At 33.9% G+C, this 49,795-nt stretch carries 39 protein-coding genes and 2 tRNA genes; 12 read left to right on the top strand and 29 right to left on the bottom strand.

Going from position 1 to position 49,795, the window contains the following annotated elements; genetic code table 11:
* Positions 1-254 (top strand): T9SS type A sorting domain-containing protein (locus tag QZ659_RS11030; protein WP_291725871.1); only part of this gene is annotated, 254 nt, incomplete at its 5' end.
* Between the two features lie 250 nt (positions 255-504).
* Here the strand turns inward: QZ659_RS11030 and QZ659_RS11025 are convergent.
* The 6 genes from QZ659_RS11025 to QZ659_RS11000 all read right to left on the bottom strand — a co-directional run bounded on the left by QZ659_RS11025 (position 505) and on the right by QZ659_RS11000 (position 3,735).
* Entirely contained in the window at positions 505-888 is a 384-nt protein-coding gene (locus QZ659_RS11025) for a DUF3037 domain-containing protein (RefSeq protein ID WP_291725870.1), read from the bottom strand.
* Positions 878-1,657, bottom strand: a complete 780-nt coding sequence (locus QZ659_RS11020) for a HipA family kinase (protein WP_291725869.1) — start codon at positions 1,655-1,657, stop codon at positions 878-880. The genes QZ659_RS11025 and QZ659_RS11020 overlap by 11 nt, the downstream gene beginning before the upstream one ends.
* A gap of 485 nt (positions 1,658-2,142) precedes the next feature.
* Positions 2,143-2,226 (bottom strand) — tRNA-Leu (locus QZ659_RS11015).
* 126 nt (positions 2,227-2,352) lie between these two features.
* Positions 2,353-2,425, bottom strand: a tRNA-Gly gene (locus QZ659_RS11010).
* 184 nt (positions 2,426-2,609) lie between these two features.
* Positions 2,610-3,173, bottom strand: coding sequence for a MerC domain-containing protein (locus tag QZ659_RS11005; protein ID WP_291725868.1), 564 nt, complete (start codon positions 3,171-3,173; stop codon positions 2,610-2,612).
* 130 nt (positions 3,174-3,303) lie between these two features.
* Positions 3,304-3,735 (bottom strand): two-component system response regulator, encoded by a 432-nt coding sequence (locus QZ659_RS11000; protein ID WP_291725867.1) that lies wholly within the window; start codon positions 3,733-3,735, stop codon positions 3,304-3,306.
* Positions 3,736-4,000: 265 nt separating this feature from the next.
* Here QZ659_RS11000 and scpA point away from each other — a divergent pair, with 265 nt between their 5' ends.
* Complete coding sequence (gene scpA / locus QZ659_RS10995; RefSeq protein ID WP_291725866.1) at positions 4,001-6,169, top strand: methylmalonyl-CoA mutase; 2,169 nt, start codon at positions 4,001-4,003, stop codon at positions 6,167-6,169.
* 80 nt (positions 6,170-6,249) lie between these two features.
* Here the strand turns inward: scpA and QZ659_RS10990 are convergent, their stop codons facing one another.
* From QZ659_RS10990 to QZ659_RS10960, 7 genes are all read right to left on the bottom strand, one after another.
* Positions 6,250-6,843, bottom strand: a complete 594-nt coding sequence (locus tag QZ659_RS10990; RefSeq protein WP_291725865.1) for an SMI1/KNR4 family protein — start codon at positions 6,841-6,843, stop codon at positions 6,250-6,252.
* 84 nt (positions 6,844-6,927) lie between these two features.
* Positions 6,928-7,482: a transposase gene (locus QZ659_RS10985; protein WP_291725864.1), complete on the bottom strand. Its 555-nt coding sequence runs from the start codon at positions 7,480-7,482 to the stop codon at positions 6,928-6,930.
* A 71-nt stretch (positions 7,483-7,553) separates the two neighbouring features.
* Positions 7,554-8,756, bottom strand: a complete 1,203-nt coding sequence (locus QZ659_RS10980) for a hypothetical protein (protein WP_291725863.1) — start codon at positions 8,754-8,756, stop codon at positions 7,554-7,556.
* Between the two features lie 131 nt (positions 8,757-8,887).
* Positions 8,888-16,279, bottom strand: a complete 7,392-nt coding sequence (gene sprA / locus QZ659_RS10975) for a cell surface protein SprA (RefSeq protein WP_291725862.1) — start codon at positions 16,277-16,279, stop codon at positions 8,888-8,890.
* 432 nt (positions 16,280-16,711) lie between these two features.
* Positions 16,712-18,505 (bottom strand): OmpA family protein, encoded by a 1,794-nt coding sequence (locus tag QZ659_RS10970; protein WP_291725861.1) that lies wholly within the window; start codon positions 18,503-18,505, stop codon positions 16,712-16,714.
* A gap of 6 nt (positions 18,506-18,511) precedes the next feature.
* Entirely contained in the window at positions 18,512-19,093 is a 582-nt protein-coding gene (locus QZ659_RS10965) for an RNA polymerase sigma factor (protein ID WP_291725860.1), read from the bottom strand.
* 192 nt (positions 19,094-19,285) lie between these two features.
* Positions 19,286-21,040: an ABC transporter substrate-binding protein gene (locus QZ659_RS10960; RefSeq protein ID WP_291725859.1), complete on the bottom strand. Its 1,755-nt coding sequence runs from the start codon at positions 21,038-21,040 to the stop codon at positions 19,286-19,288.
* Between the two features lie 234 nt (positions 21,041-21,274).
* Between QZ659_RS10960 and fmt the strand changes: the two genes are divergently transcribed.
* The 4 genes from fmt (at position 21,275) to QZ659_RS10940 (ending at position 24,388) form a co-directional block, all read left to right on the top strand.
* Positions 21,275-22,198, top strand: a complete 924-nt coding sequence (gene fmt / locus QZ659_RS10955) for a methionyl-tRNA formyltransferase (protein WP_291725858.1) — start codon at positions 21,275-21,277, stop codon at positions 22,196-22,198.
* A 152-nt stretch (positions 22,199-22,350) separates the two neighbouring features.
* Complete coding sequence (locus QZ659_RS10950) at positions 22,351-22,965, top strand: TlpA family protein disulfide reductase (protein ID WP_291725857.1); 615 nt, start codon at positions 22,351-22,353, stop codon at positions 22,963-22,965.
* 97 nt (positions 22,966-23,062) lie between these two features.
* Entirely contained in the window at positions 23,063-23,971 is a 909-nt protein-coding gene (locus QZ659_RS10945; protein WP_291725856.1) for a DUF4835 family protein, read from the top strand.
* A gap of 93 nt (positions 23,972-24,064) precedes the next feature.
* Positions 24,065-24,388, top strand: a complete 324-nt coding sequence (locus tag QZ659_RS10940) for an SCP2 sterol-binding domain-containing protein (protein ID WP_291725855.1) — start codon at positions 24,065-24,067, stop codon at positions 24,386-24,388.
* Positions 24,389-24,504: 116 nt separating this feature from the next.
* Here the strand turns inward: QZ659_RS10940 and QZ659_RS10935 are convergent, their stop codons facing one another.
* The gene (locus QZ659_RS10935) at positions 24,505-24,876 is read right to left on the bottom strand and encodes a hypothetical protein (protein ID WP_291725854.1); all 372 of its coding nucleotides are present in this window, start codon (positions 24,874-24,876) and stop codon (positions 24,505-24,507) included.
* A 124-nt stretch (positions 24,877-25,000) separates the two neighbouring features.
* Here QZ659_RS10935 and QZ659_RS10930 point away from each other — a divergent pair, with 124 nt between their 5' ends.
* Entirely contained in the window at positions 25,001-25,177 is a 177-nt protein-coding gene (locus tag QZ659_RS10930) for a hypothetical protein (RefSeq protein WP_291725853.1), read from the top strand.
* Between the two features lie 51 nt (positions 25,178-25,228).
* A complete protein-coding gene (locus tag QZ659_RS10925) occupies positions 25,229-26,080 on the top strand; it encodes an SGNH/GDSL hydrolase family protein (RefSeq protein ID WP_291725852.1) in 852 nt (283 codons plus the stop codon).
* 145 nt (positions 26,081-26,225) lie between these two features.
* Here QZ659_RS10925 and QZ659_RS10920 read toward each other — a convergent pair whose 3' ends face one another.
* The 5 genes from QZ659_RS10920 to QZ659_RS10900 all read right to left on the bottom strand — a co-directional run bounded on the left by QZ659_RS10920 (position 26,226) and on the right by QZ659_RS10900 (position 32,997).
* Positions 26,226-28,769, bottom strand: a complete 2,544-nt coding sequence (locus tag QZ659_RS10920) for a DUF5686 and carboxypeptidase-like regulatory domain-containing protein (protein ID WP_291725851.1) — start codon at positions 28,767-28,769, stop codon at positions 26,226-26,228.
* A 105-nt stretch (positions 28,770-28,874) separates the two neighbouring features.
* A complete protein-coding gene (locus QZ659_RS10915; RefSeq protein ID WP_291725850.1) occupies positions 28,875-29,780 on the bottom strand; it encodes a UbiA family prenyltransferase in 906 nt (301 codons plus the stop codon).
* An 85-nt stretch (positions 29,781-29,865) separates the two neighbouring features.
* Positions 29,866-31,407, bottom strand: a complete 1,542-nt coding sequence (gpmI, locus tag QZ659_RS10910; protein WP_291725849.1) for a 2,3-bisphosphoglycerate-independent phosphoglycerate mutase — start codon at positions 31,405-31,407, stop codon at positions 29,866-29,868.
* Between the two features lie 101 nt (positions 31,408-31,508).
* The gene (locus QZ659_RS10905; RefSeq protein ID WP_291725848.1) at positions 31,509-31,976 is read right to left on the bottom strand and encodes a hypothetical protein; all 468 of its coding nucleotides are present in this window, start codon (positions 31,974-31,976) and stop codon (positions 31,509-31,511) included.
* A 265-nt stretch (positions 31,977-32,241) separates the two neighbouring features.
* Positions 32,242-32,997, bottom strand: a complete 756-nt coding sequence (locus QZ659_RS10900; protein WP_291725847.1) for an alpha-ketoglutarate-dependent dioxygenase AlkB family protein — start codon at positions 32,995-32,997, stop codon at positions 32,242-32,244.
* A 131-nt stretch (positions 32,998-33,128) separates the two neighbouring features.
* On the opposite strand from QZ659_RS10900, the gene QZ659_RS10895 reads away from it, so the two are divergent.
* On the top strand, positions 33,129-34,496 hold the full coding sequence (locus QZ659_RS10895; protein ID WP_291725846.1) for an FAD-dependent oxidoreductase: 1,368 nt from the start codon (positions 33,129-33,131) through the stop codon (positions 34,494-34,496).
* A gap of 85 nt (positions 34,497-34,581) precedes the next feature.
* The gene (locus QZ659_RS10890; protein ID WP_291725845.1) at positions 34,582-34,983 is read left to right on the top strand and encodes a PLDc N-terminal domain-containing protein; all 402 of its coding nucleotides are present in this window, start codon (positions 34,582-34,584) and stop codon (positions 34,981-34,983) included.
* Between the two features lie 108 nt (positions 34,984-35,091).
* Here the strand turns inward: QZ659_RS10890 and QZ659_RS10885 are convergent, their stop codons facing one another.
* Both QZ659_RS10885 and QZ659_RS10880 read right to left on the bottom strand, forming a co-directional pair.
* Positions 35,092-35,898, bottom strand: coding sequence for a hypothetical protein (locus QZ659_RS10885; RefSeq protein ID WP_291725844.1), 807 nt, complete (start codon positions 35,896-35,898; stop codon positions 35,092-35,094).
* Positions 35,899-36,056: 158 nt separating this feature from the next.
* On the bottom strand, positions 36,057-36,944 hold the full coding sequence (locus QZ659_RS10880; RefSeq protein WP_291725843.1) for a thioredoxin family protein: 888 nt from the start codon (positions 36,942-36,944) through the stop codon (positions 36,057-36,059).
* Between the two features lie 413 nt (positions 36,945-37,357).
* Here QZ659_RS10880 and QZ659_RS10875 point away from each other — a divergent pair, with 413 nt between their 5' ends.
* A complete protein-coding gene (locus QZ659_RS10875; RefSeq protein ID WP_291725842.1) occupies positions 37,358-39,520 on the top strand; it encodes a hypothetical protein in 2,163 nt (720 codons plus the stop codon).
* Positions 39,521-39,618: 98 nt separating this feature from the next.
* Here the strand turns inward: QZ659_RS10875 and QZ659_RS10870 are convergent, their stop codons facing one another.
* The 8 genes from QZ659_RS10870 to QZ659_RS10835 form a co-directional block, all read right to left on the bottom strand.
* Positions 39,619-40,119 carry a hypothetical protein gene (locus tag QZ659_RS10870; protein ID WP_291725841.1) on the bottom strand — a complete coding sequence of 167 codons (501 nt, stop codon included), beginning with the start codon at positions 40,117-40,119 and terminating at the stop codon, positions 39,619-39,621.
* Positions 40,120-40,127: 8 nt separating this feature from the next.
* Positions 40,128-42,425 carry a vWA domain-containing protein gene (locus tag QZ659_RS10865; protein WP_291725840.1) on the bottom strand — a complete coding sequence of 766 codons (2,298 nt, stop codon included), beginning with the start codon at positions 42,423-42,425 and terminating at the stop codon, positions 40,128-40,130.
* 99 nt (positions 42,426-42,524) lie between these two features.
* Positions 42,525-43,379 (bottom strand): alpha/beta hydrolase, encoded by an 855-nt coding sequence (locus QZ659_RS10860; RefSeq protein ID WP_291725839.1) that lies wholly within the window; start codon positions 43,377-43,379, stop codon positions 42,525-42,527.
* Positions 43,380-43,387: 8 nt separating this feature from the next.
* The gene (locus QZ659_RS10855; protein WP_291725838.1) at positions 43,388-44,272 is read right to left on the bottom strand and encodes a TIGR01777 family oxidoreductase; all 885 of its coding nucleotides are present in this window, start codon (positions 44,270-44,272) and stop codon (positions 43,388-43,390) included.
* A gap of 15 nt (positions 44,273-44,287) precedes the next feature.
* Entirely contained in the window at positions 44,288-44,674 is a 387-nt protein-coding gene (locus tag QZ659_RS10850) for a hypothetical protein (protein WP_291725837.1), read from the bottom strand.
* Positions 44,675-44,800: 126 nt separating this feature from the next.
* Positions 44,801-45,457, bottom strand: a complete 657-nt coding sequence (locus QZ659_RS10845; RefSeq protein ID WP_291725836.1) for a DUF6000 family protein — start codon at positions 45,455-45,457, stop codon at positions 44,801-44,803.
* 24 nt (positions 45,458-45,481) lie between these two features.
* Positions 45,482-45,700 carry a helix-turn-helix transcriptional regulator gene (locus QZ659_RS10840; protein ID WP_291725835.1) on the bottom strand — a complete coding sequence of 73 codons (219 nt, stop codon included), beginning with the start codon at positions 45,698-45,700 and terminating at the stop codon, positions 45,482-45,484.
* Positions 45,701-45,727: 27 nt separating this feature from the next.
* Positions 45,728-46,168, bottom strand: a complete 441-nt coding sequence (locus QZ659_RS10835) for a hypothetical protein (RefSeq protein WP_291725834.1) — start codon at positions 46,166-46,168, stop codon at positions 45,728-45,730.
* Positions 46,169-46,454: 286 nt separating this feature from the next.
* On the opposite strand from QZ659_RS10835, the gene QZ659_RS10830 reads away from it, so the two are divergent.
* On the top strand, positions 46,455-49,795 hold a 3,341-nt coding region (locus tag QZ659_RS10830; RefSeq protein WP_291725833.1), incomplete at its 3' end, for a two-component regulator propeller domain-containing protein.

The raw sequence follows: 49,795 nt of genomic DNA, 5'->3' as shown, positions 1-49,795 counted from the left end.
GAGCAGAAAATGAGGTATTCAGTATTTATCCAAATCCAAGTAGAGGGGTATTCAATGTTCGTTTTGGTAGCCTACTACCGTATGATACTGAGGTAACTATTTTTGATGCTTCTGGTAGAAAAGTGAAGGCACAAACTTTTGAAAAAGACAAACAAGAGTTTGTAGTTGATATCCAAGGAGTTTCTAAAGGTATCTACCTCATTAGATTCAACCAAAATGGTGCTTCTTATTCACGCACTGTTGTTATAGAATAAAGCTAAATAGTAAAATAAATAAAAAGGCTGCCCATTTTGGACAGCCTCTTTTTATACAGTCATTATTTGTATTTATACTTTCTATTTGAGAAGATTCACTTCCTACTTAAAGCTTTCTCTAAGAAACTTTGTGTAATTTCTAATTGATGCTTTAGAAATTCTACTTCGTTTTTAAGGTATTTATTTTCTTTCCTTATCATTTCTAATTCCGTAAAAGAACTATGTGTCTGATAGATATCATTTAGATTTTTTACAGAACATGCTTCTCAAATATAATATCTAACATTTTTTGAGGTTCAATGAGAAGACCAGAATATGTTTTTGAGCTTTGAATGATAGTGCTTCTACTAGCAGTAAGCCAACCAAATCTTTCAGAGATCTCTAATTGTCCTATTTTCCCACTGGACGAATCCCCTTTACAAATCAGCTTCCAAGCATTCAAATACTCTTCTAGCACGTTTAACTCTACTTGACAAGAAAAAGCCTTTAGTTTTTCCTTGTCTATACTATATTTGATATCCATATACTTTTTTCTTTTACAAAAAAGGATAACGCCAACATTGAAGAATTCTTCTCGCTCTACTTTTGGAACAATACGAATGATTGCATATTTGAATGTAAATTTATCTTGCATCAGCAGCTTCTTTAACTAACAAATCAATATTAGCAAGTTTAGTAGTTATAAATTCTATATAAGCCTCTCTCATCTCTTGAGGAGTTATGCTTTCAGACTCAAGATAGAGCCAATCTTTTGGAATAGAAGATACAATATTATTAATTTTTTCAGACGTTAATAAATGTTTGATTTCTATTGCAACTTCAAGTAGTTTATCTGCTTTATGTAGAAGCACATGATCTTTAACAAGAGGAAATGTTCTTGATAAATGACTTCTCCAATTCGCCCAGTTATGATGAAAGTAAAAACTTGCTCCATTATCAATGACCCATAATTCATTATTCCAAGATAATAAATTAGTATTCTTATCTGTTCTATCAATGTTACTGATGATACTATCTAATAATACAATTTTAGAAGCTGTAATACTATCTACATCATTGACTAGTGGGTCGTATGTGATAGCAGAAGATAAGAACTGTAAACCAAGGTTAAGACCAACACTAAATTTGAGTAAATCTTGAATTTCTTCATCAGGTTCTGTTTTACTAAATGAGTCATCAAGATTCATGAATACTAGCTCTGGAACTTTTAAGCCAATCGCTCTAGCCATTTCTCCACCTACAAACTCTGCAATCAATGCCATTTTTCCCTGCCCAGCTCCTCTAAATTTTAAAACATATAAGAAATCATCATCAGCTCTGACAATAGCAGGAAGTGAACCTCCCTCTCGTAAGGGTTGTACATACTGAATAACATCTACTGTTCGAATATCAAGTTTTTCCATCAACAAAACTAATCAAAATATGAATAACTGTCTAGTATGCTGTTGCTAGACCAAACTAAATGCACTATTATAGAAAAGTTTTTTAAAAAAGTTTTCTAGCATATTTAGGATTCCAATTTATTTTGTTTAACATTTTCTTGGTACTTAATTTTTTGTCATACATTTTAGCAGTATTCAAGATTATTTTTCTGTTTAAAGATGAATTATAAATGGAATTATCTTTTTGCTTTCTTTTTTGTTCTTATTTTAAAATCAAATCTAGCTACCAATGTAGTTTGTTTTCAATAGCCCAATATCCTCTAGCCAATTGATAAGCTTTTCCTGCACTCAAGTTTTTGATGATTGAAATATAATAGCATATTTGTTCTCCTCTTACTTGACTTTTGGCAACTATTTTTACTAAAGCTACCCAGTTAGATAGGTTTTCTATCCATTTACAGTGGCAAAAAAAAAGACATATCCGTTTGGATATGTCTTTAACTCTGTACTAGGAGTGGGAATCGAACCCACACGCCGATTAAGGCACAGGATTTTAAGTCCTGCGTGTCTACCAGTTCCACCATCCCAGCGTGGTGTTGAATTTAACTTTTTCTATTAAAAGTTTAATGTTTAATAATTTTTACAAAGTTTTTACGAAGAAAAATTTTTATTAAAAAATCAACAAATAATTCTATATGTAAAGTCTGTAAAAATTGAGCGAAAGACGAGGTTCGAACTCGCGACCTCAACCTTGGCAAGGTTGCGCTCTACCAGCTGAGCTACTTTCGCTTATATTTTATTGTAAAAGAGTTTACTTTCAACCCCCTTTTTCCTTAATGGTGATGCAAAGATACGACTGTTTTTTTAATATTCAATAGATAAATATCTTTTTTGGAAATATTTCTGCAAGTTTTTTTCTATTTATTTGATCTTCAATAAATTATGAAAAATATTTTTTTATGTTAAAAGCAAATTAACAAGCACAGCTCATTTTTCTTGCTTTCTCAGATTCAATTTTTGCATCTAAAACAGTATTATCAAAACTATCTAAGTCTAAATTTAGTTCCTCTTTATTAGAATGATTTACTAAATTCTTGCTCAAACGCTGATTGAGAAAATGAAAAATGATAAGAAGAAAAGAAGCAAAATATGCTAAATATTCTATGCCTTCAATAAAATTTTCTAATAAAATAGAAACCACAAAAAGACTCGCACAGCTCCAAAGTCCTATTTTTATCCAAGAAACTATACTTTTACGAGTTGCAAAAAATACTGCTACTAAAGTAATAACGATAAAAAAATAATCTAAAGAATGCCAATAGATATCATTGAAAGATGATGTTATAGAAAAATGAGTATGTGAGTGCTCTACTTCTACTTGTGAAGACAGTACATCGCCTGCATAATAAACTGAGTGAAAACCCATCAGAATAGGTACAATAGCACAATGAACAATGCACAAAAAGGCACTCATTGCTCCTACGAAGTCTGAATTAATCGTTTTAATTTTGTTTTTTAAAGACAAATAATAAGTCATAGCGTTTTTTAACTTGCTGATTTTATGGTATGCAAAGATAGTAAATGCAACTGAGTTGCAAAAGATAAACGCTAGAAATTACTTAAAAGTTTTGTAAAAAACACAATATCATTAAAAAATGATGTTGATTCTACCTTTGTTTGAGCCAAACTTCTTTTACTGCATTTAGAGCATCTTCTGTAAGTGGCTTTGTTGTAAATTTGATTACATATTCATTTCCTACAATTCTATCAATATCACGCTTGTTGTCGGAACTAGAAAGAACAGAAATACGACATTTTTTATGTATAGACGCTGGCATTTGTCCGAACTCATAGAGAAAAATAAAACCATCAACGATAGGCATATTTATATCCAAAAATATCAAATCAGGGAGTCTTGATTCGTCATCTTGATTTTCTTTTAGATATTCTAATGCACTTTTTCCTGAATTTTTGGTAACCACTTCGTTTGCAAAGCCTGTTAATTCGATGATACGTTTACTGATAAAGTTGTCTGTATCATTATCATCTACAAGCATAACTAAGTCGATATTGTCTGTATTTTGAGTCGAATTTGCCATAAATAATTCAATTTCTATTCTTGAATGAAGCTATTTTTTTATATGAGTAGTGTACTTTGTATTAATAGTGTTAGATACAATAATACGGATTTTTCAATTATTTTTTGAATCAAAAAAGGATTATTTTTTAAATAAAGCCATTATGAATGGTGGAATTTTTTAAATCGCTAATTTTTTGTCAATTTTAAGTAAAAATTGAGACAAACAAAAGTAGGAATACTAATTTGGTTGTGCTACCCTCAACACTAAGACTTTAGCAAATACCATGGACTTCAAAAATATCACACTTCAAGAGCTAAAAACAAGAGCCTCAAAAAAAGCCAAAGAAGCAAAAAAAGAGCTTCCAAAAGAGCTGCCAGTATGGGAGACGCCCGAAAAAATTGATGTAAAGCCTTTTTATACAAAAGAAGATACTGAAAAGCTTTCTCATTTAGAGTATCAAGCAGGTATTCCTCCCTTTTTGCGTGGTCCTTATCCTACGATGTACGCTGTTCGTCCTTGGACTGTTAGGCAGTATGCAGGGTTTTCAACGGCAGAAGAATCCAATGCTTTTTATCGTCGTAATTTGGCAGCAGGGCAAAAAGGACTTTCAGTAGCTTTTGATTTGGCTACACACCGTGGTTATGACTCTGATCATCCTCGTGTGGTAGGTGATGTGGGAAAGGCTGGAGTGGCGATTGATAGTGTAGAGGATATGAAAATCCTTTTTGACCAAATCCCACTAGATGAAATGTCAGTTTCGATGACGATGAACGGTGCTGTATTGCCCATTATGGCATTTTATATCGTAGCAGCAGAAGAGCAAGGCGTTTCAGCAGAAAAACTAAGTGGGACGATTCAGAATGATATTTTGAAGGAGTTTATGGTTCGTAATACGTATATCTATCCACCTACGCCAAGTATGCGAATTATTGCCGATATTTTTCGTTATACGGCTGATAAAATGCCAAAATTCAATTCTATCAGTATTAGTGGTTATCACATGCAAGAAGCAGGAGCAACAGCAGATATAGAACTTGCTTATACGTTAGCAGATGGATTAGAATATGTGCGAAAAGGTATTGAAGCAGGACTAGATATTGATGATTTTGCTCCTCGTTTATCGTTCTTTTGGGCTATTGGAATGAATACCTTTATGGAAATTGCTAAAATGCGTGCTGGGCGTTGGCTTTGGGCAAATATTATTAAGCAGTTTGAGCCTAAAAATTCAAAATCTATGGCACTTCGTACACATTGCCAGACTTCGGGTTGGTCTTTGACAGAACAAGACCCTTTTAATAACGTAACTCGCACTACGATTGAAGCCTTAGCAGCCGTTTTTGGAGGAACACAATCTTTACACACCAACTCACTAGACGAGGCAATAGCACTTCCAACAGATTTTTCAGCACGAATTGCACGAAACACGCAGTTATTTATTCAGAACAACACTGATATAACAAAAGCCATTGACCCATTTGCAGGCTCTGAATATGTAGAGAACTTAACCCATGACCTTGCTACTCGTGCGTGGGAACTGATAGAAGAAGTAGAATCTTTAGGAGGAATGACAAAAGCGATTGAGGCAGGTATTCCGAAACTCAGAATTGAAGAAGCTGCTGCACGAAAACAGGCACGTATAGACGGAAAAAAAGATACGATTGTAGGCGTAAATAAATATGTAGTGGAAGATGAGAATATGGAAATTGATGTTTTGGATGTAGATAATGTAGCAGTAAGAGAGTCTCAACTCAAAAGGCTAAAAGACGTAAAGGAAAAACGCAACGAAGAAAAAGTACAAATCACTCTTCAAAAACTAACTGAGGCAGCTAAAAATGAAAATGGAAATCTACTAGCTCTTGCTGTGGATGCAGCACGAGAACGAGCTACATTAGGCGAAATTTCGGACGCACTAGAAAATGTCTTTGGACGTTATCAAGCACAAACCAAACTGGTAGCAGGAATGTATTCTAATGAGATGGATAAATCAACAGATTCTAAAAACAACGATTTTGAGCTTGCTAAAAAACGCTCTGATGAGTTTGCAGAAGTAGAAGGACGCAGACCACGTATTTTGATTGCCAAAATGGGACAAGACGGACACGACCGTGGCGCAAAAGTAATTGCGACCAGTTTTGCAGATTTAGGTTTTGATGTGGATATAAGTCCTCTTTTCCAGACGCCACAAGAAGTAGCCAAACAGGCTGCTGAAAACGATGTGCATATTGTGGGAGCTTCCTCTCTAGCTGCTGGACACAAAACGCTCGTTCCTTCGCTGATAGAAGAACTCAAAAAAATTGGTAGAGAAGATATTATGGTGGTAGCTGGAGGCGTAATTCCTCCAAAAGACTATGATTTCTTGTATGACAAAGGGGTTTCGGCTGTCTTTGGACCAGGTACAGTCATCGCAAAAGCTGCACAGAAAATTTTGGATGAGCTTTTGGAGGGGGAATAGTAATATGGCTTATAACCAAGTTTCCTAAATCTTATTTTTAGGAAACTTGGCTTTAGTATTGAAATAGTTTATAAGATATGCTACTCTTTAGCCCACCTTTTCCTATCAAATTCATTCAAATATTCTATAAATCTGTTACTTCTGTCTGCATCACTTGCTAATAAATCTCTAAAGTTTTCAGCATACAAGTGTGGCGTTTCAGTATCTTCGTGGTCAATCATCACAACAGGATATTCGTTGTCTTCTCTCTCTTGGTTTGTATCAAAACAAAGAAATCCACCATCATTGAAATCTGCAAAATAAATATAACCTCTACTATCCAAGTCTCCATCAAATAACTCTGTTTTTTCAAAAAGTTTAGGGATTGCTTTGTTAGGTAAATTTGAAGGAAATACGATGCTATAATCTTCTAGCATAAACTCATTAAAGAATTTATACTTCAAAAACTCTCTGTACGATTTGGGTAGCTTCTTACTTATTTTACTTTCCAACTCGTCTAACTCTTCGTCTGTAATTGTACTAGGAGTGGGTTTCCATACTTTGAGGCTTTTATTTTTTGGGTCTTCACTCTCAATCATTTCTTTTGGAAAATGATAATCTTCAACCGTCATAGCAAATTCCTCTTTTTTCATTCTGATGAAAACTTCGTCTATTTTTTGATGTAACCAGTTCATAAAACTATGATTTTATTTTTGAAATATTTACTCTCTTCCTTGTACCTCTTTCACCTGTTCTGTCAGAACAGAATAAAATAACATTCAAAATACTTCCCTATAATCTGTCAAAAAATCAAATTCATCTATTCCTTCTTCATAAAACTTAGCCGAAGACCATTTATATTCCTCTGGATATTTAGCCAAATTCCAATGGTCTTGTAATGGATTGTTATGAATATAATCAATTTTCTGCTCTACTTTCCACTTATAATCCATCAAGACAGCTAAAGGGTAACGTTGCCAAATTCTGTGCATTCTCTCTGTTTCTTGTACTTCAAAATAAGGAACTACTCGTTTATGATTCTCTTTTAGGTCTTTCATAATCAAATGAGCTGTTTTCTTATTGAACGAAGCATGAGGCATTTCTTTTCCGTTCTTTTTCAGAAGTTTCCAAACAATATGTAAATGGTTAGGCATAATTACAAAGGCATATACTTTTATATGACCTCTTTTGACCAACTCACGCAATATGTCAATTATCAAAACTTTGTATTTTTCTAGTTTGAATAGCTTATGCCAATCTTTTACTGAATCCGTCCAAAAATAAACTTCATCTAAAACCATTTTTGACTTTCTAGGACGATGAAATATATCCATATTTGTTTATTTATGACGTTGGTGTTTTGGTATGAGTGTTCTGTGTGCCACAGAACATGGAAGTAGTTAAATTAATTAAGAATTTTAATTGCAGAAGTTCCCATATCATTAAAATAGTTTTCTTTCTTCTCTATTTCTATTCTGCCTGACAATATTAATAAACTAATCAACTCTTTCACTCTAAATCTTTCAAATTTTGTCTCATTTTCAGCATACTCTAGAAATTGAGTAAGTCCCAAGAACTCCCAACCTCTACTTTCTGCATATTCATCAAAACTTATTATTAAATCATATATAATATCAGTAGGTTTTTTGATTGCAGTATCATTTTCTTGTTCGGAAGTAGATTCCACTTTTTTTTCGGTAGAATCAAAATTTATAATTCTGTTTATTAACTCTTCTTGTGGTTCTAAAGAAGAAAGTTCCCTAGTTGCAGCATTAAAAATAGATAATAATTCTTCTTTTATCTCTAAGGTTTTTTCATAATCTTTTATATGCAAATACCTCATGTGTGCTACTGCATTTCTAATTTTACCAATATACGTCCATTTTTCTTCAAATTTTTTCTCAAAAAACTGTTGAAAGAATTGCTCATGTGTAGTTTTAATTTGGTCTTGTAAAGAACTAATATCTGATGCACCTCTTATTCTACCTATTAATTCTTTCACAGAAAAATGATGTTCAGAAGACATAATTATATCTGAAATATGTCTGAAATCTATAAACATCAATGTAGAATCAGCTAAAACAAACCCTCTCAGTTCTTTCTTACTACTTATTTCCTCTTTGTGTCTTTCTTTTATCTGAGATTTTGCATTGTCAGATAACGAACGTTCTTGTTCTAACCAATTAGTTCCTTTTTGTGTATAGAAAAATTCTGCAAGAAACTTTCTACCTAAAGATTCTATATCTTGTATAAGAGGAAATATAAGTTGTCCTATTTTCTTAGATATATCATCTGAAACTAAAATAACAGATTCAAACTCCATATTTTGTTTGCAAAAATATATCAACTCTTCTCTAAAATCACAGGATTGTTTAATATCATCTTTATCATCTAAATTTACGTCAATGGTATAGAACTTATCTACCCTTGCTATTTTGCTCTCAAAGTCAGACACAATTAAGCTGCCTAGAGGAAATTTTATCATATCTCCTGCACTATTACTTTCCAAATCTCCTCCAAAGTTTGTACATAAGAAACCTTGAAACTTAGATTTACTATTTACCAAAGTTTTTCCTACTTCAGAATAACATATTATGCGAATTTTCATATTTATTGTACATTTTTAGAATAATTTGTATTTTACTAATATAGATTTAATTTCAAATATAAACAAATTCAACATTACCTCCCCCCTGTTCTGTGGCACACAGAACAGAACATCAAAAAAAAACAAAAAACCTACTGCGCCAAATTAAACCTCACCTGCACACCAAACGCCGTATTATAACGTGGGAACGAATTACTAAGACGTGGTCGGTTGATGGCTCTATCAAAATAAGCTGTTAGGTTTACACGCTGATTGACCATATAGGCAAGTGTAGGCTTGAACTGTAAGTTGAAATTACCACCTGTAAAGTCGCTGTCTTGTGTGCCGTCAGTGTCTATTTTTCGCTGGATAACTTTTGTATCACGAAGCGTAACGGCACAACGGAACGTTAAATCATTTTTCAAGACTACGTCCGTAAATGGAATCTTAACGCCTTTTCTTACAAAACCGACATCAAACACAAAATCATTGTTGCGCTGCTCGGCAAGCTGTGAATTGGAAAGATTAAGAGACAACATACGGTCTTTATTGAAATTGAAACGGAACGTAATATCGTTGTTGGTACGGATATTAATTCCGATAAGTGGACTAAAACGCTCACTAATACTGACTTGATTGACTACAAACACAGGTTGTAACTCTCCAGTTTCTGGGTCTATGATATCGGCAAGTGGCACGTTATATTCTGTAATTCCCAAATTCAAATACGAGAAATCATACAAAAGTGAAGATGTATAGCTTCCCACAGCATACGTGGATTGATAGCCGTGCGTAATGCTGATAGAACGGAAACGGTCTTTGAATACTTCCAAATTCGTAAGTCCGTTGTAGGTAAGTCTCCAGTTTGGTAATGGAATGCGTGGAAACTCCGATGTAGTGCTTCTACCAGAGTAAGCAGATAAAAACGATGGAATCAAGACATCTTGTGAACCAAGAGCATAGTCTCCTGTTGGATTTTCAGCATCTAAAGTTGCTTTTACTTCATTTCTAGCAGCAATGAAATCATCAAACAAAGGTGAATTTCCAAACTCATCATCTCCTGTGAAAGCTGTTGCCATACTGAAATATGAGATATTGTAATTACCTGTTCGAACAGCAGTTTCAGAAATATAATCGTCTGTGAATGGGTCATAACGCAAGACCTCAGAATAGTTTGCTCCTTGTGTGCGCTGCCCTTCTACCTGCAACTGAAAATCTTTAAACGGCTCTACATCTACACGCAAACTAAGCGTTTTGGCTTGGTCTTGTACAATCGGATTGGTCTGTGCTGCTGACTGCGACAGATACCCATTGTTTGCCATATCCAAAATATTGTCTCGGCTTTGGCTTCCCAATACAAACGGCAACCCAGGGGCTGCAAAGTTTTGGTCTAGTCCGAAATACGATGGCGTTGTTAAGAGATTTGGCAGCATTGTATTTCCATTGATGGAATAATTAAAGGTAATTCGCTTTACAGAAAGTAATGCTTTTACTGCACCTTCGCCAACTCCACCTCCAGATGAACCTCCTTTTTTGCCTTTTTGCTTCTCTCGTTCGGCTTTTAGTTTTTCTTCAATGCGCTGTTGTCTTTCACTCAGTTTGGCTATTCTCTTATCATACTTTTCATTGATTTTATCCATTTTGGAAGAATCTAATTGTGCTACCATTATGGTATCTACCAAAACAGAGTCGACAAGCCTATCTAATTTAATATTTCTAACTTTATTTTTCCTCGTTTTTTTATCTCTCAATTTCTTGATTCTGTATTCTAGACGTTTTTGTTTTGGCGAGGCTGTTGGACGAGAAGTCGAATTGTTTTGATTTCCTCTACCTGTTCGTTTTGGAGCTGTAATTTCTCTCAAATACGGGCTTTTGTTATAAAGTTTTTGCATATCGATTTGTCCATTGACCAAAAACTGACTACTACTTCTTGCCATATTACCCAATGTATCGGCAACTCCAACAGCATTAGCAGTCCACGTATAGTTAGACGAACGGCGAAGGTCGGCGTTTAAGAAATCTATGGCAGGGAATTTATCTAAAGGAACACGATAATTCAAAGTAGTAGCTTGGGTAAAGAATTTCATACGCCCTAAGTTTTGGATGTTTGTCCAAACCGAATCTCGTTTTTCCTGTGTGTTGAGTTCTCCTGCTGGTTCATCTATGATTGCCGAAGCTGTGGCATTATAGTCTGCTAACAAACTCTTTGTAAAATTCCACTGAACAGCATAATTTCTATCAAAGAAAAATGATTTTTGGAAAAATGGAGCTACACCATCTGTTGTTAATTGGGCATTTCGGTATTGTGTTTTCATAAAACGACGATTGACTTGCCCTGTAACGGTAATATTATTTGGTAAATAATTGAAATTAAAATCTCTAATAAATTTGAGATATGGCGCATTGAGAAGCTCATTCTTTTTAAATGGCTCAAACGGTTCTATTTGAAATCCATAATTATAGACTAAGCCAAATCGTGTTTCACGAAGCTCATCTGTGGCAAGTCTAATATTGGTTCGCTTAGAATCATTGTAAGACAACGAGGCTGCAAAATTTTCAATATCCCAAAAATCTACTTTTGCCTCTGGATTCATTCGCTGTTTTCGAACATTGGTCAAGTTTATGCTTCTTCTTGTATGTCTATCTTGCACCAAATTTCTATATTCTCGCCTTGCTTCTTCGTTATCAAAAGAAGTTTCTAAGGAACGTTCTAACCTAATATCTGGGTCAAGTGGATTGAAAAGTGGTGTTATTCTAGTTTGTTCGTATCCCACAAATAATGGAAGTGAAATTCCAACACGGTTTAAAAATATTTTATCCAGTTGTGTCGCTGCCGAAACGTCGTAGAATAAACTTGTTTCTCTAGTTCTTTCTGAAATTCGGTCTTGTATTCCTCCAAAAAATGGTGTGCTGTATCGCAAAGCTGCATTTACAGTTGCAAAATCTGCAAGTTGTGTTTGAAGTTGGAGATTCGTCGCCCAACCACCTTCTTTATTAAAATCGGTTACACGAAGTTCGTTTGCCCACACACAAACAGATTTTGGCTGTTCGTCTAATGTTTTCGGATTTCGAATTCCTATCATAATAAGCTGTACACTACTAAGGTCTGGATTTCCGACGACACGCAATTTATACTTTTCATAAATTCGCTCATAAGGCACTCTTACACTTAGTCCACTTGCATTGCGTTCCGTTTTGGTGTCGTAGAGGGCATCAAAAGGCAAATCGATTTCGTTTTCTTGTAGCCAAATTTGATTGGTAAGTGAAGAGCCTGCTGCCGACATTGTCAGAGGAACTTCAATTTCATAATAGTTTTCTTTAAAATCTGTTCCTAAACGAAGGAATGCTGTTACTTCTCCATTTTGTGCTGTGGCACTATTGGCGTGTAAAAACATTTTGATTCGCTTATAAAATACAAAATCGAAAATGATATTTTTATACGCTGCACGGCTATCTCCATCTTGCAAATCTTCTACACAAAGCTGTAAAGACTGTTCGTTTAAGCGAGCTTGTGTAATAGAAGTTGGGTCAGTATCACGTACAAAGTCGGGAGGAAGAGCATACGAAATGCCTTGAGAGTTAGGTGCTGCATCACTTCCATTTTCCTCAATATTTACTGTAGAAATAGTAAACTGTGGGTCATAAGGTTCAACTGGGCGAGCCAATCCTTCGTCTTGAAGCGTTGAGAAATAAGGTCTCCATTGCGCTCCCACAAACTGAAAATGTGCCATACGCATCACTACTGGCTGTTCCCAATCAGTCATAAAGAGACGAATAAAACGGATAGACTTAAAACCATCAATACTACCAATTTTATCATCAAATTCACGGATTGGAATACGGAATTGATACCAATTTACTTGGTCGCCATTGCGCTCAACCGTTACTTTATCCACTACGTAACGATTGCTTTCTAATTGATTCGGACGTAAATCTACTTCATATTGATAATAACCATCCAAATCTGAAAGTGTATTGTCTCGGTTCAAATCTTCATTGTCTGGCAGTGTGGTGGCAGAAGCTGTTCCTGCATTGGCTGGCGAGTTGCCTTCCATTCCATTGAAATCAAAATAACGTCCTAAGATTTTGCGATTATTATCGTCTTGTTCTCCTCCCAAATAATATCTAAAATTATCTTTTGAAGGGTCTGCTTCTAGTCTTTGAAAAGCTGATGCACTTAACCTTGGTTGTACAGCATTTAAGTATTCTCTAAAGTAACTACGTTCTGCTTCGTCGTCTAGTCCGTCTAGTCCTACATCTTGTCTTGCTCTTGCTCCGTCTTCGGCTGCAAAAGCATCTGTCAAATATTGTTGTGTAGTTACTCGTCCCCACGCTGTTTCTTCTACGTCGTCAAGTTCGTTATCATTGACAGGCAAACCATTTTCAAAACCGTGTCTTCTATCAGGAATTACATCTTCTGAAATATTTCCTAAGTTGATATAAAACTTTCCTCCTGTGCTATTTGGAACTCCTTGTCCTTCTGGTGTTTCAATACGTCCATTTTGGCTTTGAATAAATGGATCCATTAGCCAAAATTCTATGTACTGAACATTGATATTATCAAAATCGACATTATAGGTAATTCCCTTCGTAATAGCTGCAAAATTTTCTCTTGGATTGCGAAGCGTTCCATCTACATTGAGTTCTGGGTTGTAATTGTACTGCCCTGGATAAGATGGATAATAAGCTAAATCGAATGTAATTTCTGGTGGATTGATTTGCTGATTGTCTCGCTGTTGGAAAATTTCATCAAACGGAATCTGACGAACATAATGATTTTGTTTATCTTGGTCTGTAATATTGTCTGGCGTCTGACTTACCAAACTGTTGTCATAAAATGCTGTTACATCAACCGTATGCCACGACATTTTAGCTCTTTTGTAAGAATAATTCAACGAATCAAAACCATTTTCTGGACGGAAAAGCTGTGGAGTAGCTCCTAATTTCCACGTAACAGGCTGGCGAGTGAGGTCATACGGAATTTCACTACTTTCAAAATCATCTACATAGGAAGCAGCTTCTCCACCGTTTCGCTTAATAACGTTGTTCTCTCCTGGTATGAGTTGAGCGTACTCACCTCTAAAAGTGATGGTTGATTTTTCTTTGGTATCAAGCCCTGGAATAGCATCTACCATTCTTGTAAGGAAACCAGATTCTTTCTGAATACTTGCTGTTGCACCTATCATTGTATTTCTAACAGGCTCTAAACCAGTTGTAACACGAGTAATAACAGGTCGTTCGTTCAGGTGAAGAAGTGTTCCAGAAAATTTGACATCCTTGTTTAAAATATATTCAGCATCAATTCCCATAATATTTCGCTGTTGTACACTAAACAAATCAGCTCTTTCATATTGGATGGTAATATCTTTTCCAGATGCTAAAACGCCTTCATTCAAAATTCTGACTCTACCAAACTGATAATCTACGGTATAATCAGCACCTTCGGAAAGCATAACTGAGCCTGCACGCACCATAACTGAACCTTCCGAAATATTAATACCTGGTAAGACGACCTCATTTCCTCCAGCACTCTGATACGAACCTTTTAGAAAATACTTACTCTTATTAGCATAAAGAACAGCATCGGCTTGCGTACCGTCGTAGAGTTCATTAAAAACATATTTCTCAATCAAATCTACTTCAGCTACTGGGTCAAAATATTCTAGCATTTTATCTCCAAACGGCTCTACAACTGGGAAAATAATTCTCGCTTGGTCAGATTGTACTGTAATATTTTCCAAGTAGTCAAAATTTCCATCTACTTGTGGGTCAAGGTTTGGATTAAGTCTGTCTAAGTTCATTAATTGAACCAAAGGAACATCTTCTGTATTTCTTCCCTCGTGCAAACTTGGATTGTCAATTCCTGTAATATCATCACGATAAATTACTTGCAATTGGAAGTTTTCTGGACGAAGTTGTGTCGCTTGCAAAGAATAAATATTTTTCATCATCAAATCCCACAATGGCAAATCGGTTCTAATTGTTGGGGGACTCAATAATTTCATAAAAATGGCATCATTGGCATCACGATTTTGGTAGTCTTCTGTTAGCTCTCCTACTTTAAAAATTTGTCCATTGTAGGTATATTCATAAGCTACAGCTAAAATTTCGTCATTTCTAAGAGGTTGTTGTAATGAAATATAACCGAGTTGTGGGTGAAACGTAAATTCGTTATTACTTAGTTTTCTTGCCGAACGAAGGAAAGAATAGTCTGTTCCGTTTTCAAGATTAAATGCACCACTTTCTAAAAGTTGTGTGAGTTGGTCTGGTGTTCTGTTGAGTGTTCTTACTTGTTCAAAAAGATTGTTTGCTTCATTTCTTGCTACGCCTCCTTGTCCATTAAAACGTTCTCTGTATGGCGCACCTTCTCCCAAATCCATAAAACCAATGATATTACGAAGCGTTTCAGTATCGTTGTTACGATTGGTTATATAAACTTCCACACGAGTAATATTGACCCCAGAAACAACACTTGGTACAGCACGCAAAGCCTGTTCATAATTATCTCTAAAAAACTGTCCTAAGAAAAAGTGTTGATTATCTTCATATTGGTCTGCACGAATTTCAAACTCTTGTCCTTGCGCTCCGTTTCGAATCGTAATACTTTCTGAAACACCTCTTTGATTTGCTACAAGCGTATTGAGCCAAAGTTTTCCAAAACGCAAGCGAGTAGTAATACCCATCAGATTCTGACTTCCTGTAATGAGCGTGTTGGAAGTAGCAAGGCTTACATTTCCAAACTGAACTTGCTGAACAATATCCTCTTCATAACCTGTATAACCTTGATTAAAACGATTTTCGAACTGAAAAGCTGCCTTTGTATCGAAGTTGGCATTGAGTTGCATTTTTTCTCCTAGCTTTCCTAAAATAGAAAACTGAATACGCTGGTCAAAATTGATTCCTCCATTGCGCTGCTGACGAACAGGAATTTGAGGATTGTCTATTCTTTGCCATTTTCCACCAAAATCTAACAAAACTGAACCAGTTGGCTGAATTTCAATTTTATCTCCTCCCAAAAGTCGTCCTAAACCAGAAGGCAGAGCCACTTCAATTTTTGGGACTTTACTTGTGGTGGCATTAGATGTATTTACATCAGCAGCTTGTATTTTTTCTTTGTAATATGCTACATCATCGTAGTAGGCTTTGAGTTTTGCATAATCTTCTACCGATATTCTGCCAATAGGTGTGTAAGAATTGGGCGCATCACGACGCAAAACATCATAAAATTCGCCACTTTCATCTAATCGATAAACAGCATCCAAACTTCTTGGGTCTGGAAGTTGAAGTAGAGGAGATTCTAAATCTGGCTCTAACAGAGGATTTTGCGTTTGCCCTTCTTCTGTATAAGGTTTTACATTCTTATCTAAGAAAAGAAGGGAATCTATATTGTTTACTGTTGTTGTATCTTGGGCTTGGGCTGCCTTTGTAATGAGCAAACAGCCAAGAGTAGCTATCAAGAAACGAACAAAAGAGTAAGAAAATAAAGATTTTGCAATGTGCAAATACAATGTAAAATTTGGTTGGGCGAAAAGGGTTCGCTGCATAAGTATTTAAAGCTAAGAGAGTTATCGTATTTTATACTTTTATTCTATCTATGAAATAAAACTTTCATTGATTTACTTCTATCAAAAAACGCTGCCTTCTCATAAAACAATAAACATTTTAGAGTTAGCGAATTGCAAAAATAGCATTTTACGACTTAAAACAAATTAATTTTGGGCTTCAAGTGGTCTGATAAAACGCAAATTAAAGGAGTAAAGATGAATAGTTCGGTTTAAATAGAAAAGTAGATTTTTTTCATAGAAGAGATAACAAACTTATACACTTCTCATAACTTTATTTTTTGATAGTTATGAGTTTATTTTTTTATAATACTTTTTTTGAGGAAAGGGAATGCAAATATTCTCAAAAAATTAGAAAATTCAAAATTTGATGCAATTATAATCAGATAAGGCAAGCCTTATTGCTACACCTCGCTAATCTGTGCTTTCAATCACAAAAAATTCTACACGTCTATTCTTCGCTTTATTTTCAAGAGTTGTGTTTTCTACTTTTGGCTGACTCTCTCCTTTTCCTATCGGAATAAGTCTTGTTTTTTCAATTCCTTTACCTTCTAAAAACTGACTGACTGACTTAGCTCGTTTTTCTGACAAAATTTGATTGTAGTTTGTTTTGCCTTCATTATCTGTATGCGCTACAATTTGGAGAGAAAGCATTTTATTTTCGTTCATAAAAAGGACAATTCTTTCTAAGTTTTCTTTGCCCTTTTGCGTAAGAAGGGCAGAGTTTGAAGCAAAGATAAAATCTTCTAGTTCAAAATCTTTTCCTGTGGAGGTTTCGATGAGTTTATTTTTTTGAGCAATTAGTTTTTCTTTATTCTCTCTTGAAAAGTATTTCTCTAACTGTTTTGGAATTGGAATAGTGCGTCCGTATTGGAAATAATATCCACCATTAGGAGGTGTTCTTGAAAAATAAATCTTGTTTTCTTTTGGCAAGACGGTAAAGTTACTCTCTGTAGAATCTGAACTAATGCTTTCAATGAGTTCCATTTCCGACCATTTTCCATTTTCTTGTTTTTGAGTGAGGTAAATATCATACAATCCTAAGTTTTTCACTCCATTGCCTGTACGCTGTGCCGAAAAAAGAAGCGTGTTTCCATCTGGCAAAATATAAGGCGCAACATCACAACCATAATTGATATGTTTGTTGTCTGAAACTGGAATCATTTTGGGTTCTGTCCATTCTCCTTGCTCATTTTTTGTAGAGAAATAAATCCTACCACAGCCTGTTGCATTGGGTTTTCTTGAAAAATAAATAGTTTTTCCATCTGCCGAAATAGTAGGCGAAAGTTCATAAGACTTTATTTTATTGAGGGCAGTTACTTCTGTGGGTTCTTGCCAAGTAGGTTTTCCATTTTCTAAAATTCTTTCTGTTTTCCAAATATCATAATCGCCTTTTTTGTTCTTTTTGGAATAATAAAGTGTATTTCCATCGGCACTTAGGGAAGGCGTAGCGATGCTGTTTTTACCATCTGGATTGACGACTTTGATTTGACTTCCCACAATATGATAATCCCAAAAACTAACAAGATGATTTTTAATTGACTTTTTTCTAGCCTTATACAAACTATCTGTAAAGTGATAAGAAACAGGATGCAAATAGAAAAACTTGTTATCAACGCTTACAATAATTTCGTTGGAAACTGTGCTAGTTGTGAGTGAATAATTTGTTGCATAGTATCTGTTATGAAAGAAATTTTCTTGTGTGGTGTCAATGATATGTATTCTTCTGATTTTAGATTTTTCTAAATCTACTAAATTTACATTTTGTTCTAAAGAATCTAAAACCGTATTTTTTCGCCAAGAAAGCCCACTTTGAAGTGGTTTTGAAATTGTATTTTCAAAAATATTTGTATCATTATTTTCTGCTTTTTGATTTGATTCAATATTTTCTTGAGCTACTTTTTCCTCAAAAGTCTGTTCTGTATTATCAACATCATTGATTAAGTAAAATCCGATAGAAGAAAGTAGTAGAACAAGAAACAAAGCAAAACCAGCTACTTTTTTTCTAAAATTATTAGATGTTCTTTGCTGATGAATCTCATCTAGTTCTTCTAGAATTTGAAGATTGGTAAGTTCTTCTACGAGCTGTTTTTGCAAGAGAATATCTTGTTTTTCAGTTTCAGAAAAGTCATTCAATTTATAGATATTAAAATTTTCACTTTCTAAAAGCTGTTCTATTTTTTCTATTTCTTCAAGATGTGGCGACATAATTTTTTAGAATAAGATAGTTTGGAAATCCTCTAATTTTGTTTGAGCTAATTTTTTGGCTCTTTGCAAACACTTATATTTCTGTGCTTTTGCTGTGGAATCGGAATTATAACCTAGTTTTTCGGCTACTTTTTTCATAGAGAGTTTATCTACGTAATAACCTGTCAGTAGCTTTTTACAAGGTTCTCCTAATTCCTTCAAAATAGTTCGCAACACAGAAATTGCTTCTTCGCTTTGATAAATATTTACCTGCTCGTCCTCTTTTATTGTATCAGAAAATTCCATCAAAAAATCTGTATTGGAAAGCGTATTTTGTTTGGCTTCTTTTCGCTTTTTGTTTCTCAAAATATTATGGCAAATACCGAAAAGGTAGGTAGAAGGCTTTGCTGTGAGGGTAAAGTCTTGCTTTTGAGCTTGATGGTAAAAAATCAGAATACTTTCTTGAAAAATATCTTTTACTTGGTTTTCTTCTGCTCCCAGTTTTTGTAATCCTTTGCTTATTTTCTCAAATGATTCATAAAGATACTCTAAGGCTTGTTTTCGTTTTTTGGGTTCTCTCAAAAATTGAATTAGGGTTTCATTTTTCATTTTGATAGGTAAATAAATGTGCTTTTTAGATAAGGCAAGCCTTATCGCTACACAAAACCAGTTTTTACTCTTCTATGTCTGATTTTTGAAAAGGTAAACCAAAATTTCAAATATTTTTATAAAACCATCAAAGGTATGCCTTTGCCTTATACATATAAAACTGGTAACTGATTACTGTTTACTGAAAACTGATTACTCATACATATAATCTTCTCTAATCAGCTTCACAGATTCTAGAACCGACTTATCTAACCTATCAAAATAATAAATACCAAGCACATTGGGGACAATTTCAGAAATGTAAGAACGTCTAATTTGGTGCGTTTGAAGGTAAAAAACTTCGAAAAAAGGAGCAGAACGAATCAGTTTATTTTGTAATTGAATCGATAGTTTTTCTCTTTCTATTTCGTCATTTTCTTTCAAATATTCTATAAAAAGTGAATCAAAAGTGAGTTTTTTCAAGGAAAACAAATCGTTTTTGTCTATACTTGGAATAGAATCCCTTTGATTTTTTTCTTTTATTTTTTGATTTTCAAATTCTAAAAAGCCTTCTTTTTCTACTAAAAACTTATTGTAGCTTTTCTCATCAAAATATTGCCAAAACAAACTACTCTCATCAGCAAATCCAGCCTCAAAATGAGTTGCTATCAAATCAGCTTTAGGTTTGTTTATTTCATCTAAATAAAGAATAGAATTTACACCTATTTTTTGCCATTCTTGTCGTGCTAGATTTACCCAAGTTGTATCTTGCTTTTTAGCTAAAACTTTGACTACATCCGTAGAATCAAAACCTATTTTTTGTAAAATATCTTTGCTTGTCTGTGGATGGAAATAATAACCATCAGCCTTATTTTGTGTATTTTTGGGTAGAATGGTTGGAAAAATACCTGTGTGTGCTGAGGTAGAATAAGAATACAAACCTTTGAGGTTTTCTCTATACAATCCCATATTCAGAGCTTGACGGAAAGATTGAATCGTAAAAAAATTAGCCTTCAAAGCAACCTCCGAAGTATCTGAAATCTGTACTTCAAAACCTGCCGTTTTCAAAACTGGGAAAGAATCTAATTGAATATATTTTGAAACAAATCTTTCACTTTGTTTTTCAGATTTATTTTTATTTGAATTAGTTCTGTTTTCTCTTTGCCTTTCTTCCTTTTCTTTTTGGATAATGAATGGCAAGACTTTTTGTACTTGTTCATTGGAAGGCAGCCAATCTAATTCGTCGTTGAGGATATTATAGGCGATATGTTCTGGGTTTTGATAAAAATAAACTTGAATCTCATCCAAAAATGGTAGTGTGTCTAGTTTTATAGTCTTGTGAAAATAATGTTGATTTTTTTTGAGTGTAATTTTCCGATTGTCTTCAAAGTAATCTACATAGAAAGCTCCCGAACCAACAGGAGAAAATTTATTTCCAAAACGCTTTTCTTGATTAGGCACTATCAGAGCTTCCGTACAAGACAGTAATTTCAAAAATGGAGCAAAAGGCATTTGTAACTTTATCCTAAACTTCCTTTCATCAATTATTTCAAAAGCACTTTCTATATCCTCTCCAATGAGTTTTTTAAAAATTTGAGTTTGAACAGAAAACTTATTTTGATTGTTTTTTTCTTCCCTCTTAGCCCATTTGGTTAGGCTTTCTACTACATCTTTTGCACTTAAAAATGCCTCATTTTTTGTGCTATGTAGGCGAATATTTGGCTTCAAGACAAACTCCCATGTAAGGCTATCCACCCTAAAAGTAGAATCAGCGAGCGAAGGATAAAAGTTTCCATCATTTTCTAATCGCCAAAGTCCATTATAAATTTGATGGACAAGTCTTCGCTCGGCTTCATTGGTTATAGAAAGTGGCTCTAGTACCTTGACAATTTCTAATTCGTTATAGCGAAATATTTTCTGATTAACCTGCTGTTTTTCTTCTTTGGTTTGGCAAGAGAAAATACACATAAAAATTAGAAAATAAACTAAATAATAATCCTTAAAAACTTTCTGAGAAAAATAAAAATGTTTCAATTTTCATTTGTTTGAGAGTACAAATCTATATTTTCACAAAGCTACATTAATTTTAATTTTCTCTAACTTCTTTACAACCAACCTAATTGTCTCTCCGTTATTTCTAGCTTGTTTTTCGTACTTTTGGCCTATTAAACTAAGATTTAAAATCACTGATAAATAAAATTTATGCCCAAATTACGTATTATTTTTATGGGAACGCCAGAGTTTGCTGTTTCCTCTTTAGATATCTTGGTAGAGAATGGTTATGAGGTAGTAGCTGTTATTACTGCTCCAGACAAACCAGCAGGACGTGGACAAAAAATCCATGAATCTGATGTAAAAAAAGCTGCTCTCAAGCACGGTTTGCCTATCCTCCAACCTACTAACTTAAAAGACGAAAAATTCTTAGAAAAACTAAAAAGCTATGATGCTAACCTTCAAATTGTAGTGGCTTTCAGAATGCTTCCAGAAGTAGTTTGGCAAATGCCAGAAATAGGAACGTTCAACCTTCATGCCTCACTTTTACCTAATTATCGTGGTGCTGCACCTATCAATTGGGCAATTATAAACGGAGAGAAAAAAACGGGAGTAACAACATTTTTCCTACAACATAAAATTGATACAGGCGATATTCTCTTTCAAGAAGAAGAAGAAATTAGTGATAATGACAATGTAGGAACACTTTATGAACGTCTTAAAAACAAAGGAGCTAAACTTGTTTTAAAAACTGTAAAAGCCATTGAGCAAGACAATTACTCACTAAAAAAACAAGATCTAGAAGAAAAAACGCCTCACGCTCCCAAGATTTTCACAGAAGACACCTTCATAAATTTTGAGAATGAAAGTGAAAAAATAATAAACTTTGTGCGTGGACTAACGCCTTACCCTGCTGCAAGAATGCGCATTTATGATAATGTATATAAGGTTTTTGATATAGAAATAGCTGACTGCGAAGAGGTAAATGAGCTTTTAATAGGTGAACCACTCACAGACCAAAAGAGCTACCTGTACGTTAAAACATTAGATGGCTATGTCAAAATTAATCAGCTACAACCTCAAGGAAAACGAAGAATGACAACAGAAGAGTTTTTGAGAGGAAATAAAATATAAAATTTTAGTAGTTTTGTTATTCTGAAAAGTCATTTGTATATGACAATAATCTTAGGAAAGATTTTACATTACTTTAATCTAAATAAAACATTTAAAACTAATTTTACATGGCTGCTAATTTTTGAATAGTAGCAACAAACACTTTTAAAATTATGAAAAAAATTATATTATTCTTCGCTCTTATAGCCTTTGCTGCTGCTTGTGCAAGTGAGAAAAAACAAGCAAATGCTTCTGAAGGCAATGGAAATGGTTCAACATCTCATGTCGTTATTGGAGGTTCGAATACAGCTGAAACAACAACTACAACTGCCGAAGTAGAGGCTGATAAAATTTATATAGAAGAAACTAATGCAGACGGAACAACAAAAACTTTTGAAGATGTTTTGGCAGCCTACAAAGGAAAGGTTATTTATGTAGATTTTTGGGCAACTTGGTGTCCTCCGTGTCGTGGTGAAATGCCTAGTTCTCAAAAATTGCACAGTCAGTTTGAAGGAAAAGATGTAGTTTTCTTGTATGTTGCTTTTGAAAGAGGAACTGAAAGAGCGCAAAAAGAAGCTGGTTGGAAAAAAGGTATTGACAAAATGGACATCAAAGGAGTTCATTTCTTACCTTCTAATGAAGCTAACCAAGGTGTTTCTCAAAAATACAATATCAACTCTATTCCTCGTTATATGTTAGTAGATAAAACAGGAAAAGTAGTAAATCAAGATGCGCCACGTCCAAGTTCGGGACAAGTAATTGCAGGTTTGATTGAGCAATATCTATAAAAAAATTACCAAAACGCTAAGTTTTTAGTAAATTGAACGCTATAAAGAAAGCTAGAATTTCTTTATAGCGTTTTTTTGAATTTTAAAAAAATAAGGAATGATAAAATATATTTTTCTAAGTCTTGGATTTGTCTTTTTGTCTATTAGTCAAATTTTTGGACAAGAGTTTCGCTGTAATGTAATCATCAATGATACTCGTGTAGAAGCTCAAAACAAACAAATTGTAGGGCAACTGACTAAAGCCTTGACAAAGTTTATGAATACGACACAATGGACAGAAGACCGTTATGAAGAGTGGGAACGCATAGAGTGTAACCTTCTCATTACGCTAGACAAAAATACTGACCTTGCACAAGGCTTGTATTCTGGAGAGGCGCAGATTCAGTACAATCGTCCTGTATATGGAACAACCTATACCTCACCCATTCTCAATTATTTCGACAAGAATTTTGATTTTGCATATAAGCCTAGCGAGCCTCTGATTTATATAGAAAACTCTACCAACAACAATCTGACCTTGATGTTGGCGTATTATTCATATATTATTTTAGCTTTAGATTATGATTCTTTTTCATCGTTAGGAGGCAACCCTTATGTAGAAAAGGCTCAAAATATTATCAATAATGCACAAAGTACAGGAGTTGCAAATGTAGGGTGGCAAAGCAATGATATTCGTGCAAGATATTGGCTGGCAGAAAATCTAAACAGTCCACAGTTTATAGATTTGAGAAAAGAAATTTATAACTACCATAGATTAGGACTTGATGTAATGTTAGAAAAACCCACAGAAGCACGCAAAACATCGATAGAGGTTTTAAAAAAAATAAAAGAAGTAAATGCTATTCGACTCAATGCTTTGCTTATACAAACTTTTTTTGATGCAAAAGGAGAAGAACTCTATCAACTTTTCTCTAATGGAGAAAAACAAGAAAAGCTAGACGCAGCTAAAATACTACTCCAACTTGACCCTGCACACGCCGATTTGTATAGAAAATTACAAGAATAAATAAAAAAAAACGCTGCAAGCCGAGTTTTTTGTAGTAAATTGCAGATAAGTTATTTTTAGAATTTTTATTCACCCAAAATAAAAAATAAAACTATGAGCTTAGAATCTTTCACAGAGCGTGTAAAAAAAGTAGTTGGAACAGATAGTGGTCTTGGTAAATCTGTTAAGTTTGACCTTAAAGATGATGGCGTTGTTCATGTAGATGCAACACAAGTTCCTAATGTAGTTTCTCACGAAGATAAAGATGCAGACTGTACAGTCAAAATTTCAGAAGCTAATGCCAATAAAATGTTGGATGGCGATTTGAATCTTATGGCTGCTTACATGACAGGAAAAGTAAAAGTAAATGGAGATATGGAATTGGCTATGAAAGTAGTTCAGCTTATCGGTCGTCGTGCTAAAGAAGGAAATGTGTAAATTATATTGCTTACTTTAATTTTTGATTTTCCTCAAAAAACCTCTGAAATATAAAAAATTCTATATTTCAGAGGTTTTTTTTGTCTTGATGAGCATTATCAATTCTACAGTATCCATTATTTGGCAGGCTTATGTTCTGCTAATTTTTGTTGTAAAGCACGTAGATATTGCTGCACTTTCTCCGATTGTTGCGTACTGTTTTTGAAGCGTTTTCTAATAAAAGTATCATTGTTTAATTCTTCGGCTTGCAGAGTTTCTATATGTTCGAAGGGAGAAAACTCTTCTTTTTCTTTGTCTCGTTTTTGTTTTTGAGCTTTTCGAAACTGCTCTTTAAGTTCTTGATAAATAAGTGGTTCTACTTTTGATTCTATTTCTTTCCAAAGAGAAGCAGAAATCTGAACAAAGATAAGTTCGCCATTTTTATCAATAATTTTTGTGAGATGGGCTGTTTGGAAAGCCTCGCTCTCCATATTTTCAAATTCTTTCATTGTTTTTAGAACTGATATTTAACACAATTTAATGCCTATTTGAGTAGGGAAAAATATCTTTCTACTCGTCTATATTTCAAATACAATCTTACTTTTTTATTGTCTTATAAATTTTATTTCAACTATGCCAATCAAAATAAAATATCTTCAACTGATTACCAAACATTTGAGTGGACAAATCACTAAAAAGGAATCTGAAGTACTACAAAAATGGTTAGTAAAAAGCCCATTGAATCAGCTTTTGTTTGTCGAACAAGAAGACTTGTGGCAGTCTTTTCATAAGAAAAATGTTTCTATATAGAGCTTTAACAAGTTAAAAAAAAGTAGCTTTTTGAACAGAGAATTGATAAATTTGAACTTTATTAGTTCTCTTTTCTTAATTTTTTATTTACCTGCCTTGTCTGATTTCGTTCCAAATTCTCATAAGAAAAAACCTACTTCAAATTTACAAAAATTACTTTCTGTTTGGTTGGTTGTTTTGTCTGTTACCATAGGTTTGTACATAATAGATAACTCTGAAATTCCATTAGAAACCAATATTTCTATAAAAAAGCCAAATACAAAAGAAATATTTACGCCTCCTTCAACTGATTTTCTGTACCAACAACTAGCAAAACAGACTTATTTCATTGTTGATTCTTTGGAAACTGCTCGCCGAAACAGCATCGACACTTCTGCACAGCGCATTCTATTGACAGGTGATTCTATGGCAGAAGGCTTGTATTTGGCTTTTCGCAGCTATGCTAGTTATAACAATCATTATTTGAAAGGTAGAATTTGGTATAGTTCCCTAACCATTCAATGGAGCAAAACTGATAGTTTGAAACGCTTAATAGAACTTTATAAGCCTACTATCGTAATTTTCACACTTGGAGCCAACGAACTTTTCCGAACAGATATTTACGAACGTGAGAAAGATATTCAAGATATTATCGCACAAGCTGGAGATACGCCTTTTATTTGGGTAGGTCCTCCCAACTGGAAAGACGACACAGGAATTAATGAAATTATTGAGCGAAATATGCCAGCTAACACTTTTTTCCTTTCCAAAGATTTAGAATTTGAAAGGGAGCGAGACGGAGCGCACCCAACCAGAGAATCATCAAGGGTTTGGGCAGACACCATCGCCAACTGGATTATGAATAAGTCTCGCCATAAGATTTTATTAGAAAAACCTATTGCAGAAGGGTCAGATGATAAATAATACCAAAATAAAAGCTACTACTTTTGGTCTGCTCTAACGAGACTGCCCTAACTTAATTAAGGTCAGTTCCGATATATATAACAACATACTATAACTTATTGATATTCAATAAATATAATCCTAAGTTCACGTTATTTTAGTATAATTACAATCTAAATTGAGCTGACACACGAATCCCCCACGGACTCACATCGTCTTTTTCTAAATAAGTCAAGCGATGTACTGCCTGTACTCTTACAAATCTAAAAATATTGCTAATTCCGTAACTTACTTCTGTATATGGGCGATGGTCTAGGCTACCAAATTTCAAAATAGGTTCACCTTTTGAATTAGTCTCTGGAATTAAATCTATATTTTTCTGGCTTACATTTCCTACCAAAACATTTCCTTCTACAAAAGCTCGCCATTTGAGTTTCCTCATAAGTGGAATTCGGTTGAGTAAGAAACCATTAAAATCGTGTACTAAATTAATAGAAGCATACTTATCACTCACAAATTCGAAATAATTCATCAAATTGAACGAAAGCTGATTGTAGAAAGGAGTTTCATTGCCTAAATGCGACTCTAAAAGTGGGTAAGGAAGAGTAGAAGGAGTAAAGCCAGCACTCATAAAATAATCTGTTCGCCCAAAGATACCCAAACGGAAAGAATGTTCTATGCGAGCCGAAAATTTGTGATATTCCAAATCGCCTCCTAAAAAATCTCCCAAGCCACGAATATAACGTAATTTAATAACGGGATATTTACTTCCCAAATTAGCACGAGTAAGGTCAGCATTAATGTAACGTTCTCTAAAACCAATTCTAACTTCTGCCATAAACTCTGAAACTGTAAATTCTCTTTTTCGTATTTCTGTGTTTTTAGGGTCAATATATTCGAAGCTATAAAGTGGGTCGTAGTTTTGTTGTCGGTACGTAATTTTTGGAGTCAGACCTTTTACAATATCTGTTTGTAGATAAACGCTACTCTGCCTATGATAAAACGGACGGTTTTTGCTCAAATCTCCCCAACGGCTAAATGCTGAAAAAAGAACATTACTACTAGAACGAAAATCTTCATTAAACAATGCAATTTGCTGGAGGTCGTATTGATGTTGTATTCCAAATACTGTCCAAAGACGGCGAGAAAGAATGGTTCTAAACTTGGCGTTGTATTTCCATTTTTTATCACCAAATCCATAAGCTACTCCTGTTAGAAACTGTACTTTTTTACTAAAATCACTATTTGTACGAATATTGAGCATCACACGACTTCCCTCAATATTATTGTTCGAATACACCGTCAGAAGCTGTCCTATATCTATTTTACCAACATCTTTGTAGCCATTGATGAGCAAATCTGCAATTTCGATATAACTTTTTACCATAGGAAGGTTGCTAATCGTATCTATCATTGCATAAACCGTTTGCTCGCCTGCTGTAAGCGAATCGTGCCTATTTTTTTGCCAAAACTCATCAGTAGAATTATTGACTTCGGCACTTACCACAATAGCATCTTTATAAAATTTGATGTCTTTTGGCTTATTGATGACAATATTTTCAGCCGAGCTATACGATTTGAGAAGCATACCTGCCCACTTGTCGTTGATTTGTCCTACATCGACTAAAATACGAGTCTTGACAGGCAGCCATGCCATTTCTTTTGTCTCATTTTCAATAGGCTTTAAATCTTGCTGAATTTTTATTTTTTCAATAAAATTGAGGTTTGCCGATTTTGGGACAGTAGCATCTATACGCTTTAGAGCAAAAGTAGAATCATCTGTAATCCACATCGTACCTGTAAAAGCTAAATCTTCCTTTCTTTTGGGTTGAAAGTCTATTCGATAACACCAAATACCATCTAGTTCAGTACGTTCTTGTAGCTCATAATCATAAAAAAGTCTCCAACTTTCTGAAATAGGAGAAACAAAATCTTTCTCTGCAATCTGAATCCAGCTTTGATAAAAATTATAGTCTTGAAACGAAGAGCCTACAAGTTGCGAAACAATACTACCATCTTCTACTCCTACTCCTTTGATACGTGTTTTTTCAATTTCTTCTTTTACCTTTTGAGGATTGTCTCGGTAATAATATTTTGAGATAGTTTCAGAGATAAATAAAGGCAAGATGGGTTTTCCATCGTCTCCAGCCAAATTTTCTACACTATCTACCACTCCTACAATTTTGCGAACCAATTTTTTTTCTTTGAATTTGTCAGAAATATTATCTACATCTAGCTCTACTTTGGAATATGAATCATACTGATAAGCAGAAAGACGACGTTTATCATTTTCAGATTTATGGTCTAAAACTCCTCTCAAATATTCCCAAGCAGGGTTTTCTTGTTTTCCTGCCGTTATTACAATGGCTTTTAGGGTTTCTTCGGCAGGAGCTAATTGGTAGTCAATATTTTGAGTAACTCCTTTTTGAATCGCTTTTTTCTTGGTCTGATAACTCACATAAGAAACCACTAGAGAATCAGTCGCTTTATCTGTTTCAATTTTGTAGAAACCATCAAAATCAGTAGATGTTCCGATAGTTGTCCCTTCAAAATATACGCTGGCAAACGGAACTCCGTCTCCTGTTTCAGCATCAGTTACCTTGCCTGTAATGATTGTTTTTTGAGCCTGTAATGAAAAGCTACAACAGAAAAAACCTAATAAGAGAAATAGTTGGAATAAAAAGAAACGATAAGAAAAAATAGCATTCATATAAGTAAGAGATTGGTTTAGGACAGTAAAAATAGAGTTTCTTAAGATTAGAATAAAAATAAATGAATATAAGACGATTAAAAATGTATTCTACCCTTACGTAACTTATAGATGTGTTGTTGCTAATAGAAAAACTAAAAACTCTACTACAAACAGTCCATCGATAAAACCTGTAAAATACCACTCTGAACGTTTGTGAGAGCTTCCAATAATGAGAAATGTTGTGATAAAATAAACTATTCCAAAATACAACAAATAATTTTCATGAAAATAATATACTAAAACAGCACAAACTAATAATAGCAAAATAGCCAAAACTTTGCTCTTTACAGGATTTAAAAGGCTGACAAGCGTACCCAAACCTACTTTTTTATCATTTTCTTTATCACGAATATCAAAGGGAATAGTAATAGCTAATGTAAAGAAAAAACGCTCTAAAAACAGTGCAATTATTTTGGGGGCTTTAATAATTAGCTCTTCGTGCAGCATTGGAAAAATAACGGTTGCACTCGCCCAAACATAAGCAATCAAAAATATTTTGAGATAGGGAATATTTCGCCACGCAGGAATAGAAAAATACTTCTTTTGCTCAAACTCCCTGTCTTCTTTGCCATTAATTTCTTCCTTCAAAATGTTATCTGAGGGCAGTTCAATATGAATCGGAACAGTATAAAAAATAGAAATTACAGCCAAATGCACCAAAAACCAAAATTGATTGAGCGTAAGAAAAAAAGGGGCAGGAATTAATAATACAAGACTTAAAAAGAAAATAACCTTGAGAGCATTTCTTTTTTTGTATATAAATTCAAACTTTTCAGAAGCCTTACCTGCTGTGTAGAAAACACACAAATTATAAGTTGTAAGTGTTCCGAAAAACAAAACCCAAAGAGGTGCTGTTTCAAAATAAATGCCGACCGTTTCGAAAAGCAATATATAGCTACTCAATCCCATAAGAGCTGCTCCTATGGCTATCCAAAAATTACCAAAAACAAGCCAACGAAGAAAAGTCAATAATGAAGAATTGAAAATGAATAATTAAAAATTTCTTTACGTTAAACGATGAATCGTTGGCTATGTTTTCACATTAAAGTATGAACTATACTAAAACTTCCCCAGTCATTTCCTTTGGAATTTCTACTTTCATCAGTTTTAAAACTGTTGGAGCAATGTCTCCTAGTTTTCCATTTTTTAAAGAATAATTATTTTTTATCTCATCTTTTGAGAGTAAAAACATCGGAACTTCGTTTGTCGTGTGTGCTGTGTTTGGCGAACCATCTTCGTTTTTCATTTTGTCAGCATTTCCATGGTCTGCAATGATAATGACTTGATAATTATTTTCTAGCGCCGTTTTAGAAACCTCCTTTGCACATGTGTCGACCGTTTCACAGGCTTTAACAGCGGCTTCAAACACGCCTGTATGTCCTACCATATCAGGGTTAGCAAAATTTAGACATACAAAATCAGGTATGTTTTTATTTAAGTCTTCAATTACTTTATCTTTTAGCTCAAAAGCACTCATTTCAGGCTTCAAATCATACGTTGCTACTTTTGGGGAGGCACACATAATTCGGTTTTCTCCTTCAAATTGCTTTTCTCTTCCTCCAGAAAAGAAGAAGGTTACATGAGGATATTTTTCAGTTTCGGCAGCACGAAGCTGTGTTTTATTGTTTTTCTCTAAAACTTCTCCTAACGTATTTGTCAAATCTATATCTTCAAAAATGACTTCTACGTTTTTAAAATCCTTGTTATAATTTGTCATTGTAACATAATGCAAATCCAGTTTTTTCATTGCTTGCGCTTCAAAATCTTGCTGTGTTAGTGCTTGTGTAATCTCTCTACAACGGTCGGTACGAAAATTAAAAGCAATCACGACATCTTTTTCTTCTATTGTAGCTAATGGCTTGTCGTTTTCATCTGTAATAATTATCGGCTTCAAAAACTCATCTGTAATCTCCTCTTTATACGATTCTTGAATAACTAAAACAGCGTCTTTTGCTTTTTTTCCTTCTCCTTTTACCATCGCATCATAAGCCAGTTTGACCCTCTCCCAACGGTTGTCTCTGTCCATCGCATAATAACGCCCAACAAGTGAAGCAATTTTGGCATTGGTAGTTTTCAAATGCTTTTCTAAATCTGAAATAAAACCTTCTCCAGAATTAGGGTCAGTATCTCTTCCATCGGTAAACGCATGAACAAAAATATCTTCCAAACCTGCTTCTGTAGCTAGTGAAGTAAGAGCCTTTAAGTGAGAAGAATGAGAATGCACACCACCTTCTGAAACCAAACCAATAAAATGCAACTTTACGTTTTTTTCTTTTGCATGTTGAAAGGCTTTTTGCAATATTTCATTTTTTCCTAACTGATTTTCTTTAATAGATTTATTGATACGAGCCAAATTTTGATAGACAATTCGCCCAGCACCAATATTCATGTGTCCGACTTCTGAATTTCCCATTTGTCCTTCTGGAAGTCCTACAAACTCGCCATCTGTTCGAAGTTTTGAGTTAGGATAATTGTCGTACAAACTATCTACAAATGGTGTTTGGGCTGCATCGATTGCCGAAACTGCTTTATCTTTAGCAATTCCCCAGCCGTCTAAAATCATTAAAAGAACTTTGTTGTTTTCTGTGTTGCTCATTTTTGACAGATTGAACCGTCGTTGAGGCTAGAGCCGTCAACGAGGATTGAAAAATATTTTTTATAAAACGAAGGTAAAAAAAGTTTGTCTATCAAAAAATATCATTTTTTCTCTGCAAGCTCATAAAAATATTGCTCTAAGGCTTCCAAGTTTTTGTATTTCTCATGTTTTTCTATTTCGATAGAATTACTCTTGATTTGATAATCGTATTCTTCGTTGTTTAGATATAGCTTTCCTTTTACTTCCTTCTTGTAGCGCATATGTTTGTGCGTGCGATTATCGTCATAGCTGATGATTATATTTTCTTTGAGATTTTGAAGTTCAATAATTTGCATCAAAGTATCTAGCTGTTTTTTAGATAATCCAATCGTATCAGCATAATTTTCTGTGCGAGTATCGATATGATGATATATTAGCTTTTCATCTTCAATTTTCCACTTTCGTTTCGAATAATTATATTTTCTTCTTGAATGGTCGTCGTAATAATCTCCGATAGTTAGTTCTAATTTCAAGCCTGTTTTTGAAGTGAAGAGTAAAAAAGTCAAGAGAATAAGCGTAAAAAATTTCATTGTTTTATGATTTCTTTGTCAATATTTATAAAGCATATACTGTTTTAATATCTCGTTGCGCTGCAACTCTAGTTTACATTACTTTTCTTATTCTACAAATAGAACGTTACGCTGTAACTTGTTCTTTTTTCAGACTAGCTAAGACAAAAAAGTTGCAGAGTAACACAATATTAGTAGAAAGATTCATTGTAAAAGAATATGACAGAGTTGCAGCGCAACGAAATGTAAAACATATTTTATATTTCTCATAACAAGACCTGCTCTTTTATAATTTTATAGTTCTGAAAGTAAGATTGATTCTGTTTGTTTTTATTTTGGCTTCTTTTGGAATGGCGTGTTGCCAAAAATGTTGAATCTCTCCAGCCATAATCAAAAGCAAGCCATTTTGTAGAGAAAATTCTACTTTTTCCTTCTTGTTCTTGATATTGCGAAACAAAAAACGACGAGCTGCTCCAAAATTGAGAGAGGCAATAACAGGATTTCTGCCTAGTTCTTTTTCGTTATCACTATGCCAACCCATCGAATCTTGTCCATCTCTGTACCAATTCATCAGAACACTATTAAATTTTATATTTTCTAGTTCTGATATGGAAATTAGTTTTTCAATCTCATTCTTGACAAAAAGCAGTTTTTCATTCCACGAATTGGGTTCTAATTTCAGATTTGAATAGGAGTAGTTAGCATCTTTATCGCCATACCAAGCTGAAAAACGAGGCTCAAAAAGCATTTTTCCAAAGATTTTGATTTGATTATGCTGCCAATCTATATTTTTGAATTTTATTTTGGCTAAATTTTCTTTCTCAAAAGTTCTCCAGTCTGTACTTTTCCAGTCTGATTCGTTTTCAGTTTCTAAAAAATAATCCATTAGCTCACTACTTATTTTTTCATCTAAAAAATTAGGAATAAAAATTAGCTTTCCGTTGGGAATAGTAATATTGAATAATTCTTTAGTTTTAGAACAAGAATACTCGTCTTTTTTGGGGAGAATGAAAGGAGATTGAGAAGAGTTAAATAAATTCATAACTTTTTGTTGGATAAAACATAGACCTTAAAATTTGTGTAGATTAGATTCTAAAGCAAACAACCTAGTTTTTGGTTTATCTTTTCTTAAATTGTCAATTATTCACAGAACTAAAAAACAACAAAAAATATATGTCTTCAAAAGTTACTTTAGTGGGTGCAGGACTTGTAGGGTCGTTACTTTCTATTTTTTTAGCTAAAAAAGGACACCAAGTAGAGGTATTTGAGCGTCGTCCAGACTATCGTAAAATGGGAGCTGTCGGTGGACGTTCTATCAACTTGGCTCTTAGTGAGCGAGGTTGGAGAGCCTTGAAAGCAGCAGGTATCGAACAAAAAATCAAAGATATTGCACTCCCTATGCGTGGGCGTATGATGCACGACATAGAAGGAAACCTAACTTTTCAACCATATGGAAAAGAAAATCAAGCGATTTATTCGGTTTCTAGAGCTATCTTGAATGAGGTCTTAATGGATGTAGCAGAAAAAGAACAGAATGTAAAATTTCACTTCAATCAGCGTTGTGAGAATATAGATATAAAAGACACAGAAGCCACTTTTTTAAATGAAGAGGAACAGACAAAAAACAGAGTAAAATCTGATATTGTTATCGGTGCAGATGGAGCTTTTTCGGCTGTACGTGGAGAGCTTCAAAAAATGCCACTTTTCAACTATACTCAACATTATCTACCTCATGGATACAAAGAACTCACTATTCCACCCAACGAAGACGGCAGTCACAAATTAGCTCCTGATGCCTTACACATTTGGCCTCGTCGTAGTTTTATGCTTATTGCATTACCAAACACTGATGGAAGTTTTACGTGTACGTTATTTTTGCGATTTGAAAGCGACAAAGAACATCAAGAAGCCTTTGACAAACTAACCTCTGATGAGGAAATTATATCATTCTTCGAAACTCATTTTGCTGATGTCATTCCTATTATGCCAACACTTTTAGAAGATTTTAAGCAAAACCCAACTTCTTCACTCGTTACGATTCGTTGTGCGCCGTGGGCATATCAAGGAAAGGTCTGCTTGATTGGAGATGCTTCTCACGCTATTGTTCCATTTTATGGACAGGGAATGAACTCTGGTTTTGAAGATTGTTTTTATTTCAATGAGTTTATGGAAAAGCAACTTAAAAAAAATAAAAACATAGATTGGCAAGAGCTTTTTTCAGACTTTCAAGAAGAACGTATTCCGAATACCAATGCCATAGCAGATTTAGCCATTCAGAACTTTATAGAAATGCGTGATAGAGTAGCCGACCCAGAGTTTTTGCTTAGAAAAAAGATTGAAGCAAAGCTACACGAACAGTTTCCAAGCCGTTGGATTCCACAATATACAATGGTTACGTTTAGTCATTTGCCGTATTCGTATGCGCTCAACACAGGAAAGAAACAAGAGCAAATTATGAATGAGATTATGAAAAAAGAAGATATTGAAAATAACTGGCAAAACTTAGATTGGGAGAGTATTGTAGAACAATTACAATCATAATTTCTAACTTTTTGTTAAAATCTGTCGTATAACCTTTCTACAAACACTTTGTTTGCTACTTCATTTTAAACAAAAACAATAAGCCATGAGTCAAGGTAAAAAAATTTGGTTAGGTATTTTCACATTTGCACCTCTAATAGTAACTATTTTCGGAGTTATTGCTTTCATTGGAGCATTTATCAGTTTCTTTTCTGATGTTTCTCAAAATCAAGTTCCCGAATCGCCAAAGCTTTTTATAGCGACATTCTTTACGTTTTTTATCTTGATTTTCTTAGCCTCTTTAGTAGATTTAGGAATTACAGTTTACTACATTGTAGATATTGTCAGAGATGAGAGCGTATCAGAAAATGAAAAAGTAATTTGGGCTTTAGCCTTGTTTTTTGGTTCTTTTATCAGTACGGCAGTCTATTATTTTGTTCGTATTTGGAATAGAAAAGAGGGAGGAGTTTTTAAGGAAAGTGAAAGCTATAGAATGGCAGAATATTAGAATATATTTTATACAAGTTCTTTTGAGAAGGAAAAGCATGTCTTTTCTTTACCTATAGTCAAATCTAAAAGAGCTTCAATGTTTTTGAGGCTCTTTTTATTGTATCTCTTATTTCTTAAAAAAACGTTCTTCTTGCCCTTCAAAAAGCAAATAATATGCGCCTAAATTTAGATTAGAACAATCTACTGTAAGTCCATTTCCTTCCAAAACAAGTTTTCCGTTATTGTCTAGAACTTGATATGTGGTAGAGCGAGAAAATGTAATTCTGTTGGTTACACTTTTAGGATAAAAAGTAACTTGCTGCTCTCCTTCAGAAACAAATTTTATCTCTGGAGAATAGTAGTATTTTCCTGTAACATCTAAGTATTTCAGTCTATAAATATTTTCTCCTGCACGGTGAGTTAAGGGTAATGTATATACATTTTGTTGGTCGCTTCCTTTACAGCTAATTACCTTTTCTACAATCCAAGTTCTGTTATTTTTGATTTGAATAAAAAACTGACCAAATTTTTTCTCTCCTTTTGTTACCCAAACCATCGTATTCAAATCAATATTGATAGAAGAAAAACGAAAAGGTAATCGGTCTTTTATAGCTTGTGGATTCAATATTTTTGGATTACAACTTCCTGTATGTACAATCTTGACAACGACCTCATCATTGATTTTTAGAAAGGACATATTAATATCAAAAGCAGTTGTGGTAGGAAATTTTACAGTTTTATTATTGACAAATATTTCTTTTATACAATACTCTTTATCTGATATTTGAGGGTTCTGAACATACAAATTTGTTCCGTGATACACTCCCTTTATCAGTAGCTCTTCTTTTGTATTGTCTTGAGCCAAAACAGAACCTGAAAACACCACAAAAATGAAGATAGCGATAAAAGAAAAGAAAGATATTATTTTTTTCATACATCTGTATAAATAAAATCGTCTAACAAGAGAGTTTAACAAAAGGGTACACCAAATTAATCAAAAAAAAACAGTTTCCTAAATTATCTTCACAAATTGTTGTTTTATGAATTGAATTTTGTTGGAAACTGTCTTGTAAAATTTATATTAATCTTTTATTACTTACTTGTTTTAAATGCCTTAAGCATTTCTATAAAATCTTCTTTTCCATGATAGCCTGGCTTTACTGTTGGTTCTTTCTTAGTATTTATCAAAACAATAGAGGGATATCCACTTACTTTAAAAACCTCTTTAGAAAGCTGCTGATAAGAAAGTTTTTTACCATCAAATGATGTAGCATCTGCACTTTCAGCATCTATACGAACAGCGTGATAATTTTTAGCCACATATTCGGCAACTTCATCTGTTTTGAAAGTATCTTTATCCATTTTTTTACACCAACCACACCAATCTGTATAAACATCAATGAAAATAGGCTTCCCATCTTTAGCTGATTTTTTCATTGCCTCCTCAAAACCAATCCATTCTATTTTGTCTTCTGCTTCCTTTACTTCTTCTTTTTTCTTGGTAGAAGCCGTTTTGAACTCTTCTAATATTCCTATAAATTCATCTTTTTCACGATACCCTGAAACCAAAGTAAACTCCTTCTTGCTGTTTATCAAAACAATAGACGGATAGCCTTCTACACCAAAAACATGTTGAGAAAGTTGTTGAAAGGTAAGGCTTTCACCACCTAGTTTGGTAGTTTTTTCACTTTCTGCATCTACTTTTACAGCATGATAGTTTTCAGCTACATATTTTGATACTTCTTCGGTTTGGAAAGTATTCTTATCCATTTTTTTACACCAACCACACCAATCTGTATAAACATCAATAAAAATAGGTTTGCCATCTTGGGCAGATTTTTCCATAGCTTCTTCGAAAGTAACCCACTCAATTTTACCTTTTTTTGTATCTTCTACCTTTTTGGTTGATGAAGACAAGACAAAACTGCTCATAGCAAGTAAACAAAAAATGAGAGCGATATATAAACTATTTTTTTTCATTAGTATTCTTTTAATTAAACTGATTACGTCAAGCAAATTACTCTTTAAAAAAGTATGTTATCTTATTCTATGTGTTTGATTAACATAAAATAACAACAAAACCAACTTTAAAAAGTTATGTGATAAGAAATCGTATTAATGTATTATTGTTGATTCATTTTTTACAAAAAAAATTAAAACAAACCTAAAGCCAAAGTTTGCCTTTTATCTTAGTCTGAAACCTGATTTAGAATAAATTTAGTAAAATATGTATTAATTTATTCCAAAAGACTTAAATTAGCACTCTTAAATCAAACATTAGGCAATTATAGCTTACATTTTAATATAGTATTTCCATTTTTTTGAGCTACTTAATTAGCTTGTTCTTAATCGTTATTTTTACTATCCCTATCCACTGTTATTTCTAAATCATCATGCTTAATATAAAAAAAATTACAAACTACCTATTCCTCTTACTCACTGTTGGGGTGTTGTCTTTTATAATGGTTGGTTGTGGTTCTGTTCCCCAAACTATTTCTAAAGACACCTACAAAGTATATAAAAAACAAGCTAAAGAAGGCAATTCTGATGCTATGCTCAAGATAGCAAATGCTTTCAAAGGCGATATGTTTACGAGTAGTGAGTACAGAGATTACGAAAACGCCATAAAATGGTACTCACAAGCTATGGCAGCCAGTTCGAAACAAAAAGTAGCTGCTGCAAGAGAACTTTTTGAAATTTACATGACAGGAAGTGAAGATGTGCCTAGAAATTTGGATGCTGCAAAAAAATGGTTACAAATTGTAGCTGATAGTATGGATGTGCATCTATATTATCAAGACAATACAGACCTTTACTTGATGGATATTTTTGATGTGTATAAAGATGCAACAAAAGCAGAAGCAAGTGCAGAAAGTCAGTTTTTACTAGGTCGTTATTTCTTAGAGTTTGAAATCGACTATAATACTGGGATGCGTTTCTTAGACAAAGCAGCCGTTACAGATAGTATTAGGTTCAGTCAAGATGTAAATTATTTAAAAGCCAAATGGCAATTTTTCAGAAATCGTCGTAGTGATTTTAATGCAGATATGCCATTTGCATATCAAAAAGGCAAATCTCATCAAGTAATGAAACGCTTTGCAGATGAAGGTAGCGAACTTGCCAAGCTAGAATATGCCAACTACATTGTACACAAAGCAGAAAAACCACAAGATGTAAGAGAAGAAACTGAAAAACTACTTCGTAATTTTGTTGTACCAAAGTTTGCCAACAAAGAAAAACAACTCAAAGCCACTTATTTGGCTGCCTTAACACAAGAAGGAAAAAACCATGTGATTGCCTTTAGGAATTTGACTGCCTTAAAAGACAAAAATTTCAGTACTGAACAGTTTCTTTATATGGACGATGCAATCAAAGAATACAAAGAAATTGCTAACCAATTAGAAACACTTACAGGACTTGGCAAACTGACAGAAGAACGCCCTATGTTTATTGATATTCCTTTAGAGCTTCCTGCGTATTACCAACATTATGATGGAGATATACGTCCATTGGTAGCCGTAAAAGATGCCATCACAACAGAAGAAAATATAGAATTTCTTACGCCAGAAAATGTAGAGAAATACAAACAAACGCTTTTAGAGCAAGTAGATGATATTTTTGCAAAAGCCAACACTCCAGCTGAACTATACAGCTTTAAAAATGCGATGGAAAAAGATGATTTCTTTAAGCCCCTTGCAAAGCCTTATTTGGATAGTCTGATTCAAAAACAATTAGATGCAAAAGGACTAGTACAAGAAGATTTGGTCTATGAATATGAAAAAGGGCGTTTGGAAAACACTACATTTTATAATTTGGAAGAAGGTAGAAAATTTATTGAAGCTCTTTCAAAAAGAAATGACCTAGACCCAGAACCAGAACAACCTAAGAGACGCTGGGGAAGAAAGCCTGTTAAACAAGAACCTCGCAAAAACGCACTCTTGAAGCGTGCAAAAGTTAAAGTTTTGGAAGATATTTATGGAAACTCTCCTACCATCAAACAAATCGAAGACCTTAACAGAACTATTCCTAGATATGCGTGGCTTGCGCCTGAAGGAAGAGAGTGGGCAGTAGGTTTGAAGGGAAATAGTGATAGCTGGTTTACTGGAATTGTTGATTTATCTAAAACTCGTACACAATATTTTTACGAAGTAAAACGTCTTGGTGACTCTGACCGTTTCTTGATGGAAATAAAATCTATCAAAAACAATAAATCTAACAATGCCTACAATACAGCCATTGAAGTAGAGAAAATGGTAAAAGGAGGAAGTGAATCTGGCGATGTAGAGGGTTACAATGTTACTATTTTTGGTGCAAAATATCAGACCTATGGCTGGAAACAAAGCAAAACTGACTTCTTTAGAGTAATCTGTAAGCCTAGTCAAAGTAAGTTAGAAAATGCTGTTTGTACAGGTTATATGGCAGTCAATAGAGATAAATCTTTTTCAGATGACTTTTTAAGAAATCATAATGTTTCTTCTAATTCTCAAAAAGATGCCATTCGTGCTGTAGTGCGTTATTTTATTTTAGAGATGCACAAAAATTTGGGGATTAGATAATCCTATGAATATAAAAAATTTATCAAAAACACCTTTCAAAGCAATTTGAAAGGTGTTTTTTGGTTTAATCAGGGTTTTGTCAAAGGCAAAGCTTTATTCTACATTTTTATAACTTCACCCCAACCGTGATTTTTGCTAAATCTACATTTTTTGTATAAGTCAAGATTAGGCAAGCTCCCTGTTTCTGCTTTACAAATTTCTAAAATTTCTTCTACCAGTTTTAGTGTTTCAGGACTATAGCTAGGAATAGCACTATAAAAATGAATACTAGCAATATCTACAATTTTATCAATGACTAAACAAGAGTTTTCTCCTATATCTTGATACAACATTTTAAAACTTAAATATTCTGCCTGTGAGATTAGAGTAAACTCATCTGAGTATGACATATTTAAAATTACATCAGGTATAATTTCGGCAGATAGCTCTTCCCAATCTGCAATATCTATATTTGGGTCATATATAAAGCGATTCAGAAAAGATAAGACCTTGTATAATGGTTCAGTGTATATTGTTGCAGGTAGCATATATTTTAAACACGCAATTCCCATTGCGACTCTTCCTTTAATGGATATTTTCTTTATATTAATTGTTTCCATTATTTATACTACTTTATTCTACTCAATATCTCACTATATTCAGCAGCTTGTTCTAGCAGTTTTTTGATAGCTTCATCATCTAAATTTGGATAAAGTCGTTTGACTTCTGCAATCGTTTCGTCTAATTCTGCTTTTGCACCTTTTGGGTTTTCTTTAGCAAATTCTTCTGCCATTACTTTCATACTTTGATTCAAAACAGCAATCGCATAGAGTCTTCTGTCTTCTTCTGCCATTTTTATTTCTAGTTCTTGATTTTCTGGACTCCATTCCAAATACGCTTTTGTCTCTTCGGTATAAGTTTTTCCGTCTATTAGATTTTTATAGCTTGTTTTTACCACAACGGGTTCTTTTGTAATTTCCTCTGTCGGATTTTTAACCACAAATTTCAAAAGTGCCAAATTTCTCAAGCCATCATAGACATTAGGTAACTTCAAGACAACTTTTCCTTCTCGTTTTTCCTCTACTTCAAAACCCATAAGTTGCGTAAAAAATAGATTTTTGTTGTACAAAACCTCTACTTTGACTTTCCTAGCGATTGGAGAAATAAGGCTATTGAGTTCTTTTTCAAAAACTACTGGCAAACCGTCTGCCCCTATGGTAGTTTCCATCAAGCCACCTCCTACAGTAGCGATGTGATGTAAAAGTCCTCTGTTATAACCTTCTCCCACACCCACAGCCGAACATTCTACGCCTTCGTCTTTGTAACCTTGCACAGTTTCGACCATTTTATCAACTGGCGTAACACCATACCCATCTGTTAGCAAAACCAAACGATTGGTAGCATTTTTCTTGAAGTTTTTCTTTACTTCTGCAAATCCTTTTTCTAACCCATTATAAATATTTGTTCCTCCATCAGCTTCTAAGCGAGAGATAGCAAATAAAATTCTGTCTTTGTTATCCTTAATTTTACCTGCAGGAATAATAGTTTCTGCATTATCATTAAAAACTACTAATGAAAATGTATTTTCATTTGGTAGTTGATTTACAAATTTTGTTAGTCCTTTTCTAAGATATTCAATGCGCTGCTCTCCAGCCATTGAGCCACTAATATCTACAATCGCTACAATATTTATATCTGAAGCTAGTTTATTTTCCTTTGTATTAGCAGCAAAAGTAAGTTCTAATAATGCTTGTTTGGATTTTGAATCAATAGGATTGAGAAAATTTGCTCTAATGGCAAAATCTTTTCCTGTGGGTGGTGGCGCAATTTCTTTTTTATAATAACTTTCAAATTCTTCTAAAATAAGTTCGGCAGGCGTGGGAATAAACCTTTCAGGATACTGATAACGTGGCAAAGGCGAATAAACAAGTGTTTTGTAACCATATCCAATTCCCCTAGAACGAGAAAAATCTAAAACATCCACATCAAACTGATAACGAAAATCAATCATGTATTTTTCGCCTTTTGGAAGCAAAAAAATAGCTTCTCCTTTGTCATTGGTGTAGGCTTCATATACTGTATTTTCTCCGATGACTTGCAAAAAAACAGGCTCATCTTTCCACGGTGTTCCGTCAGATTTTTTAGCTGTTACTTTTCCAAGCACTCTAGCTGTTGTTCCATCTTGTCCTTGTGGCAAAACTTGTGTGATGGTATCTCCTCTTCTATTTTCTGTGATTTTGGTAGGTTCATACGTAAAATTTACTCCTGCTGAATAGAATTTTCTGTTTGGAATATCTACATATTTATAACTTTCTATGCCATCTATATCTATTTCATAATCTGAATTGTTAGGAGCAAGAAAATAGGCTGTTCCAGTACGGTCGGTGGTGGTTGTCCACGTTTTAAGATGTTTGTAAGAGGTTATACTGACAGGATAATTTGCTAAAGGAGTTCGGTCAGCTTTATTTATTTTCAAACGAATAAGAGCCTCATTTTCTGTAGGTTTTAAGGTTTGTTTTGTAGGAAAGTCTATTTTTTCTATACTAAGAAAAGACCTATCAACGGCTGGACGGCTTTCACGCTCATAGGTTTTGTAATCATAAGTAGTTGTTACTCGCTGTGTACTTGTACCTCGCTGTGGCGCACGAAGCTGCCATTTGTAATAGTTTTTTATATCTCCCATATTGTACTGCCAATATTTCCCTCCTTCTAGCTTTGTTTTCAAAATTCCTTGTGAGTTAGTGGTGGCAGTAACTTTGTCTTTGGTTTGCATTTCTACAAACTCAACTTTTTTATTAGAATACGGACGACCTTGATTGTCCAATACTCTAAGTTCTAGCATAATATCTTGAGCAAAAGCCGATAGAGATGAGAAAATAAAAAATGAAAGGAGAAAAAATATTCTTTTAAATAGAGAGAGGTTCATAAATATAGCAGTTAGTTTTTAAAGTAAGGAATGACTTTTTACCAACAACGTACAGATAAGTCATTTAGTACGCTAATTTTTATGATATATTTAGAATCTCTACAATACTTCCTTTAATTTCTTCAAAAAAATAGGGTTTGAATGAATGTTGGCGTGCCCTTGATTGGGGAGTGTGATAAAGCTAGTTTTATTTACTTTGTCATTCAGATTATTTTCTAAATATTCTTTTATCATCAGAGAAGATTCATAAGGAATTACTCTATCTGCTGTTCCGTGAAAAATATACGTGGGTACTTTGTTTTGGGATAAAAATTTGGCTGTATGAAACTCGTATTTTAGCAAAAATGTAGGTACAAAAGGAAATCTACGTGTCGTCATATCAGTCAAACTAAAATAAGGAGCTTGTAAAATAAGACTTTTAGGAGTGTTCTGACTGGCAAGCATGGCAGCAGATGCCGTTCCGACAGAATAACCTACCACTACAATATTTTCCTCATCATATTTTTGTGTTTTTCTAACAAAATCATAAGCTGTCTGAACATCATTAAAAAACTGTTCTTGGCTATAAATTTTACCTTTACTTTTACCATACCCACGATAATCTAAGATAAACAAATCGTAGCCTAACTCTGTATAAACATCTGCTAAATTTCCCCAAAACTGTACTTGTCCTACATTTCCGTGAAGATAAAAAACTAGCTTTTTTTTACTTTTATTTTTTAGTGAATCTTTGTTCTGACTATAAAATAAAACTCCATGTAAATTTAGGTTGTCTTTTGTAGGAATGGTTATCTCGGCAAAAGGCTTTTGAAAGTTGAAAACATAACTTTGTTCTAGCTTTGTAGGAAAGAAAATGAGTTTTTCTTGGAAAAAATATAATCCTGTGCAAAGCAAAACGTACAAGCCAGCTAAAACGGCAAGTGTTCGAAGTATAATTTTTTTGAGTTTTTGCATAGACAAATTTACAAACTTTCTTCAATCGCTTTTCCCAAATGTGGATAATCAAATTCAAAACCTTCCTCCTGCAATCGTTGTGGCAGTACCCAACGGCTTTTCAAAAGCAGTTCGGTTTCTGTACGAATCATAAAAGCTCCAATTTCTAACAAAAATTTGGGTGTCGGAATGCCAAAAGGAACATTCATTTTTTCTCTAAAAATCTGCATCAGTTCTTTATTTTTGACTGGATTTGGTGAGGAGCAGTTAAAAACACCTTCCAATTTTTCATTTTCCAGTAAAAACAAGATAATTCTATACAAATCGTGAATATGCAGCCAACTGAACATCTGCCCTCCGCTTCCTTGTTTTCCTCCCAAACCAAAACGAACAATGTTTTTGTAGGGTGGAATTACGCCACCATCTTTTCCTAGAATAATTGCCATTCGAAGTGCAATCTGTCTTGTATTTTCTAGCTCAAAGCCAAAAAACTCTCTTTCCCACGCTGTGGCAACATCTACAGAAAAACCTGTACCGATTTCGCCTGCTTTTTCTGTCATCGGTCGGTCTTGAGCGTGTCTGTAAATGGTAGCTGTACTAGAATTGAACCATATTTTAGGTGGATTTTTACAGTTTTGGATGGCTTCCCCTAGAATTTTGGTAGTTTCAGTTCTAGAACGCAAAATTTCATTTTTATTTTTCTCATTATAACGACAATCTACTGACTTACCAGCCAAATTGATAAGCATTTCGGCATTTTCTAAAACTTCTGTTATTTTGTTAGGAGTATTCCAGTTTATAGGAGTACTTCGTGCAATGACAATAACTTCATAGCCAAGTTCTGAAAACTTTTTTTGAAAATACTTTCCTACAAAGCCTGTTCCTCCTGCTAAAACTATTTTTCTATTTTCCATATTTGATGGTATGTTTTAGTTGGGAATGCTATGATATTTTTTCACTCCTAAAAGTCCTAATACTCCGATAGGTAATAGTAAAATCCATTGTGAAGCAAAACTCTGATACAAAAGACTTACAACAATAAAGGAAATTGGAAAAAGCAAATACAAATAACTTACAAACTGAATGACGGCTTTGCACTCTAGTTTGGGTCTGAAAAAATTCAAGAGAAATGCAGCAGAAGTAAAAAATAGAAATAGCGTTACCATGTGCCAAACAGCTAATAGTTCAGTTTGAACTTGCTTTTCTATCGTACTAGAAAGTAATGGACTAATAAGACTACTTTGCCCTGCAAAAGTATGAATCAAAGCTGTAAAGAGATTTAAAATTCCTGCCAAAAACAAAAAGATGTTTTTCATAGCCACAATGTGTTTTCCTGTATTTTGATAATTGAATTTAGCTCAAATATACACAAAAAAATAAAACTTTCAATTTTATTTGAAAATTTTGAAAGTTTATTTAAGCTTCTTCATGATTCTGAGCTACTAATCTATGTTAGTTGTGTGTTGCCTTACAGTTTGTATAACATTTAGTTGTTTCTCTAAACTATCAGTCTTGACTTCTTTTTCCCAATACGGCTTGTTTTTAATAAATTCTGTCCATTTATCAACGTGCATATCAAAGTTATTTGTTGAATTTACCTTATCAAGGTAGAGTACAGCTTCGATTGCTTCTTGTTGGTCAAACCATAAGTCTGGCTTCGTCAAATAATAATCAAGATATAGATTTAAGTAATTAATACACTTTGGCAAATTAAACGAAGCAAGTACCTTACAATAAACACGACCTGCATAACACACTTCACTTTTCAATAAGTGTGTTCCGATAATATCAATAAATTGAGTTTGATTGGCAATTGCAGAAAAAAATGCTCCTGTCTGTCTTGTTCTCCAATTAAAATCACCAAGATTCATTTGAATTATATCTGTTGTGATTTTATTTTTGGTGGAAATTAACTCATCTGTCCATTTATCATCAGTACGATGAATATTCCTATAAAAGGGAATTACCCACGTATCAATAAACTCTTGCTTCAATTTAAAGTCATTCTTAAACGACTTTAATTCATCAAATAATGATGAGTGGCGAACTGTTGCCCCTGCAACGTGTAATTTCACAAAGTCATTTTCTTTATTTTTCATAGGTTAAATACTAAGTTTAAAGAATTAATCCTCTTCATCTAACTCAAAAATCTCATTGACAGGCTTTCCAAAAAGTTGAGAGAGTTTGAGAGCCAAAACAGTAGAGGGAACATACTTATTTTTTTCAATAGAGCTAATGGTCTGCCTAGAAACGCCTATTTTTTGTGCAAGCTCTTCTTGGGTAATATCTAAAATAGCCCGTTCTACTTTGATTCTATTTTTCATTTCTAATTGTAATTCCATTTTAATAAAGTTTTGAGATAAATAAGGTTATGACTGTACTTTTTTGAGTAGTTGGAAAAAAGCAATTTGCATAGCAAGCATAAACCAAAGCACAATACTAGAACTCATTTCAGAGTAACTTGTATCCATATTTATCACGAAATCAACAGCAAAATCTATAACTGGCATAGCTAAAGCATAAATTACACCCAATATAAAAGCAATAGAATACGACTGTACTCTTAATTTTTGTATCATTTCATCTTCTTGTTTTTCCTTCGAAACAGAAATCAGAAGCATAAATACCAATACCATTTTTGCAGCAACAGAAAGTAAAATAGCAGCATCTTCCATTATAAAATGAAAAAATAAAACTGCCAACACAGAAATAATAAGCCCTGACCAACCCAACATTTTGAAAGAGTGAGACAAAAGTTGGAAACGATTGAGAGTTTGTTGTTCTTTTTCACAGATTTGAGTAAGATTCATAGTTTTGAGTGGTTATTTTAGAAATAAAATTTAATCACAATTTATTATTGTAAAGTTACAACGACAAAAAGTAAAATTTAGTTGTCTTTATGTAAAAAATACTTTACATTTTATTTTCAAGCTATTAAAAAACGTAAATACTACCTAGTTTAATTGCGTATCTGCTGCTAAAATGCTATTTTGCTTATGGCTATTTTAAGAATTATTCAGAATAATAAAGAATTCCTATTCCATAAAAATAAGTCCTATAACTTACTAAAATAATACAATTGGGAAAAAAGGCTTTATGAAAAAACTTTATACTCTTTTTCTTATCATCATTAGTTGCTGTTTTTGGCTGTCTTCTAATTTGTTTGGACAACAGTATTTGTTCAGAACCTTTGGCTTAGACCACGGCTTGCCTCAGTCAGAAGTCCCTACTCCACAAGCAGGTATAGTAGATTCGAAGGGAAGAATTTGGGTAGGAACAAATGGAGGAGGGCTTGCGCTCCTAGAACAGGAAAAATATAGAGTTTTTGGAGTAAAGGACGGTCTCAATAGTAATCTAATCAGTAGTGTGGTAGAAGATAGCGAAGGAAACATTTGGATTCTTTCTCAAAATAAAAACCTCTCAAAATATGATGGTGTAAATTTTACTTCTTTTCCAGAATTGAATGGAAAAATGATATTAACTGGTCGTCTGTCTATTGACAAATGGCAAAATGTATGGGTATTAGCTCTTGGAGGTGGTGCTGGTGTAAACAATACTCTTTATTGGAAACCAAAAGATGAAAAAACGTTTAGAGAGTACAAACAAGCTGATTTGGGAAACCTACCTTCTCCAACGCTTTTTATGGTTCATGTACAGACTTTTGAAACTTATCTTAATCATCAAAATGAACTCTTTAAATTTAATGGAAAGAAATTTGAAAAAATAGTCTATCCAAAAGCAGATAGCGATTCGCTTATCCAAAATAAAAATCTTTTTTTAGCTCATCAAGACTTCAATCAAAATCATTGGCTATGGGCTAATGACCCAACGACAGGAATAAACGACTTAATTTTCTTTGATAAAGAAAAAAAGAAGTACAATAAAATCAATTTCCCTCAACATCTTATTCCCACAGGCACTGTTCCCAATGCTGGTTGGCAAATTCTGTTAGCTTCAGACAATAAATTATATGTTCTTATCCCTGGCTTTACTACAATTTTTATATATGACAAAAATCAAACTTTCTTGAAGAGTTATAGTCCTCAAAATGGTATTACAGGAATCACTGCTGGTAGTGGAGTTATCTTTGAAGACCCTTACGGAGTTATTTGGGTAGGAACTCGTGGCAAAGGAATGATGCAACTTCCTCAAGAAAAGTTTACAAACTATACTCAAAAAGACGGATTGCAAGGTGATATTATTTTTTCTATTGGTGAAGATAGCAAAAACAGAATTTGGTTAGGAAGCTCGGTAGGAGGTATTACACTTTACCAAGACAAAAAACTAACGACTGTTTTATCTTCTCTTAATGGCGTTGCTAGAATAACTGGTTTTTTCCACAAAGGAAATGATACAACTTATGTAGCTTCTGGTGCAGGTGTTTTGGAAATTGTAGAAGATACAACTCAAAATACCTTTAGTTCGAAACTTCTTAATCAAAAATTTGGATTCCCTCCTTTTCCATTTATTAGATGCATGACCAAAATTGATAGTATTCTTTGGGCAGGCACACAAGCCAACGGAATAGTAGGTTATGATTTGAAGGCTGACAGCGTAAAATATCGCTTTGCTCAAAAAGAATTAGGGGGAAGTACCATAACTGATATAAAAAAAGACTCAAAGGGCAATTATTGGTTAGCAACTTTCAATGGACTTATAAAGTGGGATGGAAAAGGAACAGAAAAGTCTAATTTTAAACGCTTTACAATAGCAGACGGACTAGGTGATAATCTACTCTTACAGCTTTACATAGATAAAAAAGACATTATTTGGATAATTGCCTATTCAGGCGGGCTCAATCGATTTGATGGAAAAGAGTTTCAAACCTACCAAACTCCACAAGGACTTTCATCAGATATTATTTATTCAATCTTGCCTGTCAAAGATAAACTAGACCAGTTTTGGATAGGAACACAAAGAGGATTAAATAAAGCCTATTTCAGAGCTGATGGAAAACTTATGCGAGTAGAGGAATATGGAAAAGAAGATGGTTTTTTTGGCGATGAGTCCAACTCAAAAGCTCTTTTTCAAGACAGTAAGGGAAATATTTGGGCTGGACACCTCAATGGGGTTACAAAATGCAACTTTTCAGAAGAGAGAAAAACTATTTTACCCAAAACAATTATTAGCGAAGTCAATCTCTCACTTACCCAAACTAATTGGAGAGATTCTGTCTATGTAGATAATTTTGATTCACTTTCAAAATGGAACAACCTACCCCAAAACTTAAACCTTTCAGCTGACCAAAACACACTTAATTTTGATTTTTATTGTGCTGATTTTTCTAATCCTAATGATGTTCAATATCAATGGTGGTTAGAAGGTTTTAATAAAGATTGGCTCATTCCAACTCAAAAAACAGAGGCTACCTATTCCAATCTGCCTGCTAAAAACTATACTTTTCACGTTCGTTCAAGAATTGGAGAAGACGGAGAGTGGGGCGAAGAAGCTACCTTTAACTTCAAGGTAAAGCCTTATTGGTATCAAACATGGTTTGCTAGAATTGGAGGGCTATTTTTAATAGTAGGTGTTGTCTTTGGTGGAATAAAATGGCGTACTAGCAATTTAGAGGCAAGTAGAAAACGATTAGAGCAGCAAGTAGCAGAACGCACTGTTGAAGTTCGAAAACGTAACAATGAAATCTTAGAGAAAAATCAAGAGTTAGAAGCACAACAAAACAAACTAACAGAAGCCTACGAAGATATTCAAGAAAAAAATAAAAATATTACGGCAAGTATTACCTATGCAAAGCGCATTCAAGATGCTATGTTGCCTTCCGATGAGCGCATTCAAGAGACATTAGAGAATTGTTTTGTATTCTATAAGCCTCGTGATATTGTTTCAGGAGATTTTTATTGGATAAGCGAAGTAAAAGATAAGATTTTTATTGCTGCTGTCGACTGTACTGGACACGGTGTTCCAGGGGCATTTATGTCTGTGATAGGAAGTAATCTTTTGTATGAAGTAATTGAAAGTCAAGGCATTTTATCTCCAGCTAAAATCTTAGATGCTCTCAATGAAAATGTACGTCGCCACCTCAATCAAGACCAAACCAACAACCGTGATGGAATGGATATGGCTATTTGTGTTATAGATAAAAATACTAAAGTGTTGAACTTTGCAGGTGCAAAAAATCCACTTCTTCACATACATAGCAACACCTATGAAATCATAAAAGGCGACCGTTTTCCAATAGGTGGTTTCGACAAGCACGGACAACGACCCTTTACAGAACACACCATCATTCCAAGAGAAGACAGTGTTTTTTATATTTATTCAGATGGTTTTCAAGACCAATTTGGAGGTTTAGAAGGTAGAAAATATATGTCCAGACGTTTTCATAAATACCTTCAAAGTATTTCATCACTTCCCACACAAAAACAAAAATCAGAATTAGCCCAAGAATTTAAAGATTGGAAAGACTCTGGAAACGAACG

Origin of the sequence: Bernardetia sp. (assembly GCF_020630935.1) — a bacterium.
In the GTDB taxonomy this organism is placed as follows: domain Bacteria; phylum Bacteroidota; class Bacteroidia; order Cytophagales; family Bernardetiaceae; genus Bernardetia.
This window is presented reverse-complemented; position numbering and strand designations above follow the sequence as displayed.

Coding starts and splice junctions, on each gene's coding strand:
- QZ659_RS10950 (WP_291725857.1), top strand. CDS start 22,351: ATGAAAAAAATTATATTATTCTTCGCTCTTATAGCCTTTGCTGCTGCT.
- QZ659_RS10920 (WP_291725851.1), bottom strand. CDS start 28,769: ATGAATGCTATTTTTTCTTATCGTTTCTTTTTATTCCAACTATTTCTC.
- QZ659_RS10945 (WP_291725856.1), top strand. CDS start 23,063: ATGATAAAATATATTTTTCTAAGTCTTGGATTTGTCTTTTTGTCTATT.
- QZ659_RS10905 (WP_291725848.1), bottom strand. CDS start 31,976: ATGAAATTTTTTACGCTTATTCTCTTGACTTTTTTACTCTTCACTTCA.
- QZ659_RS10835 (WP_291725834.1), bottom strand. CDS start 46,168: ATGAATCTTACTCAAATCTGTGAAAAAGAACAACAAACTCTCAATCGT.
- gpmI (WP_291725849.1), bottom strand. CDS start 31,407: ATGAGCAACACAGAAAACAACAAAGTTCTTTTAATGATTTTAGACGGC.
- QZ659_RS11005 (WP_291725868.1), bottom strand. CDS start 3,173: ATGACTTATTATTTGTCTTTAAAAAACAAAATTAAAACGATTAATTCA.
- QZ659_RS10855 (WP_291725838.1), bottom strand. CDS start 44,272: ATGGAAAATAGAAAAATAGTTTTAGCAGGAGGAACAGGCTTTGTAGGA.
- QZ659_RS10960 (WP_291725859.1), bottom strand. CDS start 21,040: ATGTGTATTTTCTCTTGCCAAACCAAAGAAGAAAAACAGCAGGTTAAT.
- QZ659_RS10965 (WP_291725860.1), bottom strand. CDS start 19,093: ATGAAAAATGAAACCCTAATTCAATTTTTGAGAGAACCCAAAAAACGA.
- QZ659_RS10990 (WP_291725865.1), bottom strand. CDS start 6,843: ATGAACTGGTTACATCAAAAAATAGACGAAGTTTTCATCAGAATGAAA.
- QZ659_RS10875 (WP_291725842.1), top strand. CDS start 37,358: ATGCTTAATATAAAAAAAATTACAAACTACCTATTCCTCTTACTCACT.
- QZ659_RS10840 (WP_291725835.1), bottom strand. CDS start 45,700: ATGGAATTACAATTAGAAATGAAAAATAGAATCAAAGTAGAACGGGCT.
- QZ659_RS10980 (WP_291725863.1), bottom strand. CDS start 8,756: ATGAAAATTCGCATAATATGTTATTCTGAAGTAGGAAAAACTTTGGTA.
- QZ659_RS10845 (WP_291725836.1), bottom strand. CDS start 45,457: ATGAAAAATAAAGAAAATGACTTTGTGAAATTACACGTTGCAGGGGCA.
- QZ659_RS10935 (WP_291725854.1), bottom strand. CDS start 24,876: ATGAAAGAATTTGAAAATATGGAGAGCGAGGCTTTCCAAACAGCCCAT.
- QZ659_RS10865 (WP_291725840.1), bottom strand. CDS start 42,425: ATGAACCTCTCTCTATTTAAAAGAATATTTTTTCTCCTTTCATTTTTT.
- QZ659_RS10970 (WP_291725861.1), bottom strand. CDS start 18,505: ATGTCGCCACATCTTGAAGAAATAGAAAAAATAGAACAGCTTTTAGAA.
- QZ659_RS10940 (WP_291725855.1), top strand. CDS start 24,065: ATGAGCTTAGAATCTTTCACAGAGCGTGTAAAAAAAGTAGTTGGAACA.
- QZ659_RS10850 (WP_291725837.1), bottom strand. CDS start 44,674: ATGAAAAACATCTTTTTGTTTTTGGCAGGAATTTTAAATCTCTTTACA.
- QZ659_RS11025 (WP_291725870.1), bottom strand. CDS start 888: ATGCAAGATAAATTTACATTCAAATATGCAATCATTCGTATTGTTCCA.
- QZ659_RS11000 (WP_291725867.1), bottom strand. CDS start 3,735: ATGGCAAATTCGACTCAAAATACAGACAATATCGACTTAGTTATGCTT.
- sprA (WP_291725862.1), bottom strand. CDS start 16,279: ATGCAGCGAACCCTTTTCGCCCAACCAAATTTTACATTGTATTTGCAC.
- QZ659_RS11020 (WP_291725869.1), bottom strand. CDS start 1,657: ATGGAAAAACTTGATATTCGAACAGTAGATGTTATTCAGTATGTACAA.
- QZ659_RS10880 (WP_291725843.1), bottom strand. CDS start 36,944: ATGAAAAAAAATAGTTTATATATCGCTCTCATTTTTTGTTTACTTGCT.
- QZ659_RS10900 (WP_291725847.1), bottom strand. CDS start 32,997: ATGAATTTATTTAACTCTTCTCAATCTCCTTTCATTCTCCCCAAAAAA.
- QZ659_RS10895 (WP_291725846.1), top strand. CDS start 33,129: ATGTCTTCAAAAGTTACTTTAGTGGGTGCAGGACTTGTAGGGTCGTTA.
- QZ659_RS10985 (WP_291725864.1), bottom strand. CDS start 7,482: ATGGATATATTTCATCGTCCTAGAAAGTCAAAAATGGTTTTAGATGAA.
- QZ659_RS10885 (WP_291725844.1), bottom strand. CDS start 35,898: ATGAAAAAAATAATATCTTTCTTTTCTTTTATCGCTATCTTCATTTTT.
- QZ659_RS10860 (WP_291725839.1), bottom strand. CDS start 43,379: ATGCAAAAACTCAAAAAAATTATACTTCGAACACTTGCCGTTTTAGCT.
- scpA (WP_291725866.1), top strand. CDS start 4,001: ATGGACTTCAAAAATATCACACTTCAAGAGCTAAAAACAAGAGCCTCA.
- QZ659_RS10930 (WP_291725853.1), top strand. CDS start 25,001: ATGCCAATCAAAATAAAATATCTTCAACTGATTACCAAACATTTGAGT.
- fmt (WP_291725858.1), top strand. CDS start 21,275: ATGCCCAAATTACGTATTATTTTTATGGGAACGCCAGAGTTTGCTGTT.
- QZ659_RS10870 (WP_291725841.1), bottom strand. CDS start 40,119: ATGGAAACAATTAATATAAAGAAAATATCCATTAAAGGAAGAGTCGCA.
- QZ659_RS10890 (WP_291725845.1), top strand. CDS start 34,582: ATGAGTCAAGGTAAAAAAATTTGGTTAGGTATTTTCACATTTGCACCT.